This is a genomic window from Oerskovia flava, assembly GCF_026163685.1.
GTDB lineage: Bacteria > Actinomycetota > Actinomycetes > Actinomycetales > Cellulomonadaceae > Oerskovia_A > Oerskovia_A flava.
Genome location: NZ_JAOXSR010000004.1, coordinates 1 through 57,671, shown reverse-complemented (window position 1 = coordinate 57,671; position 57,671 = coordinate 1). Strand labels below are relative to the sequence as shown.

44 protein-coding genes (1 of these 44 running past the window's edge) are annotated in these 57,671 nt (G+C 72.7%); 28 read left to right on the top strand and 16 right to left on the bottom strand.

Features of this window, described 5'->3' with window-relative positions:
* Positions 1 to 309, top strand: the end of a protein-coding gene (locus tag OHL10_RS08680) for a glycosyltransferase family 2 protein (protein WP_265521806.1). It extends 1,662 nt beyond the left edge of the window; only the last 309 of its 1,971 coding nucleotides appear in the window; the start codon falls outside the window, past its left edge; its stop codon occupies positions 307 to 309.
* 34 nt (positions 310 to 343) lie between these two features.
* Here the strand turns inward: OHL10_RS08680 and OHL10_RS08675 are convergent, their stop codons facing one another.
* Positions 344 to 700, bottom strand: coding sequence for a hypothetical protein (locus OHL10_RS08675; RefSeq protein ID WP_265521805.1), 357 nt, complete (start codon positions 698 to 700; stop codon positions 344 to 346).
* A gap of 353 nt (positions 701 to 1,053) precedes the next feature.
* On the opposite strand from OHL10_RS08675, the gene OHL10_RS08670 reads away from it, so the two are divergent.
* Positions 1,054 to 2,517, top strand: coding sequence for a hypothetical protein (locus OHL10_RS08670; protein WP_265521804.1), 1,464 nt, complete (start codon positions 1,054 to 1,056; stop codon positions 2,515 to 2,517).
* Here OHL10_RS08670 and OHL10_RS08665 read toward each other — a convergent pair.
* From OHL10_RS08665 to OHL10_RS08655, 3 genes are all read right to left on the bottom strand, one after another.
* A complete protein-coding gene (locus OHL10_RS08665) occupies positions 2,507 to 4,519 on the bottom strand; it encodes a glycosyltransferase (protein ID WP_265521803.1) in 2,013 nt (670 codons plus the stop codon). The two genes, OHL10_RS08670 and OHL10_RS08665, sit on opposite strands and share 11 nt — an antisense overlap.
* 193 nt (positions 4,520 to 4,712) lie before the next feature.
* On the bottom strand, positions 4,713 to 5,741 hold the full coding sequence (locus tag OHL10_RS08660) for an O-methyltransferase (RefSeq protein ID WP_265521802.1): 1,029 nt from the start codon (positions 5,739 to 5,741) through the stop codon (positions 4,713 to 4,715).
* A gap of 65 nt (positions 5,742 to 5,806) precedes the next feature.
* Positions 5,807 to 7,609, bottom strand: a complete 1,803-nt coding sequence (locus OHL10_RS08655; protein ID WP_265521801.1) for an N-acetylmuramoyl-L-alanine amidase — start codon at positions 7,607 to 7,609, stop codon at positions 5,807 to 5,809.
* Between the two features lie 194 nt (positions 7,610 to 7,803).
* Between OHL10_RS08655 and OHL10_RS08650 the strand changes: the two genes are divergently transcribed.
* Positions 7,804 to 9,675 carry a SpoIID/LytB domain-containing protein gene (locus OHL10_RS08650; protein ID WP_265521800.1) on the top strand — a complete coding sequence of 624 codons (1,872 nt, stop codon included), beginning with the start codon at positions 7,804 to 7,806 and terminating at the stop codon, positions 9,673 to 9,675.
* 29 nt (positions 9,676 to 9,704) lie between these two features.
* On the opposite strand, the gene OHL10_RS08645 is transcribed toward OHL10_RS08650, so the two are convergent.
* Positions 9,705 to 10,733, bottom strand: coding sequence for a glycosyltransferase family 2 protein (locus OHL10_RS08645; protein WP_265521799.1), 1,029 nt, complete (start codon positions 10,731 to 10,733; stop codon positions 9,705 to 9,707).
* Between the two features lie 118 nt (positions 10,734 to 10,851).
* On the opposite strand from OHL10_RS08645, the gene OHL10_RS08640 reads away from it, so the two are divergent.
* Both OHL10_RS08640 and OHL10_RS08635 read left to right on the top strand, forming a co-directional pair.
* Positions 10,852 to 12,180 carry an LCP family protein gene (locus OHL10_RS08640; protein ID WP_265521798.1) on the top strand — a complete coding sequence of 443 codons (1,329 nt, stop codon included), beginning with the start codon at positions 10,852 to 10,854 and terminating at the stop codon, positions 12,178 to 12,180.
* A gap of 605 nt (positions 12,181 to 12,785) precedes the next feature.
* Positions 12,786 to 13,706, top strand: a complete 921-nt coding sequence (locus tag OHL10_RS08635) for an LCP family protein (RefSeq protein ID WP_265521797.1) — start codon at positions 12,786 to 12,788, stop codon at positions 13,704 to 13,706.
* Positions 13,707 to 13,718: 12 nt separating this feature from the next.
* Here OHL10_RS08635 and purE read toward each other — a convergent pair whose 3' ends face one another.
* Together purE and OHL10_RS08625 are read right to left on the bottom strand one after the other, a co-directional pair.
* Positions 13,719 to 14,255 carry a 5-(carboxyamino)imidazole ribonucleotide mutase gene (gene purE, locus OHL10_RS08630; protein WP_265521796.1) on the bottom strand — a complete coding sequence of 179 codons (537 nt, stop codon included), beginning with the start codon at positions 14,253 to 14,255 and terminating at the stop codon, positions 13,719 to 13,721.
* On the bottom strand, positions 14,252 to 15,553 hold the full coding sequence (locus tag OHL10_RS08625) for a 5-(carboxyamino)imidazole ribonucleotide synthase (RefSeq protein ID WP_265521795.1): 1,302 nt from the start codon (positions 15,551 to 15,553) through the stop codon (positions 14,252 to 14,254). The genes purE and OHL10_RS08625 overlap by 4 nt, the downstream gene beginning before the upstream one ends.
* An 87-nt stretch (positions 15,554 to 15,640) precedes the next feature.
* Between OHL10_RS08625 and OHL10_RS08620 the strand changes: the two genes are divergently transcribed.
* A complete protein-coding gene (locus OHL10_RS08620) occupies positions 15,641 to 16,141 on the top strand; it encodes a GtrA family protein (protein ID WP_265521794.1) in 501 nt (166 codons plus the stop codon).
* Here the strand turns inward: OHL10_RS08620 and OHL10_RS08615 are convergent, their stop codons facing one another.
* Both OHL10_RS08615 and OHL10_RS08610 read right to left on the bottom strand, forming a co-directional pair.
* Positions 16,142 to 17,488 (bottom strand): ATP-binding protein, encoded by a 1,347-nt coding sequence (locus tag OHL10_RS08615; RefSeq protein ID WP_265521793.1) that lies wholly within the window; start codon positions 17,486 to 17,488, stop codon positions 16,142 to 16,144.
* 26 nt (positions 17,489 to 17,514) lie between these two features.
* On the bottom strand, positions 17,515 to 18,198 hold the full coding sequence (locus tag OHL10_RS08610) for a response regulator transcription factor (RefSeq protein WP_265521792.1): 684 nt from the start codon (positions 18,196 to 18,198) through the stop codon (positions 17,515 to 17,517).
* Between the two features lie 106 nt (positions 18,199 to 18,304).
* Here OHL10_RS08610 and OHL10_RS08605 point away from each other — a divergent pair, with 106 nt between their 5' ends.
* The 5 genes from OHL10_RS08605 to OHL10_RS08585 all read left to right on the top strand — a co-directional run bounded on the left by OHL10_RS08605 (position 18,305) and on the right by OHL10_RS08585 (position 28,290).
* The gene (locus OHL10_RS08605; protein WP_265521791.1) at positions 18,305 to 19,645 is read left to right on the top strand and encodes a sensor histidine kinase; all 1,341 of its coding nucleotides are present in this window, start codon (positions 18,305 to 18,307) and stop codon (positions 19,643 to 19,645) included.
* Complete coding sequence (locus OHL10_RS08600; protein ID WP_265521790.1) at positions 19,642 to 20,352, top strand: response regulator; 711 nt, start codon at positions 19,642 to 19,644, stop codon at positions 20,350 to 20,352. The genes OHL10_RS08605 and OHL10_RS08600 overlap by 4 nt, the downstream gene beginning before the upstream one ends.
* 232 nt (positions 20,353 to 20,584) lie before the next feature.
* Positions 20,585 to 21,382, top strand: a complete 798-nt coding sequence (locus OHL10_RS08595; protein ID WP_265521789.1) for an ABC transporter ATP-binding protein — start codon at positions 20,585 to 20,587, stop codon at positions 21,380 to 21,382.
* Positions 21,382 to 23,967: an ABC transporter permease gene (locus tag OHL10_RS08590; RefSeq protein ID WP_265521788.1), complete on the top strand. Its 2,586-nt coding sequence runs from the start codon at positions 21,382 to 21,384 to the stop codon at positions 23,965 to 23,967. Before OHL10_RS08595 ends, OHL10_RS08590 begins: the two co-directional genes overlap by 1 nt.
* A 96-nt stretch (positions 23,968 to 24,063) precedes the next feature.
* On the top strand, positions 24,064 to 28,290 hold the full coding sequence (locus OHL10_RS08585; protein ID WP_265521787.1) for an FtsK/SpoIIIE domain-containing protein: 4,227 nt from the start codon (positions 24,064 to 24,066) through the stop codon (positions 28,288 to 28,290).
* Here OHL10_RS08585 and OHL10_RS08580 read toward each other — a convergent pair whose 3' ends face one another.
* Positions 28,291 to 28,731: a hypothetical protein gene (locus OHL10_RS08580; protein ID WP_265521786.1), complete on the bottom strand. Its 441-nt coding sequence runs from the start codon at positions 28,729 to 28,731 to the stop codon at positions 28,291 to 28,293. It abuts the gene before it with no gap.
* A 269-nt stretch (positions 28,732 to 29,000) separates the two neighbouring features.
* On the opposite strand from OHL10_RS08580, the gene OHL10_RS08575 reads away from it, so the two are divergent.
* On the top strand, positions 29,001 to 29,249 hold the full coding sequence (locus OHL10_RS08575; RefSeq protein ID WP_056645926.1) for a WhiB family transcriptional regulator: 249 nt from the start codon (positions 29,001 to 29,003) through the stop codon (positions 29,247 to 29,249).
* Between the two features lie 86 nt (positions 29,250 to 29,335).
* Here the strand turns inward: OHL10_RS08575 and OHL10_RS08570 are convergent, their stop codons facing one another.
* Positions 29,336 to 30,817, bottom strand: a complete 1,482-nt coding sequence (locus OHL10_RS08570; RefSeq protein ID WP_265521980.1) for a sensor histidine kinase — start codon at positions 30,815 to 30,817, stop codon at positions 29,336 to 29,338.
* Between the two features lie 91 nt (positions 30,818 to 30,908).
* Here OHL10_RS08570 and OHL10_RS08565 point away from each other — a divergent pair, with 91 nt between their 5' ends.
* The 6 genes from OHL10_RS08565 (at position 30,909) to OHL10_RS08540 (ending at position 37,830) form a co-directional block, all read left to right on the top strand.
* Positions 30,909 to 31,418 carry a DUF2505 domain-containing protein gene (locus OHL10_RS08565; RefSeq protein ID WP_265521785.1) on the top strand — a complete coding sequence of 170 codons (510 nt, stop codon included), beginning with the start codon at positions 30,909 to 30,911 and terminating at the stop codon, positions 31,416 to 31,418.
* A gap of 235 nt (positions 31,419 to 31,653) precedes the next feature.
* Positions 31,654 to 32,997 (top strand): ABC transporter substrate-binding protein, encoded by a 1,344-nt coding sequence (locus tag OHL10_RS08560; RefSeq protein WP_265521784.1) that lies wholly within the window; start codon positions 31,654 to 31,656, stop codon positions 32,995 to 32,997.
* 115 nt (positions 32,998 to 33,112) lie between these two features.
* Positions 33,113 to 34,255, top strand: a complete 1,143-nt coding sequence (locus OHL10_RS08555) for a carbohydrate ABC transporter permease (protein ID WP_265521783.1) — start codon at positions 33,113 to 33,115, stop codon at positions 34,253 to 34,255.
* A complete protein-coding gene (locus OHL10_RS08550) occupies positions 34,252 to 35,169 on the top strand; it encodes a carbohydrate ABC transporter permease (protein ID WP_265521782.1) in 918 nt (305 codons plus the stop codon). The genes OHL10_RS08555 and OHL10_RS08550 overlap by 4 nt, the downstream gene beginning before the upstream one ends.
* 58 nt (positions 35,170 to 35,227) lie before the next feature.
* Complete coding sequence (locus tag OHL10_RS08545) at positions 35,228 to 36,757, top strand: glycoside hydrolase family 1 protein (RefSeq protein ID WP_265521781.1); 1,530 nt, start codon at positions 35,228 to 35,230, stop codon at positions 36,755 to 36,757.
* 56 nt (positions 36,758 to 36,813) lie between these two features.
* Positions 36,814 to 37,830, top strand: coding sequence for a LacI family DNA-binding transcriptional regulator (locus OHL10_RS08540; RefSeq protein WP_265521780.1), 1,017 nt, complete (start codon positions 36,814 to 36,816; stop codon positions 37,828 to 37,830).
* A 148-nt stretch (positions 37,831 to 37,978) separates the two neighbouring features.
* Here OHL10_RS08540 and OHL10_RS08535 read toward each other — a convergent pair whose 3' ends face one another.
* Positions 37,979 to 41,440: a bifunctional proline dehydrogenase/L-glutamate gamma-semialdehyde dehydrogenase gene (locus OHL10_RS08535; RefSeq protein WP_265521779.1), complete on the bottom strand. Its 3,462-nt coding sequence runs from the start codon at positions 41,438 to 41,440 to the stop codon at positions 37,979 to 37,981.
* A 52-nt stretch (positions 41,441 to 41,492) separates the two neighbouring features.
* Between OHL10_RS08535 and OHL10_RS08530 the strand changes: the two genes are divergently transcribed.
* From OHL10_RS08530 to OHL10_RS08520, 3 genes are all read left to right on the top strand, one after another.
* Positions 41,493 to 42,254, top strand: a complete 762-nt coding sequence (locus tag OHL10_RS08530; RefSeq protein ID WP_265521778.1) for a helix-turn-helix domain-containing protein — start codon at positions 41,493 to 41,495, stop codon at positions 42,252 to 42,254.
* Positions 42,255 to 42,309: 55 nt separating this feature from the next.
* Positions 42,310 to 43,089, top strand: coding sequence for an aldo/keto reductase (locus OHL10_RS08525; protein ID WP_265521777.1), 780 nt, complete (start codon positions 42,310 to 42,312; stop codon positions 43,087 to 43,089).
* Positions 43,090 to 43,234: 145 nt separating this feature from the next.
* Positions 43,235 to 44,557: a Glu/Leu/Phe/Val family dehydrogenase gene (locus tag OHL10_RS08520; protein ID WP_425498980.1), complete on the top strand. Its 1,323-nt coding sequence runs from the start codon at positions 43,235 to 43,237 to the stop codon at positions 44,555 to 44,557.
* Between the two features lie 36 nt (positions 44,558 to 44,593).
* Here the strand turns inward: OHL10_RS08520 and OHL10_RS08515 are convergent, their stop codons facing one another.
* From OHL10_RS08515 to OHL10_RS08505, 3 genes are all read right to left on the bottom strand, one after another.
* Positions 44,594 to 45,424, bottom strand: a complete 831-nt coding sequence (locus tag OHL10_RS08515) for a tryptophan-rich sensory protein (protein WP_265521776.1) — start codon at positions 45,422 to 45,424, stop codon at positions 44,594 to 44,596.
* Positions 45,425 to 45,470: 46 nt separating this feature from the next.
* Entirely contained in the window at positions 45,471 to 46,262 is a 792-nt protein-coding gene (gene hemQ / locus OHL10_RS08510; protein WP_425498979.1) for a hydrogen peroxide-dependent heme synthase, read from the bottom strand.
* A 184-nt stretch (positions 46,263 to 46,446) separates the two neighbouring features.
* A complete protein-coding gene (locus OHL10_RS08505; RefSeq protein ID WP_265521774.1) occupies positions 46,447 to 47,628 on the bottom strand; it encodes a ferrochelatase in 1,182 nt (393 codons plus the stop codon).
* A 165-nt stretch (positions 47,629 to 47,793) separates the two neighbouring features.
* Here OHL10_RS08505 and OHL10_RS08500 point away from each other — a divergent pair, with 165 nt between their 5' ends.
* The gene (locus tag OHL10_RS08500) at positions 47,794 to 49,539 is read left to right on the top strand and encodes a beta-N-acetylhexosaminidase (RefSeq protein ID WP_265521773.1); all 1,746 of its coding nucleotides are present in this window, start codon (positions 47,794 to 47,796) and stop codon (positions 49,537 to 49,539) included.
* A 27-nt stretch (positions 49,540 to 49,566) separates the two neighbouring features.
* On the opposite strand, the gene OHL10_RS08495 is transcribed toward OHL10_RS08500, so the two are convergent.
* Complete coding sequence (locus OHL10_RS08495) at positions 49,567 to 50,739, bottom strand: exo-beta-N-acetylmuramidase NamZ family protein (protein ID WP_265521772.1); 1,173 nt, start codon at positions 50,737 to 50,739, stop codon at positions 49,567 to 49,569.
* Positions 50,740 to 50,857: 118 nt separating this feature from the next.
* Here OHL10_RS08495 and OHL10_RS08490 point away from each other — a divergent pair, with 118 nt between their 5' ends.
* The 6 genes from OHL10_RS08490 to OHL10_RS08465 all read left to right on the top strand — a co-directional run.
* Positions 50,858 to 51,793, top strand: coding sequence for an N-acetylmuramic acid 6-phosphate etherase (locus tag OHL10_RS08490; RefSeq protein ID WP_265521771.1), 936 nt, complete (start codon positions 50,858 to 50,860; stop codon positions 51,791 to 51,793).
* Positions 51,790 to 53,076: an ABC transporter substrate-binding protein gene (locus OHL10_RS08485; RefSeq protein WP_265521770.1), complete on the top strand. Its 1,287-nt coding sequence runs from the start codon at positions 51,790 to 51,792 to the stop codon at positions 53,074 to 53,076. The genes OHL10_RS08490 and OHL10_RS08485 overlap by 4 nt, the downstream gene beginning before the upstream one ends.
* 70 nt (positions 53,077 to 53,146) lie before the next feature.
* Positions 53,147 to 54,103: a carbohydrate ABC transporter permease gene (locus tag OHL10_RS08480; RefSeq protein ID WP_265521769.1), complete on the top strand. Its 957-nt coding sequence runs from the start codon at positions 53,147 to 53,149 to the stop codon at positions 54,101 to 54,103.
* Positions 54,103 to 55,011, top strand: coding sequence for a carbohydrate ABC transporter permease (locus tag OHL10_RS08475; protein ID WP_265521768.1), 909 nt, complete (start codon positions 54,103 to 54,105; stop codon positions 55,009 to 55,011). The genes OHL10_RS08480 and OHL10_RS08475 overlap by 1 nt, the downstream gene beginning before the upstream one ends.
* Positions 55,008 to 56,009: a serine hydrolase domain-containing protein gene (locus OHL10_RS08470; protein WP_265521767.1), complete on the top strand. Its 1,002-nt coding sequence runs from the start codon at positions 55,008 to 55,010 to the stop codon at positions 56,007 to 56,009. The genes OHL10_RS08475 and OHL10_RS08470 overlap by 4 nt, the downstream gene beginning before the upstream one ends.
* An 82-nt stretch (positions 56,010 to 56,091) precedes the next feature.
* The coding region (locus tag OHL10_RS08465; protein WP_265521766.1) for an N-acyl-D-amino-acid deacylase family protein at positions 56,092 to 57,671 on the top strand (1,580 nt) is incomplete at its 3' end.

Sequence of the window (57,671 nt, the reverse complement as noted above, 5' to 3'; positions counted from 1 at the left end):
AGTCTCGAGACGACGCAGCGCGTCATGCTCTCGACGGCGACCGACGTCGTCCTCGTCGGCACCGATCACGGACCGCTCACCCGACGCGTGGTGCTCGAGGCGTCGGCACTGGGAGCTCGGCCGATCGTGCCGCAGGCTCATGCTTCGCAGAACCCGGAAGCCGCAGCGTACACGGCGGTACAGGACGTCATGCACATCCTCTCGGGCCGCTCCTCCACACCCGACCGACGATCCCCTGCCGGTACGCGGAACGCGCTGCGTGGTCAAGAGGCACTACGGGACTGGTACCTCGAGGCGATCAGGGACTGATCTGCCCGCTCGTGCGCTCTCGGGCTCCTACGCGTCAGCTGTAGGCGCGCGAGGCAGCATGCCGGTCTGCTGCTTCGAGACGTGCGGCATCGATAGCTGCGACGAGGCGGCGCTGCATGACGTCGACCTGCACGGATAGCTCGGCGAGCTCCGCGCTCGTCGACGAGACGATCTGCGCCGGCGGTCGCTTGGCGGCACGGCGGATGGTCGAGATGGTGCGGCGCTGGACCTCGACGAGCATCACGGCGACAATCGCGACCAGGACTCCGAGGACGGCCACCGCGACGCGGAGCTCACCGAAGATCGCGAGCACCGCGACCGCGGCTCCGAGCGCCACACATCCAACGGCCAACAGACGAAAGCGACTGATCTTGCGCACGACGACTCCCACACAGAGCACGACCGACCTTCAGGGGCCGGAGGACAGTGGCAAGGCTATCGGACGAGCCGAGCCGTACGATTCTCCGGGGGCCAGCATCTGGTCTCCGACTGACGACGACCGGAGTGATACGCGTGCCTGACGGTTCTTCCTTCCCTACCCACTCGCTGCGCGCCGTCCTCGGCAAGTCCGTCCGTCGTCTCCGCGGCTCGTCGACGCCTCGACCGGGGCTGGCGACTTCGACATCGGACGGGGTCCTGGTCGAAGCGCCGACGCCTCGGTCGGCATCGTTCCCGCCCCCGTCGACGGTCCGTGCCTGGGTCGTCGGCTCGAGGGCTGCGGACCTCGCCCTCGAGTGGGACCAGGTGGTCCCGTCCGCCGAGGGGTGGCGATCCCAGCTCGACGGCGACGTGCCGGAACTCCTCCTGCTCGAGGTCACGCGGGGCGTTCCTCAGGGCTGGTCAGGTGATCCCCAGTCACTGCGCGAGCTCGTCGTCGAGCTCGCCGCTCGGCAGGTTCCCCTCGTCGTGCACGCGCGCGACGACGTCCCGTTGCCCGAGTGGTTGCAGACCCCACTGAGCGTGCTCGTCCTTGACCCGGGGACCTCGCGTCCTCAAGGCGCCTCGGAAGACCTGGTCGTCATCACCGCCCCGCCGAGCGTCTCGCCTCGTGCGCTCGCTACGCTCCCCCCGCGAGCAGCCGACAGCAGGAGGCCTGGTATCGCGCGCGCCCCGGGCACCGAGCTCGCAGCCGGTGTGGTCTCCCGGCTCGCCGGCGCGCCGACGGTCGACGTCGCGGGCACGACCTCACGCCCCGCTGTGCCGGGCGAGCACCGTGCCGTCCTCGCGAGCGCGTCGACGCCCGCCACGGAGCTGCTCATGGCCGCGCTGCACGCGACCCCGATCATCTTCGCGTCCGCAGGGCCCGACGACCGGGCAACGACGCTCGACGACCTGGTGCACCACGCGACGGGAGCCGCCGAGATCCGCGCGCAGTCCGTCGCCTACGTGAACCAGACGGAGCTCGTCGACCGCGAGGGCCTTCGACTGCGTCGCGCGGTCCTGACCGGCCTGACCGTCCGAGACCGCGTCGACGACATCCTCGACGGCGTCGGGATCACGGTCGACCGCGCACCGCGCGACGTCTCCGCCGTCGTGCCGACGAACCGTACGCACGAGATCTCCAACGTCCTGCGCAACGCGGGCCGCCAGGAGCGCGTCGATCTCCAGCTGGTGCTCGTCCTGCACGGCCTGGACCTCGACGAGAGTGCTGTCCGTCGTGAGGCGACCGAACAGGGCGTGCAGAACCTCGAGATCGTGCACGCGAGCGCCGATCTGACGCTGGGCGCATGCATGAACCTCGGCGTCGACGCCTCCGACGGGTCGTTCATCGCGAAGATGGACGACGACAACTACTACGGGCCGCAGTTCGCCGCGGACCTCATCGACGCTTTCCGGTACACCGATGCCCAGATCACCGGCAAGTGGGCGCACTACGTCTGGCTCCGGTCGACCGGCGCGGTCGTCCTGCGGTACCCGGCCTCGGAGAACGCCTACGAACGCCGCGTGCAGGGCGGCTCGATGATGTTCCAGGGAGACCTCGTCCGCTCCCTGCGCTTCGGCGACCTCCCGCGCGCGGTCGACAGCGACATCCTGGATCGCGCGATGGCCGAAGGCGCCTCGATCTACTCGGCCGACCGCTTCAACTTCGTCAGCGTCCGCGGCACCGACCGCACGCAGCACACGTGGACGGTCAGCGACGCGACGTTCTTCACCGCCAAGGGGGACCTGCGGTTCTTCGGCGATCCTACCGAGCACGTCACGGTGTGAGGCCGAGCTCCTCGTAGACCGTCGCGACGGACCGAGCGACAGCTGACCAGTCTCGTTCCGCGCGGACCCACTCGAGCCCCTGCTCGGCGACCGTGGCGCGTGCCGCCCGGTCGTCGAGCGTCGATGCCAAGACCTCCGCCAGCGAAGCGGCCGATCCCTTGGTGAACAGGCGGCCGTTGCCGCCGTCCGTGACGATCTCCGCGAGCGCCGCGACGTCGGAGGCCACGACGAGCTTGCCCATCGCCATCGCCTCGAAGGGCTTCAGCGGAGAGACCAGCTCGCACACGGCGACGGGGAGACGCGGGAACGGCGCGACGTCGATGATCGAGTAGTACCGCTCCACCTCCGTGTGCGGGACACGGCCGGTGAAGACCACGAGGTCCTCGACGCCGAGCTCCGCTGCCCGCTCCTTGAGGGTCGGCAAGGAACGACCGTCACCGACCACGAGCACACCGAAGTCGGAGCGCTCCGTGCGCAGGCTGGCGGCCGCCTCGACCAGCAGCTCGAGCCCCTCGTACTCCAAGAGGCTCCCGACGTATCCGATGACCGTCTTGCCGTCGAGGCCGAGCGACGCCGCGAGCGCCTCGTCCCGCTCCTGAGGTGCGAACCGCGCGGTGTCGACGCCGTTGGGCACGACCGCGATCGTGTCCGCCTCGACGCCACGCTCGACGAGGACGTCTTTCAGCGCACCCGTGATGGCGATCACCTTGTCAGCCCCACGGGCCACGTCGGTCTCCATCTGTACGTTGAGTGCCCAGTGCTCCGTCTGGTCGTAGTCCGGCTGGCGTGCGAGCCGCGTGTACTCCCACAGTCCACGCACCTCGTACACCGACGGGACACCCAGCTCTCGGGCGACCGTGACAGCAGCGGCGCCGTTGCGGTAGTTGCTCGCCGCGTGCACGAGCCGTGGTCTGCGATCTGCGAGGAACGACGTCAGGAGCCGTGAGTAGTCCTCGACGGCACGTTCGACCGGGAAGACCGGGAACGTGCGACGTCCTTCCAAGAGGTGGTGGTACGGCACCTCGTCGACGATGTCGACCTTGCTCGCCGGCTCTGCGCCGGGGACGTCGACGGGGTAGCCCGGCCGCGTCACACCCTGCACGTCCCAGCCGAGCGAGCGCACAGCACCGAGCAGACCGTGCGTCCGGGTGGCGTACCCCATCGAGACCTGCGGGAGGGCGCTGTGGAGAAGGTAAGGGATGACACCGTCCGGCGGCGTGGTTGCCGCAGCGGTCCTCACGGGAGGGCTCCAGCCCTCGTCCAGCGTCGTGAGCATCGAGCGCCCGACGTTGACCAGCAGGCGTGCCCGCGGGTTTGCGGGGTGCTCCTCGAGGACAGTGCTCGCGAGCTCGGTGCTCACCGAGAAGTCACCGGCAGACCTCAGTGTCCGGGCGAGCCGGACCCTGGCGTCCGGATCGACCCCGTGCGCGGACAGCACGACACGCCCTAGGCCTTGGAGCTCGCTCACCGGCGCGTCGGGATCGGCCCACGCCGCGAGGACCTCGAGCGGGTAGGGCGCGTCACGGTGCTGCTCGGCGACGACAGCGAGCGAGCGACCGCTGCGGATCTCCCCGGCGACCTCACGGGCGACGACGAGGCGTTCGCGGGCGACGTCATCCTTCACGTGCGACACCGCGCCCACCACCAGCTCCTCCCCCACCGAGTCCGTGGGCAACGCCAGGACGCTCCGGACGAACGGGGTCACCGTCCGGGCATCGAGCCCGTGCTCGGCGATCCGGCGAAGGAGCCGGGCAGCGTCGTCGGGCGCGCGATCGACGAGATAGGCGGACGCAGCCACCTGAACGGCTAGCGGCGTCGACGGCGCCTCGGCCCGCGCCAGCACGTCGGGTACCTCCAGCACGGTGCCGGTGCGCTCACGGGCGACGCGGAGAGCGACGACCGCAGCCTGGTCGTTCCGCGAGCGCAGCATCCGGAGGGCGAGCGGGCGGCCCTGCGCACGGTCCTTGTCGATGCGACGGCCGAGCTCACGCTCACCCAGCATGGTCGGCACCGCCCCCCGGACCAGAACGGGGCGACGGACAAGGAACTCTGCAACGCGTCCGCTCGTCCGGCGCAGCAGGTCTCGGCTCACACTCATCAGATTCTTGGCGCTCTCGTCTCGGTGGGGGCGGCGACAGCCGCGCCTCCCGAGGCTACCCGAGGCGCGCGGGAGGTCTGGATCGCGGCGCGCGGTCTCAGTTCCGGGTGACGGCGAGCGCCTGAACCCCGTGGACGACACGGCCCAGGTCGTCGAGGTCTCGATGCTCTTCCAACCAGTAGCTCATGGCCTCCCGCTCGTCCTTGCGCATCACGTCGTCGAGCACGACGAGGGCTCCGGGAACGAGGGTGTCATGCAGGACGGGCATCGCGGGGTAGCGCGCGTGTCGACCGGTCGCCTGCGGCGGACCGTCGACGAGCAGAAGGTCGATCGGTCCCAGGCTCGACGGATCGACGTCGTACCAGGGGAAGTCACCTCGAGGGGTCGGGGTGCTGACCAGGGGGGCGTGCCGCACCTCCGCCCACTCGCTCAGACCGTGCTCCGCGAGGAGCTGCCGCGTCTTCTCCACGTACGTCGCGTCGTGCTCAAGGGCGATGAGGCGACCTCCCCCGCTCTCCTTGAGCGCGTAGCTCATCCAGAGCGTTGACGTCCCGCTGCCGCACTCGACGACCAGGCCCGGGCCGCGGGACTCGATGGTCTCGAGCAAGTACAGCAGGGCCGACGGGCTCAGCGCCCACCCTGCGACCCGGGGCAGCGCAGCCCGCGGGGAGTAGCGAGCCCGCAGCTGGTCGAGCGCCTGGACGTCCGTCAGCAGGTGCCCGTCGAGCAGGTCGACCTGCTTGCGCACACCCGTGACGATGCTCGCCGTGCGCCGGTTCCGCTCATCCATCCGTTCGCTTACCGCGTCGAGCTTCCGCAGGAGCTTCTGCTCCGAGTCAGCCAGACGAGCGAGCGTGGCGTCGTGGCCGGCAGAGCTCGAGCGGGCAAGCTCACCGACCTGCTCGGTCTGCCCCTGGAGCTCCGTGCGCAGCGCCCTGAGCTGCGCGGACACGACCTGCTGCCGCCGCCGCACGTCGAGAAGCCCGAAGGCGCAAGCCGCGAGAAGGAGCGCTCCCCCGACGGCGGCGAGCGCCCACGCTTCGAGGGCCGCTGCGGCGACCGCGCCGACGACCAGGACGGACGTTCCAGCAACTGCGACCCACGCTCGGGTCGTCCTGCGCGCCATGCGGGCTCCTTTGCGGTCGAGCGGTGCACCCACACCCTAGCCCGCCCGACGACCAGGAACGCTCGTCACCGCACGGTGACCCGGAGGGTGTTCGACGTACCCTGCGGGTCGCGGGTCGGGACCCCTGGCGGAGAAGAGACCGTCGAGGCGCGTAGCCGGTAGGAGTTCGTCGCGCCCGGGGTGATCACCGTGGTGGCGCCGCCGTCCTTCACGTCGATCTGTCGCACGTGCTCCCAGGAAGACCCGTTGCGGCGCTGGAGGTTGATCTTCCCGGACACGGGTCCGTTCCCCGAGAGCCAGGTGATCCGTAGCGTCGTGCGCGCACCGCGACTCACGCTCGCCGGACCGGCGAGCTCGACGAACGGGAGGGAGACGTTGCGCACCGTGATCGTCACTGTGTTGCTCGTCCCCCGAGGGTGCGAGAGGTCGATGTCGCTGCGCGTCGAGCAGGACGACGCGCGCAGCCTGTACTGGTTGGTGGCGCCGGGCGTGATGACGGTCTCGGCCCGCCCACCGCTGACCTGGACGGACCGCACGTGCTCCCAGGCACCGTTCTTCAGTCGCTGGAGGTTGACGAGGCCGGCAAGGTTGGACCCCTCGGCGGTCCAGCGGATGTCCAGCGTGGTGCGCGCGCCCCGTGCGGTGACCGCCGGGGCGCTCATGCTCAAGGAGGACGCCACCTTGAGACGGCTGGCGACGTCGTGGCGCAGATTGGTCAGCTGTGCGTAGAGAGAGCCGCCAGGGCACTCGGTGCTCTTGGCGTGGCGGTGACCGGCGATCCTCGGCTGACTGCGTGCGTTGGACCCCGGGTAGTTGGCCGTGGCCCAGGGCGTGGCGATTCCGTGGACCGAGAACTTCCATGCGATCGCCTGGGCGAGTGCGGTCCGGACCGCTGGCTCGACGGCCTTGGAGGTGTAGGTGCCGATCGCCGAGATCCCGAACGCCGCGGAGTTGTAGTACTGCGTGTGCGCCGCGACGACGTTCCGGTCCAGACCCCCGAACGCCCCCTCCCAGAGGCGCCCGAACCGGTCGACGAGGATGTTGTAGCCGATGTCCCAGAAGTTCCGCGACACGACGTGGTAGCGGTAGATGCTCCGCAGGATTGCTGGCACCTCGGACTGGGTGTAGGCGTTGGACCCTGCGGTGTGGTGCACGAACGTCCCCAGCACCTGGCCGTACTGGATCGGTTGCCCGTAGTTCGCCCGGAGAGTCTCGTCCGCGCCCCAGGCGTTGCGCGAGTTGAAGGCAGGGCGCGGCGCGGCCGCAGCGAGCGTCGAGCCCACCTTGTTCGAGGTGAGCTCGACCTCCTCGTCGAGGAGATCGGTGGAGGCCGTCTCCACGGCCTCGGTGCTCGTTGCTGCGTCGATTCCCGTGGGCATCGGTCCCCCGTCCACCAGGTCGAGCCGCAGGTCCTCGGGCAGGGACTCGCCCGGCATCGGGTCCACCCGTGCCTCGATCGCATCCGCCGCACCCGTGATGAACGGCGTGGTGCCCGGACGGGGCACCGGACCCGAGCCCGGGTCGGGCATGTCCGCATCCGTCTCCAGCCGCGTCCACGCGCCCCACAGGCCGTCCTGGCGGGCACGCACGAGCACGCTGCCCACGCCCGCGGCGCCCGGCGCCCATGTCAGGCCGGCGAGGTTGAAGGTGCCGCCCGTCAGCTCCTGGCTGAGCAGAAGCGGCGTGTCGGCGCTCTCGATGCCCATGCGCAGGACACCGTCGATCACGTCCGGCTCGACGTCCACCTCGACCGGCATGACGCGGCCCATCGCGGGAGCACCGAGCGCGACGGCGAGGGCGCCCACCACGACTCCGTGGAACTGACGCCGGTCCAACGGGCTCTCGAACGGCGATCGCTGGTCATCCACATCTGTCCCCTGCCTGCCGGAAATCACACTTCTGTGACGTCTGCACCATGTCTCGCATGCCTCACCCATCGTGCGCTGGACCGGGGCGCACGACAACCGCAGGGAAACTTCACCCGTCATCAGGCGAGCCTCGTCTTCCCGTGATACCGATAAGGAGAGGACCGCGGGGGGCCTCGCGGACCAGAGGTGGCACGATGAACGAGCAGGACGACCGACCCACGCCCCGACGTCGGTGGCGGCCACGCGCCGTCGGCGTCGTCCTGGCGCTCCTCGCGTCGACGATGGTGGCGACCCCGTCAGCCTCGGCGGCTGTCGGCGACTACCTTCGTCTGTCCGCGGTCAGCACGGCCTACCCCGGTCATCCCGTGCACCTGTCCGTCACCTGGACCTCCGGGGGACGAGAGGTCGCCGGCGTCGTCAACCTCCAGCGCAGGACATCGACCGGCTGGGAGCACGTGCGACAGGTCCCCGTGAGCAACGGCGCCGCCACGACGACGATCACCCCGGGGGCGACCAACTCCTACCGCCTGCGGGCCAGCTCCACCGTCACGAGCGGTGTGACGACGTCGGATCCCGACGGGACGAGCAACACCATCAGGATCAGCCGCGTCTCAAGCCCGAGTCAGAGCGCGGCTCCCCAACTCCAGGCTGTGCGCGGGTCCGTGCAGAGCGGCCACGCCCAGCTGCACGTTCGATGGACTCGAGGCTCGACCCCGGTCACCGGCAAGGTCAACCTGCAGGCCCGGTCGGGCAGTTCCTGGGTGCACGTCGGGCAGTACCAGATCACGAGCGGTGCCGGGTCGATCTCCGTCGCCGCGAGCTCGACCCGCGACTACCGGCTGCGCACCTCCCAGGTGCAGTCGCCGAGCGGCATCGTCACGAGCCACCCGTACGGCACGAGCGGGACGGTGCAGGTCGCCGGCAGGGTCACCGTGCCGACGTCGTTCGCCGTCACCGGTTCCGGGTGGGGCCACGGCGTCGGTATGTCGCAGTACGGCGCACGGGGCATGGCGGCCGACGGACGGACCTCCAGCCAGATCCTCGGCCACTACTACACCGGGACGAGCGTGACTGCGCGGGACACGAGCAGGGACCTGCGCGTGCAGGTCCTCTCCGGCGCGACCAGCACCTCGATCCGTGCGTCCGGCGGTCAGGCGCGGGTCAGGCTGGGCGGCGCCATCGTCACCACCCTGCCCGCCGGAACGACCTTCACGGTCGAGGCGGTCTCGCAGGGCCTGCGTGTCCGCGCGGGGGGCAGCACGTGGACGACGACGAGCCCCAGCAACGGCGTGCACATGGAGTGGGCGTCCACCCGGTACTTCCAGCCGGGGTCGAGTGTCGAGGTGAACACGTCGGTCAGCGGCGCACAGGGCCTGTACCGCCACGGCCGCCTGGAGCTGCGGAACATCGGGAACCGGGTCAACGCGGTCAACGTGGTCCGGCTCACCGACGAGTACGTCTACGGCATCGCGGAGATGCCGTCGTCCTGGCCCGCGCACGCACTGCGCGCCCAGGCCGTCGCCGCGCGGTCGTACGCGGCCGCCAGCGCGGGATCCGTCCGGGCCGCCTGCGACTGCCACCTCTACGACGACACGCGGTCGCAGAACTACACCGGCTGGCGCAAGGAGAACGAACCCACCTGGGGCGTGCGCTGGCGCCAGGCGGTCGACGCGACGATCAGCACCGCCGGGCTCGGGCACGTCGCCACCTATGGCGGCGCGACCATCCCTGCCTACTACTTCTCGTCCTCCGGCGGGCGCACCCAGAACAGCGAGGACGTCTGGACGGCTGCCCTGCCCTGGGCGCGGAGCGTCGCCGATCCGTGGAGCCTGGGTTCGGCCAACCCGAACTCCTCGTGGACCGCCACGGTCTCGCAGTCCGCCGTCCGCGCGGCGTTCGGCCTCCCCGACGTGGTCGCGGTGAGCGTGGCGTCCCGGACCGCAGGCAACGGTGTCCGCACGGCGGTAGCGACCTCCTCGACCGGGGCGACCGCGTCCATCACCGGTGAGCAGCTCCGCACGCGGCTCGGGCTCCGCTCGACGTGGATCTCCGGGTTCACCTCATAGGATCCGGACCGTAGCGCGACCGGGCGCGCTCAGTTCGTCGCGGGCTCACGCTCCGGGGTCACGGGCTCAGGGCCGCGCAGGAACCCACCGCCCCAGCACAGGTGCATGGTCGCGACGACACCCGGCAGGCGCAGCCGAGCACCGACGGGCAGGCCGGAACCGACCGCGACGGAGCCCGCGACGACCCCGACGGCGTACGTCGCAGGCACGAGGAACCCGGCGATCGCCCAGGGAAGCCCGGCGACCAGGCCGACGACACCCGCCGCGGCTCCGACGACCATGGCGCCGACCGCGACAGGTGGGGCGAGGTAGCGGGCGCTGGCGGTCTCCGGGTAGCGCTGCATGACGTGCCGCCGCCAGCGTCCGCTGCGGTAGAACTGCTCGGCGAGCGCCTTCCAGGACCCGCGCGGCCGGTAGCCGACGCTCAGGCGTGGGTCGAACCAGACGACATGGCCGGCTCGACGCAAGCGGTAGTTCAGCTCCCAGTCCTGCGCGCGCAGGAACTCCTCGTCGAATCCCCCGACCGACTCCAGCGCGTCCCGACGGAACGACCCGAGGTAGACCGAGTCGGAGGGCCCCTCGGCACCTCCGGTGTGGAAGGACACGGACCCGATCCCCAGGGGCGAGCTCATGGCCCGGGCGATGGCCATCTCCAGCGCGGTCCGCCCTTCGGGTCGCATCAGGCCCCCGACGTTCGCGGCGCCCGAGCTCGCCAGCGCCGCCACGGCAGTCGACACGTAGTCGTGCGGGACGACGCTGTGACCGTCGACGCGCACGAGAAGGTCGTGCTGCGCGGCGGCGACCGCCCGGTTGAGGCCGGCTGGCGTCTTGCCCGTGGGGTTGGCCACCACCACCACACGCGGCTCCGCCCGAGCGATGCTCGCAGCGATCTCCTCGGTGCGGTCTGACGACGGCCCGACGGCCACCACCACCTCGAGCGGTCCCGGGTAGTCCTGCTCGAGGATGTGCTCGATCGACTCCTCCAGGTCGCGTTCCTCGTTGCGCACGGTGAGGAACACGGACACACCTGGCTGCTCGACGTTCGCACCTGAAGACACCCCGAGATGCTAGCGGACGCTCGCCCGTCGCCCACGGTGCGTGCGTGCACAAGTCCTCCACCCCATGCGCTCGGTCTCGCTGCGGTGACGTTGCACACGCCGCCTATGCTCTATGCCTGTGACCTCACCTCACCGATCCCGCCGCGCTGCTGCGCAGAGCACGGCCGCTCCGGAGAGCACCAAGGGACCTTCCCACGCCCGTGCGCTCGGCGGCCGTACCGCGCTGCGGTCGATCGGGCTCGTCGCGACGGCCCTCTTCGCCTTCGTCTCGGTGGGCGCCGCGTCGGCGTACTCGACCCTGCAGGGCAACATCAAGACCGCGCAGATCGACGACCTGCTCGGCGAGCGTCCGGAAGAGCAGGAACCGACCGATCCCAACGCCGGGAAGGCGATGAACATCCTCGTGCTCGGTTCGGACTTCCGCGGCGGGGAGAACACCGACTTCGCGGTCGAGGGCGTCGAGGGCATGCGGTCTGACACCACCCTGCTCGTGCACGTCTCGGCGGACCGGTCCCGCGTCGAGATGCTCTCGATCCCCCGCGACTCACGCGTCGACATCCCCTCCTGCACCGCCACGAACGGGAAGACCACCGCACCGGTCAACGACCGCTTCAACGCCGCGTTCGCCCAGGGTTACGACCTCGGCGGAGACCTGGAGTCAGCCGCCGCGTGCGCCGTCAAGACGGTCGAGTCGTTGACCGACGTCCGCATCAACGACTTCGTCGTCGTGGACTTCACCGGCTTCCAGAACATGGTCGACGCCATCGACGGAGTACCGATCTGCATCCCGGTCGACATCGACTCTCCGAAAGCCGACCATCTCAAGCTCAGCGCGGGCAAGCAGACGCTCGACGGGAAGACTGCCCTGAGCTACGCCCGTGCCCGCACGGGACAAGGGCTGGGTGACGGGTCGGACCTCGGGCGCATCGCACGCCAGCAGGAGCTTCTGGCGGCCACGGTTCGCCAGGTGCTGAGCAAGAACCTCCTCACGGACGCTCAGGGTCTCTTCCAGTTCCTCGAGGCCGGAACTTCTTCGCTCACGATGAGCGAGGAGATCGCCTCCATTCCTCACCTCGCCGGGGTCGCCTACAGCCTGCGTGGGCTGTCAGGTGGCAACATCACCTTTATGACGGTCCCGATCGCCGACGATCCCCTCAACCCCCGGGCGACGGTGGTATGGACGCCCGAGGCGGACGAGATCTGGGATCGCCTTCGGGCGGACGAGCCCATCACGGGCGAACCGGCGGAGCCTGAGGAGGCGGCCGCGCCGCCGTCAGGCGGAGCCGGCTCGGTCGAGAGCGACGACTCGACCGGGGCATCCGAGGGTGCGAGCGACGACTCCACCGAGCCGACGACCGGGTCGACGGACGAGCCCAGCCCGCGGGAGACCAAGGAAGCCGGCAAGGAAGCGTTCACGCCCGACGACATCACCGCCGAGTGCGGCTGAGGGACCATGACTCACGACGACCGCCGGGACTCCTCCGCATCCCGACCACCCAGCTTCACACCGCAAGGCGGTCGCCCGACGAGGCCGCAGGCGTCGGAGAACGCCATCCCGGTCGGAGGTGAACGCCGCCGCCCGCCTGCTCCTCAGTCGGCGCTCGCGCCCGACGAGATCGTCCGACCCGAGCCGCGCATCAGACGACAGTCCTCCCGGGAGATCCCGGTCGCGCCGTCCGGTGCGCGCACACCACCGCCGGCCGAGCCGGCCCGGCGGCCCGGCCCGGCGCGGCGAGCCGGCAGGCTGCGGCCGACCGGCAGGTGCCAGGGGGCGGTGCCACGGGCTTGGCGGCAGGCCGGCCACCCGCGTCGGACCGGGTGAGCGCAGCAGACCCGGCCGCGCCGCCCGCGCGCTTCCCCCCAGCCTCTGCCCGTGGTGGAGCACCGAGGGAGGCGGGGCCCGCTCCCGTTCGTGCGGCGGCGCCCGCCGCTGTCCCCGGCCCGGCACGAGCAGTCCCAGCACGATCGGGCTCAGGGGGCGGCCGACGCGGAGGCATCGCGCCGGCACCCGCTGGATCCGCTCCCGGCGGGATCAGGATCCGCAAGGGTCGGGTGGCCGCGCTCGCCCTCGGCCTGCTCCTCGTTCTCGTCCTGGCCTGGCCGATCGGCTTGCTCGTCTGGGCCAACGGCAAGATCTCGCACATCGACGCCCTGTCCGACGCTTCCGGGACGCCAGGCACGACGTATCTCCTCGCGGGGTCAGACGCCCGTGACGACGTGGTCACCGACTCCACCGCGGGCGCCCGGACCGACACGATCATCCTGCTCCACTCGCCGCGGTCAGGTCCCACCGCGATGATCTCGCTCCCTCGCGACACGTACGCCGAGATCCCGGGCCACGGTGCCGGCAAGCTGAACGCCGCCTACTCGTTCGGCGGCGCGCCCCTCCTCGTCACGAGCGTGGAGGAGCTCACGGGCCTCACCGTGGATCACTACGTGGAGATCGGGTTCGCCGGGGTGGAAGGCATCGTCGACGCGGTGGGGGGCATCGAGCTCTGCTACGACGCCGATGTCGACGACGAGAAGAGCAAGCTCGTGTGGACCGCAGGCTGCCACACGGCAGACGGGCATACCGCCCTCGCGTTCTCCCGTATGCGGTACTCGGACCCGAAGGGTGACATCGGCCGCGCCGAGCGTCAGCGCCAGGTCATCGGCGCGGTGGCGACACAGGTCGCGAACCCGAGCATCGCGGTGCGCCCCGGAGACCAGCTCTCGCTCGTCGACGCCGGTCTCGGGGCCCTGACGGTCGACGAGAAGACCGGGATCCTGGACCTCGGTGGGCTCGCTCTCGCGTTCCGGTCGGCAAACGGACCAGGTGGCATCACCGGCACCCCGCCGATCGGCAACCCGGACTACCGCCCGGGCGGTGTGGGCTCGACGGTGCAGCTCGACCCCGAGACCGCGCCCCAGTTCTTCGTCGACGTGCGGGACGGGAACCTACCCCCGGGCGAGGTCGGCGGGATGCCAGAGTAGGAGCCGCGCCCGTCAGGCCCCGAACCCCGTCTGCCGGCCGGGGCGCGACGCGCGCAGGCGCTCGCCCTTCGCCCGCGCCTGGTCCGCCAGACCCTCCTGGAAGGCGACCATCCGCTGTCGCAGGTGCACGGCGTCGTCGTCGGTCCCGGAGGCGAGGATCCGCGCCGCGAGCAGACCCGCGTTGCGCGCGCCACCGATCGAGACCGTCGCCACCGGCACGCCCGCAGGCATCTGCACGATCGAGAGCAGCGAGTCCATCCCGTCGAGGTAGGCCAGCGGGACCGGGACACCGATGACCGGCAGCGGCGTCACGGCAGCCAGCATCCCCGGCAGGTGCGCCGCCCCCCCGGCGCCCGCGACGATCACCCGCAGACCACGCTCGGCGGCCGAGCGGCCGTAGTCGATCATCTCCGTCGGCATACGGTGTGCCGAGACCACGTCGACCTCGACGGGGACGTCGAGGTCCGCGAGGGCGTCGGCCGCGGCCTGCATCACGGGCCAGTCCGAGTCGGACCCCATGACGATGCCGACGATCGGGTGCGCGCTCATGAGGTCTCCGTGGGGTCGCTGGTCCCGGCCGGGGTCCCGGCCGGTGTGCTGTCGGACGAAGCGGGATCGACCGCGGCTGGATCGACAGTGCCAGGATCCTCGCCGCGCAGGATCGCCGCCGCACCGCGTGCCCGACGACGCACCTCGTCCAGGTCGTCGCCGCTGACGTTGACGTGGGCGAGCTTGCGACCCGGGCGCACACCCTTGCCGTACAGGTTGACGCGCGCGTCCGGGTAGGTGCCGAGCACCGTGGGCAGGGCGTCGGTGAGCTCGGCGAGCTCCGAACCGAGGACGTTCGCCATGACGGTCCACCGGGCGGTGGGCGAGGTGTCACCGAGCGGCAGGTCGAGCACGGCGCGCAGGTGCTGCTCGAACTGGCTCGTCGTCGAGCCGTCGATCGTCCAGTGGCCGGAGTTGTGCGGCCGCATCGCCAGCTCGTTGACGAGGATGCGCGGCTCGTCGCCGGGCGCGTCCCCGGCGACCTCGAACAGCTCGACCGCGAGGACGCCGGTGACGTGCAGTCCTTCCGCGATCCGCACCGCGGCGACGCGGGCACGCTCGGCCTCGACGCCGGTGAGCCCGGGCGCGGGCGCGACGACCTCGGCACAGACGCCGTCGCGCTGCACCGACTCCACGACGGGCCACGTGCGCACCTCACCGCCGGGACGGCGTGCGACGAGAACGGCCAGCTCCCGGGTGAACGGCACCTTCTCCTCGACGAGCAGTTGCGGGCCACCGGTGGCGGCGGCCTCGAGCCAGTCCGTCACCTGCTCGGCACCACCACCGGCGACCGAGACCACCCGAACGCCCTTGCCGTCGTATCCGCCGCGCGAGGTCTTGACGACGGCCTCGCCGCCGTTGGCCTCGAGGAACTCCGCCAGGGTCTGCCGGCCTGCGTCGGGGTCCGTCGGGATCGCGACCCAGCGCGGGCACGGCACACCGAGCTCGGTGAGCCGGCGGCGCATGGCGATCTTGTCCTGCGCCTGGACGAGCGCGTGCGGACCCGGGCGCACGGGGGTGCCGTGCTCGATGAGGTCGGTGAGCAGGGCGTTGGGGACGTGCTCGTGCTCGAACGTCAGGACGGCGGCGCGCGGCCGGCCGTCGGTGGGGGCGACGAGCTCACGGACCGCCGCCTCGTCCGACGCGGCACCCACGGGTGCGTCGGTCACGACCTGCGCAGCGGAGGAGTCGGGCGCCTCCACGAGGACCCGCAGGTGCACGCCGAGCTCGCCGGCCGCGGGGGCCATCATCCGGGCGAGCTGTCCGCCGCCGATCACTGCAATCACTGGTGCTGCCACGTGCACCCAGGGTAGTCGCTCGTGCGCGGCACGGCCGACACGTCCGCCGCCGCCCGTGCGCCCAGGCGGTACGAGTACCCTGCGGAGATGAGCAGCGACGTCCGTGAGGCCACCGGTGGGCCGCCGCTCGACGCCGCGGCGGCACCGCGCACGCTCCGCGGCCGGGTCGCGCGCCGGGTCGCCGAGCTCGCGCGATTCGGCTCCGTGGGCGCGGTCGCCTACGTCGTGGACCTCGGGCTGTTCAACCTGCTCAGCTTCGGTCCGGGAGAGATCCTCGGGCACAAGCCGCTGACCGCCAAGGTCGTCTCCGTCGCCGTCGCCACGCTCGTGGCCTGGCTGGGCAACCGGTACTGGACCTTCGCGGACCGTCGCCGGGCGGCTCGAGGCAGGGAGCTCGCAGGGTTCGTGGTGGTGAACCTCGGCGGCATGCTCATCGCCGTCGCTTGCCTCGCGGTGTCGACCTACGTGCTCGGGCTGACCTCGCCGCTCGCGATGAACATCTCCGCGAACGTCGTGGGCCTCGTCCTCGGGACGGCGTTCCGGTACTTCGCCTACCGCCGGTTCGTCTTCACCGGCGCGCCCGGCTGATCACTCGCCCTCGGGCTGCTGCCCCCGCCGCTTTCGACGACCGCGGGACGAGATCGACGTGCCGGCCGGCAGGATGACCTGCGGGTCGAGCAGCCGGGGCACGCCGGCGAGGAACAGGGCGAAGACCGGCGGCCGGCGCTGCGCCAGCTCGAGCCGTCCGCCGTCCGCCGCAGCGAGGTCGCGGGCGAGCGCGAGACCCAGGCCAGTACCCGCCCCCGAGGTGACCTCGCGCTCGAAGATGCGCGGCGCGATGTCGTCGGGCACGCCCGGGCCCTCGTCGCTCACCTCGACGGCGACGGCGCCGCTCGTGCCCGACGGGCGAGCGCGGACCGTGGTGGTCCCCCCGCCGTGCTTGAGGGAGTTCTCGATGAGGGTCGCCAGCACCTGCGCGAGCGCGCCGGGGGTCGCCAGGACCTGGAAGTCGTCCGACACGTCGACCACGAGGTCGCGGCCCGCCTTCGTGAAGGTCGGGACCCACTCCTCCTCCTGCTGGCGGACCACCTCGATGAGGTGCACCGCCTCCGTCGTACCGCCCTGCGCACGGCGTGAGCGCGTGAGCAGGTCGTCGACGACGGTCACGAGCCGCTCGACCTGCTCCAGCGAGATGCGCGCTTCCTCGCGGACGTCCTCGTCCGACGAGGCGAGCGCGATCTCCTCCAGACGCATCGACAGGGCGGTGAGCGGCGTCCGCAGCTGGTGGGAGGCGTCGGAGGCGAACTGGCGCTCGGCCGCCAGGCGACCGGCCATCCGGTCCGAGCTGCGCGCCAGCTCGGCGGCCACGAGGTCGATCTCCTCCACACCCGACGGATCGAGCCGCGGCCGGACCTGACCCGAGCCCAGCTGCTCGGCCGACGCCGCGAGGTACACCAAGGGGGCGGAGAGCCGGTTCGCCTGCCAGACCGCCATGGCGATGCCCGCAGCGAACGCGACCACGGACGCCGCCACCACGAGGAAGATCACCTGGACGGCCCGCAGGTAGGCGTCCCAGTACGACGCCCTCATCACCACGAGGGCGCCCGACTCGGTCGGCTGCGCGACGACGCGCGTCTCCCCGCTGATGGGCTCCCCTGCCGTCAGCTGCGTCGCGTCCGGGAGCTGGACGAACACCTCGACGCTGGACTCGTCCGGGCGGCCCTCTGCGGCGTTGTCGAGCGTCTGCTGGGGGATCTCCTCGCCCTGCTCCAGCCGGGTCTCGACCGTGCGGGTCAGGTTCGTCAGCCGACCCGTGAGCTGGTCGTTCGCGCTCGTCAGGACGAACTGGGCACCGAAGAAGGCGAGCGGGAAGCCGAGCAGGATGACGGCGACGGCGACGGCGGCCACCGTCGCCTGCAGCACCCGGCGCCGCACGACCTACTCCTCGCCCGCGTCGTCGGTCAGCTCTCGCCCGTCTCGAAGCGGAAGCCGAGCCCACGCACCGTCGAGACGTAGCGAGGACTGTTGGCGTCGTCACCGAGCTTTCGGCGCAGCCACGACACGTGCATGTCGAGGGTCTTGGTCGACCCGACGGGCTCCGACCCCCAGACGTCCCGCATGAGCATGTCGCGGACGACGACCGAGCCGGCGTTGGCGATGAGCACGCGCAGCAGCTCGAACTCCTTCGTCGTCAGGTGCAGCTCGCGGTCGCTCTGGAAAGCCCGGTGCGCGGAGACGTCGATCCGCACGTCCTGCGCGGAGAGCTCCTCCTCCTCGCCGGTCTCGCCGTGGGTGCGGCGCAGGAGGGCGCGCACGCGCGCGAGCAGCTCGGCGAGGCGAAAAGGCTTCGTCACGTAGTCGTCGGCGCCCGCGTCGAGGCCGACGACGAGGTCCACCTCGTCGGCGCGGGCCGTCAGCACGAGGACCGGCGTGGTCAGCCCCTTGTTGCGGATCTCACGTGCGACGTCGAGGCCGTCCATGTCAGGGAGACCGAGATCGAGGACGACGATGTCCGCGGACCCGGCGGCATCGATGGCACCTTGACCTGTTCCATGCACGACGACGTCGTAACCCTCACGCGTCAGCGCGCGCGCCAAAGGTTCGGCAATCGCCGGGTCGTCCTCCGCTAGCAGTACGTGGGTCATTCGATCATGCTAGGGCATCTCTACGACTTTGACCCTATCTCCGCAGCGCCCTCGTGCGACCGCAGGGGGACGTCGTGGGAGGCGGCCCGAGCCTACGCTGAGGCGCATGGGTTGGTACGAACGACTGGGCCGCTGGTCCGACGAGCACCGCTTCGGCGTGGACCTGGCCGCGACGCTCGTCGTGGCCGCCGTCGTCGTCCCCGCGGCGGCCGCCGCACCCGTCGAGATGGTCGTGGGCCCATCACCCGGATGGGCGGCGATCTGGGCTGCGCTCCTCCTCGCGCCCCTCCCCTGGCGGCGCGTGCGACCCGTCGCCTCGGCGGTCGCCGTGTTCGTCGTCGCACTGGCGCACATGCTGACAGGGCTGCTCGTGGTGCTGCCCGCCGACTTTGCCGTCCTCGTCGCCCTGTTCTCCGTCACCGTGTACGGCCCACGATGGGCCCACCGCACCGCGATCGTGGCCTCGTTGCTCGGGGCGTTCGCCCTCGGAGTGGGCCTCGGGCTGCAGGCCGGCAACTCCGCCGACATGGCGATCATGGTGTTCTTCTCGACGGCGTTCGGCGGGACCCTCTTCCTGGCGGTCTGGGCCTTCGGTCTCCTGCGGCGCTCGCGCCGCGAGACCCTCGACGCCCTGCGCGACCGTGCCCGGCGCCTCGAGATCGAGCGCGATCAGCAGGCGCAGATCGCCACCGCGGCCGAACGGTCCAGGATCGCGCGCGAGATGCACGACATCGTCGCGCACTCCCTCTCGGTGATCATCGCGCAGGCCGACGGCGGCCGGTACGCCGCGACCGCGGACCCCGAGGCCGCGACCCGCGCCCTGAGCACCGTGTCCGACACCGGCCGGGCCGCCCTGGCCGACATGCGGCGCCTGCTCGGCGTGCTGCGCTCGGGCGGCGACGGCCCCGGAGCGGCGGAGGACGGCGCCGGCGCCCCCCGCGCACCCGCCCCCGCGGGCGAGGCAGACCGGTCGCCCCAGCCCGCGTCCGGGGACCTCGAGTCCCTCGTCGCCCAGGTGCGGGCCAGCGGACTGCGCGTCTCGCTCGTCCGGATCGGCACCGCTCGCCAGCTCCCCCCCGGCGCGGGCCTCACGGTCTACCGCGTATGCCAGGAAGCCCTGACGAACGTCCTCAAGCACGCCGGGCCCGACCCTGCCGTGACCGTCGTCGTGCGGTGGAAGGTCGACACCCTGCACCTCGAGGTGGACGACGACGGGCGGGGCGCGTCCGCCCGCGCCGAGTCCTCGCCCGGCTTCGGGCTGCTGGGCATGCGCGAGCGTGCCGCGATCTTCGGCGGGACCATCACCGCCGGTCCCCGCCCCGGCGGCGGTTTCCGCGTCCGGTTCACCATGCCGATCCCCCCGGCCCCGCCCCGCGGCCCCGCCGCGGTGGCCGACGACGGCGGGTCGGGCATGATGAGCACACCACCCGCGAGACAGGAACCATGAGCGAGCACACACCCCCCGCAGCCGACCCGATCCGCGTCGCGCTCGTCGACGACCAGCAGCTCGTCCGGGCCGGCTTCCGCATGGTGATCGACTCCCAGCCCGACCTCACGGTCGCCGTCGAGGCCGGGGACGGCCTGCAGGCGGTGCGCGTCCTCGCGGACCACGCCGTCGACGTCGTGCTCATGGACGTCCGGATGCCCCACCTCGACGGGCTCCAGGCCACCGCGCGGTTGACCGCCGCGGCAGCCGACGGCGGGTACGCACCCCGGGTGATCGTCCTCACCACGTTCGACCTGGACGAGTACGTCCTGGAGGCGATCCGGGCGGGCGCGAGCGGGTTCCTGCTCAAGGACGCCCCTCCCGAGGAGATGCTGGCCGCGATCCGTACCGTGCATCGCGGCGACGCGGTCATCGCGCCGTCCTCGACACGGCGGCTCCTCGAGCACCTCGTCGTGGCCCTGCCCGCGGAGCAGGCCGCGGACTCCCCCGCGCACGACTCCGTCGCCGGGCTCACCGACCGCGAGCGCGAGGTGCTCGTGCTCATGGCGCGCGGCCGGTCGAACACGGAGATCGGGACGGAGCTCTTCGTCGCCGAGGCGACCGTGAAGACCCACGTGGGGCGGATCCTCGCCAAGCTGGGCGCGCGCGACCGCGTGCAGGCCGTGGTCACCGCCTACGAGACCGGCCTGGTGCGCCCGGGGTCCTGACGCGCGTACCGGCACGCGCGCCACCGACCGCACCCACCGCCGTCGCCCCGTCCCGGGTCGGGTGCGGGCGCACCCGACGTACGACCAGGGGATGACCCGGACCGGCGACGGACCCCACCCTCGCCGGATGTGACACGCACCAGCGGGTTCGTAGTGTCGGTGTCGAGCGGGACGGCCGTCGCTACGGCCGGTTCCCCGCACCTCATCGAACCGCCTCGCACCAGGAGACACCGTGGACACGACCGTGTACCAACCCCTCGACAACCAGGGCACCGGCGCAGCACCAGCAGTACGGGCCCGCGCGCTGACGAAGACCTACGGCACCGGCGAGGCGGCGGTGCACGCGCTCGAGAGCGTGGACGTCGACTTCGAGCAGGGCCACTTCACCGCGATCATGGGGCCGTCGGGGTCCGGCAAGTCCACCCTGATGCACCTGCTCGCCGGCCTCGACTCCGCGACGTCGGGTCAGGCGTTCATCGGCGGCACCGAGGTCACCCGGCTGAGCGACAACGACCTGACCCGGCTGCGCCGCGACCGCGTCGGCTTCGTGTTCCAGTCCTTCAATCTCCTGCCCATGTTCAGCGCCGCGCAGAACATCACGCTGCCGGTGGAGCTCGCCGGGAACAAGGTCGACGACGCGTGGTTCGACACGCTCGTCCAGACCCTCGGCCTCGGTGCCCGGCTGAGCCACCGGCCGAGCGAGCTCTCCGGCGGCCAGCAGCAGCGGGTGGCGATCGCCCGCGCGCTCATCGCCAAGCCGGAGGTCGTCTTCGCGGACGAGCCCACGGGCAACCTCGACTCGCGCTCCGGAGCCGAGGTCCTCAGCTTCCTGCGCCGTTCGGTGCGCGAGCTCGGACGCACCATCATCATGGTCACCCACGACCCCGCGGCAGCCGCCTACGCGGACCGTGTCGTGCTCATCGCCGACGGCGCGATCGCCGGCGACATCCTCGACCCCACGCCCGAGTCGGTGCTCGCCGGGCTCGACGCGCTGCGCACGATCGACGACGTCGCGGCGGTGGGCTCCTGATGGTCCGCCTCACCCTGGCGCAGATGCGCCGCAGCATCGGTCGGCTCACGGCCGCCGGCATCGCCATCGTCCTCGGCACGGCGTTCGTCACCGCCACGCTCCTGGTCGGCAACATCATCAGCACCACCACGACCGACTCGATCGCGGCGCAGTTCGCCCGTTCCGACCTCGTCGTCAGCGCCGACGAGTCGTTCACCGTGGACGACGTCGAGGCGGCCCGGTCGGTCCCGGGCGTCGACGCCGCCGACGCCACGTCGCTGAGCAGCTTCGAGCTGTCGGCGGGGTCGAGGCGCACCTACCAGATCGTCGTCCCGACCCCGACCGACGACCGGTTCCAGCCTCAGGAGGTCGTCGCCGGGGCGATGCCCGCCGACTCCGGCGAGATCGCGCTCCCCGAGGCGCTGGCCGAGCGGTTCGACGTCACGCCCGGCGACACCGTCCGCCTCGCGCGCTTCGTCTGGGAGCCCGGTCCCGCCGGCCAGGAGGACGCCCTCGCCGAGTGGACCGACGTGACCGAGGACCTCACGCTCGTCGGGACGCTGCGCGACCCCTTCGGTGCCTACGCCAAGATGGGTGGCGCCGCCGTCGTCTCAGCGTCCGACCTCCAGGCTTGGGCCGAGCAGAGCGACCCCGAGTCGCCCGGTCCCACCTACGGCGCGATCATGGTCGCGGTCGACACCTCCGCGGGCCTCGAGCAGACGCGGGCCGAGCTCGAGGCTGCGCTGCCCGGTGCGCAGGCGCTGACCGCTGACGAGTACGCGGTCCAGCAGGCCGCCTCCCTGACCGGTGACGAGGACGTGTTCACCAAGGTCATCCTCGGCTTCGCCGGGATCGCGCTGCTCGTTGCCGCGCTCGTCATCGCCAACACCTTCCAGGTCCTCGTGGCCCAGCGCACGCGGATGCTCGCCCTGCTGCGCTGCGTCGGCGCCAACCGCGCACAGCTCGCCCGCTCCGTGCTCTTCGAGGCCACCGTCCTCGGCGTCCTGTCCTCGATCGGCGGGATCGTCCTCGGTGCGGGCCTCACGCAGATCGCCCTCGTGGTCCTCGGCGGGATGGACCTCGGCATCCCCCTGCCGTCGACGGTGCAGATCACCGCCGGCATCGTCCTGGTCCCCCTGCTCGTCGGTACGGCCGTCACCGTGCTCGCCTCGCTCGCACCTGCCCGGGCCGCGACCAGGGTCGCGCCGCTGGCCGCGCTGCGACCGGGCGACGCGCCCACTCTGTCGTCCGGGGCCGGCCGCGTCCGCCTCGTCCTGGCCTCGCTGCTGGTCGTCAGCGGTGCGCTCCTGCTGACCGGCGGCATCGTGCTCGGAGGCAACGGCAACGCGGAGGTCGGCATCCTCGTCGGTGTCCTCGGCGGCGCGCTCTCCTTCGTGGGCGTCCTGCTGGGCGCGATCTTCTGGCTGCCGAAGGTCGTCTCGCTCGTCGGGCGGCTCGTGGCCGGGTCGGGGAGCACCGCCCGGCTCGCGACGGCCAACACGCTGCGCAACCCGCGTCGGACCGCCGCCACCAGCACCGCCCTGCTCATCGGCGTGACCCTCGTGGCCATGATGTCGACGGGGGCCGCGAGCGCCCGCACGAGCCTGGACTCCGAGCTGGACGACCGGTACCCGGTCGACGTGTCCGTGACGACCGACCAGTACGACGAGTACGGCAACGGCGTCAGCGACGAGATCCCGGCGGCCATGCTCGCCGGGATGCGCAGCGCCGCGGGGGTGCGCGACGTCACCGAGCTCACCGCGACGAGGACGACCGTCCCGGCGACCGACGGCGACTACGAGGTCCTGGTGCGCGGCGTCGATCCGCAGTCCGCGACCGGCCTGGTGCGCTCGCCGGACCTCCTCGCCGGCCTCGACGACGGCACGGTGGTCATACCCCGGACGGAGAGCGAGTGGCTGGGCATCGCCGACGGCGACACCCTGACCATCGACGGGCCCACCGGGTCGGTCGAGCGCACGGTCTCGGTCACGGACATGCCCGGTCAGGCCTTCATCGTGTCGACGTCCACCATGGCGGAGCTCGACGACGCCGCGGTCGTCACGCGGGTGTGGTTGGGTCTGGAGGACGTCACCGACGCGGCCTCGATCGTCCCGGGCCTCCAGGACACGCTCTCCGAGAGCACCGTCCCGGTCGAGGTCGTCGGGGCGGCGGTCGAGCGCGCCATGTTCCAGCAGGTCGTCGACACGGTGCTCGCGGTCATCGTCGGACTCCTCGGGGTCGCGGTCGTCATCGCGCTCATCGGGGTGGCGAACACCCTGTCGCTCTCCGTCATCGAGCGGCGTCGCGAGTCCGCGACGCTGCGGGCGATCGGCCTGAGCCGGGGTCAGCTGAGGTCGATGCTGGCCATCGAGGGCATGCTCATCGCCGGCGTCGGCGCGCTGCTCGGCGTGGCGCTCGGCCTGCTCTACGGCTGGGCCGGTTCCGCGACGGCGCTCAGCGCCATGGGCGACGTCTCGCTGGCCGTGCCCTGGCGCGACATCGCGATCGTGCTCGTCGTGGCGCTCGTCGCCGGCCTGCTCGCGTCGATCGTCCCGGGCCGGGCGGCCGCCCGGACGTCGCCGGTCGCGGCGCTCGCCGTCGACTGACGATCGGCTCCACCGGGTGGTGGGCCTGCGGACACGTTGTCCACAGGCCCACCACCTTCGTGCGTCCAGGGCGTGCGCGCGGGCCATGATCGTCGCGTGCCCCTCGCTCCCGACGACCTCGACCCGTCCCACCCGATCCGTCTCACGGTGCACCCGGGCACCGACGTCCTCGTCGCCGCCGGCACCCGGGTCGCCGCGCTGCGCGGCGAGCTCGCCGGGCTCCTGTGCCGCCCCGAGCTCCTCACCACCCCGCTCGCCGTCGGCAGGACGGTGCTCGGGGACGACCACGTCCTCGGGACCCGACCCGTCCTGCCCGGTGCGGTCCTGCGTCCGGCCGGAGCACGGACCGGCCCCGTCGACCCGGCCACGGCCGCGGACGCGCTGCGCTCGGCGTTCCACGTCGCCCGCACCGCGGGCGCACGGGCGGGCACGCTGCACCCGGTCACCGACGGACGCCCGGGCGGGCAGGACGCTCGGCAGTGCGGCGGGCAGGACGACGGCACGCAGGTCGGCCGACTGCGGGTGCGGCAGGTGCGGGCCCGGCGCTCCGGGCGAGCACCACGGGTCCGGGTCGCGGCGCCGCACGCGACACGCTGGTCGCGCGCCGGGCGCGAACCCCGGAGACGGCTCGTCCCGCGACGCTGGCGCACGTGGCGGGTCGGCACGAGCCTCCTCCTCGACGGCGAGGTTTACTCGCTGCGCGCACGGCCCGACCTCGCGGCGGTCTCGTTCGCCGGGCGTACCGTGCCACGGGTGCCGGACGAGGGCGCCGCGTCCCACCGCACCCCGCTCGGAGCCACGCTCGCGATGGCCCTGACTCCCGCCGTCGCGTCGGTCGCGATGGCCGCCGTGTACCGGCAGCCGCTCTTCCTGCTCTTCGCGCTCGTCGGTCCCCTCACGCTGCTGGTACCTCTCCTGCTCGACGCCCGGCGTAGGCGCGCGGCCCGGCGGGCGGCCGCAGGTCCGCACGGGGGCGGCGCAGGGCCCGGCACGGGGCGCGACGTCGGCGGAGGGACGGACCGGGTGCGCGCCGCTGCGTCGTCCGGTGCGGCGGGCGGAGCGGGCGCCGGTTCGGCAGGCGAGCACGTCGGTCGGCCGGACCCGCTGCACCCGCGACCCTGCGACGCGCTGACGAGCGCGATCGCCGCGCACGTCGCACCGGGCGACGCCGCGCAGGACGGTGACCGTCGACGCAGCCGGGGTGTCCCGCCGAGGACGCCCGATCACGGACCGGCGGACGTTCCTGACCTCCCGGACGGCTGCCTCGCCGTCGTCGGGCCACGGGACCGCGCCCCGGCCGCGGCGCGCGCGATCCTCGCCGAGCTCGTCGCCGGAGGCCGCACGATCGGCGTCGCGCACACCGACGCGCACACCGCGGACTGGGCGTGGTGCCGCTGGATCCCCGGCTCAGCGAGGCTGCGGCGCGCCGACCTCGCCGCGCCTGCTCCCAGCCCCCGGGTGCTCGTCGTGGACGGCCTCTGCCCCGACTGGTCGGCGGACCTGGCAGCCTGGTGGTCCCGTGGGCCGACCGAACCCGTCGTCCTCGTCGCCCGCGACCCCGAGGCGGTCCCCGCCTGGTGCCGCACCGTGCTCGACGTGCGGCGAGATCGCGCTCGCTGGTCGATGCCCGACGGCGTCGGTCGCACGGAGGCGCACACCGGGGTCAGCACCGACTGGGCGGAGGCGTTCGCACGACATGTCGCCGCCGCGGCGCACCTGGGTCGCTGGCCGGCCACCGACGACGTGGACGGGGCCGACCCCGCGGGCCGCCTGCTCGGCGCACCGGGAACCACGGACACCGGTCGTGCGGACCCGACGTCGGCGGCCCTGCCCGGCACGGTCGCGCTCGGGGAGCTGCTCGGTGCGCCCGCGGACGGGCTGACGTGCGAGCCGACGACGGAGCGTTGGGTGGCGGACCGCTGGGCCGCAGACGTGGCGCGGCTGGCCGTCCCGCTCGGCATCGGTCCGGACGGGCGACCGGTCGTCGTCGACCTCCGGCGGCACGGCCCGCACGCGCTGGTCGCCGGCACCACCGGTGCCGGCAAGTCGGAGCTGCTGCAGTCGCTCGTGCTCGGCCTGGCACTGACCACGTCACCGCGCGACCTCGCGTTCGCGCTCGTCGACTACAAGGGCGGCGCGAGCTTCGGCGACTGCGTCCGCCTCCCCCACGTGGTCGGGCAGGTCACTGACCTCGAGCCCGGTCTCGCCGGCCGGGCGCTCGCCGGCCTGCGCGCCGAGCTCCGGCGCCGCGAGCACGTCCTCGCCGACGCCGGGGTCGCCCGTCTCGACGACCTCCCGCCGGGCGTGCTGCCCCGGCTCGTCGTGGTGATCGACGAGTTCCGCGCCATGGCCGACGAGCTGCCGGACTTCCTGCCGGGTCTGCTCCGGGTCGCCGCGCAGGGCCGCTCCCTCGGGGTCCACCTGGTGCTGGCCACCCAGCGTCCGGCAGGTGCGGTGAGCGCCGACATGCGGGCGAACATCACGCTGCGCCTCGCCCTGCGAGTCGTCGACCCCGGAGACTCCCAGGACGTCGTCGAGGTTCCGCACGCGGCCCGCATCCCCGCGACCGCACCCGGTCGGGTCATCCTGCGGCACGCGTCGGCACCCGCGACGGTCGTGCAGTGCGCGCACGCGGCCGGGATCCCGCGGCCGGTCGCCGCTCCTGTGCGTCGCGCCCGCCCCTGGGGCCGGCTCCCCAGGACCACGCGGGCCCCGACCGCCGACCCTGGCGTCGTCCGCTCGCTGGTCGACGCCGCGCGCGCCGCGGCCGCCTCCGCTGGCCTTCACCCCGCGGCACCGCCGTGGCTACCGGGACTGCCGTCGTCCGTCGAGCTCGACGAGCTCCACGGACTCGACGGGACCGACGACCTCAACGGGACCGACCGGACTCTGCCGCTCGCCCTCGGCGACCTCCCCGACGAGCAGCGGCGCACCGTCGTCTCGTGGGACCCCGACGACGGTCATCTCGCCGTCGTCGGACGGTCGCGCTCCGGCCGCTCGACCGCCCTGCGCACGCTGGCTGCGGCCGCCGTGGACCGCGGCTGGCACGTTCACCTGGTCGCGGCTCCCGCGGACATGGGCGAGTTGATCGACCACCCCGGCGTCGGCACCGTCGTGGACCGGGACGACCCACGGCGCGTCGCGCGGCTGCTGCGGCTGCTGACCGTGAAGGCGGCCTCCGCCCAGCCGCTCGCGCCCCTCGCGACACCGGCGCCTGTGCCTGCGCCTGCGCCCGTGCCCGTGCCCGTGCCCGTGCGGACCCTCGTCCTCGTCGACGGCGTGGAGGGCCTGCGCGGCGCCCTCGCCCCGCTCGGCGGCGGTGCGGGCGCCGACCTGCTCGCCGACGTCCTCGGCGACGCGCACGGCGTGGCGTTCGCGGTGACCGCGGACGGGCCGACCCTCGGCGGGCTCGCCCACCGGACCGGACCGCGGCTCGTCCTGTCGTCGACCGACAAGCACGACGACGTCGCGCTGGGGGTCCCCGGCCCGCTGGCCGGCCGTGGCGGGCGGCCAGGTCGCGCCGTCTGGCTCGGGCGGGACGGAGCCGTCGAGTGCCAGATCGCCCGGGGCGGCCCCGCCGCGGCCCGGCGCGGCGTCGGGACGGCCGAGGTGCACGAGCCGATACGGCTCGAGCCGCTCCCCCGCCACGTACGGCTCGCCGACCTCGGCGCCCGGACCGCCGGGCTCGACCGGGTCGTCGTCGGCCTCGGTGGCGACCACGGAGGGCCCGTCACCCTCGACGCCCACGAGGGCGCGCTCGTCGTGGGCCCGCCCGGGAGCGGTCGCACGACCGCGCTCACCCTGCTCGCCCGCGCCGCCGCCACGACGGGCACGCTGCGGGCGGTGCTCGCCCGCGACCGGACGCTCACCTCCGCCGGCCTCGGTGTCGGCGGTGACGGCGGTGACGTGCTGACACTCGCCCGGTTCGCCGCGGCTCCGCTCGGAGGGCTGCTCGACGAGCTGCGCGCGCACCCGCCCGGTGTGCTCGTCGTGGACGACCTGGACGTCCTCGCTCAGCACTGCCCTCTCGAGAACGAGACGCTCGCCGACATGTGCCGGGACGGCTGGGCGCTGCTGGCAGGTGCCGGGACGATGGGAGCGGGCCTGGCGCTGCGGGGCGCCCTCGCCGAGCTGCGGACCTGGCGGTGCGGCGTCGTCCTCGCACCGGGCGAGCGTGGCAGCGCCGAGGTCTTCGGGGTGCCGCTGGACCACCACACCGACCCGGGACCGCCCCACCCCGGACGAGGTGTCGTCGTCCAGGGTCGCTCCGTGGTCCCCGTGCAGGTGGCGGACAGCACCTGGACGGGCACTGCGGACCGGTGATCAGGTGGTGGGTCGAGCCGAGTCGCGCGTCGTCGAGACGACGACCGCCGGGATCATGAGGAGCACCAGGACGACCACGGCCAGCGCGAGCGTCAGCCCGCCCCAGACGGTCACCTCGTACTGCAGCCAGCTCACCGCGACCACACCCTGCAGCAGCTGCCACGTCGCCACCGGGGCCCGGCCCCAGCGCTGGCCGCGCAGCAGGCCTCGACACGCGGCGACCAGCAGCCAGGCGAGGCCGAGCACGAAGATCGTGAGGAAGACCGAGACGCCCACGGACTGCGAGCGTCCGAGCACGAGCTCGACGAGCACGAGCCCGCCGGCACCGACGAGCACGGCCACCTCTATCGCGATCCCCGCCAGGAGCGCCCACAGGGCTGGTGGGCGTGATCCGGCGCCGTGCGACGACGGTTGCTCAGCCGGGCTGTCGGAACGAGTCATCGAGCCTTCCTCCGGTCGGTGGTCCCCCGGTCGTGGAGGAGACACGAGGACCCAGAATACGCGTGACCTGGGCCTTCATCGAAGTGTGACCGAAGCCTCACGGTTCACCTGCAAGAAACTTCCCGGTAACCCCTTGTGCTGGGCTTCACGAGGTGTGAACCTAGTTCAAGCATCAATCACCCCCCGCTGAGCCTGTCGGCCGTGACAGACCCTGTCCACCGGCGCGTGTCCTTCTGAGGACCGGCTCGATCATGCCTAGGAGATCTCTCATGGATTGGCGCCACCGCGCAGCCTGCCTGGACGAAGACCCTGAGCTGTTCTTCCCCATCGGGAACACCGGCCCGGCACTGCTCCAGATCGAAGAGGCGAAGGCCGTGTGCCGTCGCTGCGACGTCGTCGACACGTGCCTCAAGTGGGCGCTCGAGTCCGGTCAGGACGCGGGCGTCTGGGGCGGCCTGTCCGAGGACGAGCGCCGCGCTCTCAAGCGCCGCACCGCACGCGCACGCCGCGCCGGCTGACCGCCCGCCGAACTGCCGAGAAGGGTCGTCGCCCCCGGGGTGACGACCCTTCTTGCTGCGCCGACGCGCACGGCCCGGCGCGGGCCTCACGTCGAGCGCGCGCCGTCGCGCAGGACGACCTGCAGCACCACCTCGGTGCCCCCACCCTCGCGGGGCGACCACGTGATGCTCCCGCTGAGCTCGTTGGTGACGAGCGTCGTGACGATCTGCGTGCCCAGCCCGCTCGTCGAGGCCTTCCCTGCGGGCTGGGAGTCGCCGGTGGGCATCCCGACCCCGTCGTCCGCCACGACGATCCGCAGCGCTGACCCGTCCCGCTCGACGCCGATCTCGACCGTGCCACCGCCGGAGGTGGCCAGCCCGTGCTCGACGGCGTTGGTCACCAGCTCCGTGAGGATCAGCGCGAGCGGGGTCGCGTCCTCGGCAGGGATCATCCCGAAGCTGCCCGTCCGTACCGTGCGCACGCTCGTGTCGGCGGACGCGACGTCGGCCGCGAGCCGCAGCGCGCGCCCCACCATGTCGTCGAACTCGACCTCCTCGTCGAGCGTCTGGGAGAGCCCTTCGTGGACGAGGGCGATCGTCGCCACGCGGCGCATGGCCTCCTCGAGCGCCGCCCGCGCCTCCGGGACGTTCATCCGGCGTGCCTGCAGCCGCAGGAGCGCCGCGACGGTCTGCAGGTTGTTCTTCACCCGGTGGTGGATCTCGCGGATCGTGGCGTCCTTCGTGATGAGCTCACGTTCACGGCGGCGCAGCTCGGACACGTCGCGGCACAGCAGGACCGCCCCGATCCGCTGCCCGGACTCCGTCAGCGGCAGCGCCCGCAACGACAACGCCACCCCCCGCGCCTCGATGTCGGTGCGCCAGGGAGCCCGACCCATCACCACCAGGGGAAGGGACTCGTCGACGGGGGTCTGGTGCTCGATGAGGTCGGTCGTCACCTCGATGAGCGAGCGCCCGACCAGCGGGCCGATCACCCCGAGCCGGTGGAAGCAGCTCAGCGCGTTCGGGCTGGCGTAGAGCACCTCACCCTCCGAGTTGAGGCGGATCAGACCGTCCCCCACGCGCGGCGCACCCCGGCGCGGACCTGTGGCAGCGTTCGGCGCGGGGAACTCACCGCGCGAGATCATCGCGATGAGGTCGTCGGCGGCCTCCACGTAGTTGAGCTCGAGACGGCTCGGCGTCCGGCCGGAGCCGAGGTTCGTCTGGCGGGCGACGACAGCGATCGCCCGGCCGGCGTGCACGACCGGGATCGCCTCCTCGCGCACCGCGTAGGCACCGAACCAGCGTGGTTCGCGCGAACGCTGGGCGCGCGACTCGGCGAGCGCCCGGGAGAGCTGGGGGCGCTGGCCGTCGGGGGCGAACGAGCCGACGATGTCGTCGTAGTGGACGGTCGCGCCGGTGCTGGGGCGGCATTGCGAGACCGCGACGAAGTTCCCGTCCGTCGTGGGCATCCACAGCACGAGGTCGGCGAAGGCGAGGTCGGAGATCACCTGCCAGTCACCCACCAGCAGATGCAGCCACTCGTTGTCCGCCGGGGTGAGGTCGGCGTGGTGGGAGATGAGATCGCTCATGGCAGACACGCCCACCAGGGTACGCAGTGATCGCTCGCGGTCGGGGACGGGTTCGATAGAGTCGAGCCACCACGCGCCCTGAGGAGGACCTGTGCACCTGACCGTCGAGCAGCGCTTCGACGCCAGCCCCACGCGGGTGGCGGCGATGCTCGCCGACACCGAGTTCGTCCGGTGGCGCGCCCGTCGTTCCGGTGGGCCGACGAGCGTGGTCGAGCAGGTGGACGTCACGGGGTCACCCGACGCGGGCTTCACGGTCGTGGTCCGCCGCACCCTGCCGACCGACCAGATCCCGGCGCACGTGCGCGGCTTCGTGGGCAGCCAGCTCGAGATCCGCCAGGCCGAGGCCTGGGAGGCGGCCGAGGGCGAGAGCCGCGTGGGCACCGTCGCGCTCGAGATCGCCGGGGCCCCCGTGCGCCTCACGGGCACGGTGGTCCTGGTCGCCGACGGCGACGGGACTCTCCAGCGCTACACGGGCGAGATCAAGGCGTCCGTGCCGCTCTTCGGTGCGGCCGTCGAGGACGCGGCCGCCACCGCGATCCGCGCGACCCTCGCCGCCGAGGAGTCCGCCGGCGCCGAGTGGCTCGCCACGCACCCGCAGTAGCACCGTCGTCGGGCAACGACCCCAGCCGACGACGATAACGATTTGGACACACCCGCCGACCATGTAGCGCTCTGACCTGCATGGACGCCACCGTGGGAGCGCAACCACACCCCGTCCACGCCCCACGTGCTTGACAGCGCAGACCTTCGACCGCCACGATCATGGCACCTCGTGGAAGCGCTACCACCTCATGGTTGGGAGCGCTACCACGCCGTCCATCGACAAGGGAGTCACCGTGCTGAGCAGCACCCGTACGTCCCGCCGGTCCCGCAAGGCGCTCGCCGCCACCGCGGGGCTCGCGGCCATCACCCTCACCCTCGCCGCCTGCGGCGACAGCTCCGACCCGTCCGACGAGGGCACCACCGACGGCACCGCCGGTGGCGAGCAGATCACGCTGACGGTCGCGACGTTCAACGACTTCGGCTACAGCGACGAGCTCCTCGCCGCATACACCGAGGCCAACCCGAACGTCACGGTCGAGCAGGTCAAGGCCGCCCGATCCGAGGACGCCCGCACCAACCTCACGACGAAGCTCGCCGCCGGTGGCGACGGCCTCGCCGACATCGAGGCGATCGAGGTCGACTGGCTTCCCGAGCTCATGCAGTACCCCGGCCTCTTCACGGACCTCTCCGACCCGGCGCTCGAGGGACGGTGGGTGGACTGGAAGGTCCAGCAGGCCACGACCGTCGACGGCGCGCTGATCGGGTACGGCACCGACATCGGCCCCGAGGCGATCTGCTACCGCGCCGACCTCTTCGAGGAAGCGGGTCTGCCGACGGACCGTGAGGAGGTCGCCGAGCTCCTCGGCGGCGCCGACGCGACGTGGGACGACTACTTCGCGGCCGGCCAGGAGTTCGTCGCCGCGTCCGACGCCGGGTGGTACGACAGCGCCATGGCCACCTACCAGGGCATGGTCAACCAGCTCGAGGCCGCCTACGAGGAGACCGACGGCACGCCCAAGGACCTCGCGACCAACGAGGACATCAGCGCTCTCTACGACACGGTCCTCACCGAGTCGGTCGACAACGGGCTCTCCGCCGGCCTCGAGCAGTGGTCCGGGGACTGGGACGCCGCGTTCCAGAACGACGGCTTCGCCACCATGCTCTGCCCGGCCTGGATGACCGGTCCGATCGAGGAGCGCGCCGGTGGCGTCGAGGGCTGGGACGTCGCGGACGTCTTCCCCGGCGGCGGTGGCAACTGGGGCGGCTCGTTCCTCACCGTGCCCTCCTCGGGCCCGAACGCCGAGGCGGCGCAGGCGCTGGCCGCCTGGCTGACCGACCCGGCCCAGCAGACCACGGCCTTCGAGAACGCCGGTACGTTCCCCTCGCAGATCGAGGCCCAGGGCTCGGACGCCGTGCAGGCCTTCACCAACGGGTTCTTCAACGAGGCACCCGTCGGGCAGATCTTCTCCGCCCGCGCGCAGGCCATCGAGGGCGCCCCGTTCAAGGGAGCGAACTACTTCTCGATCCACCAGCAGGTGCAGGACGCCATCAAGCGCGTCGACGTCGAGAAGACCGATGACGCCACCACGTCGTGGGACAAGGCCGTCCAGGGCTTCAAGGACCTCGGCCTGAGCTGATCACCCCCGGACGCGCGACGCGCGTCCGGCCCGGTCCTGGGGTGCCACGGCACCCCAGGACCGCACTCCCTGCACCACCACGATCAGGCTCCCACGCACCAGCACAGGAAGATCCATGGCCGTCCTCACCCCCACCCAGCCCCCTCAGGGCGTCGGAGAGCGCCCCACCCGCACACCGCGACGTGTCGGGTTCTCCCAGCGGCTCGGCCGCTGGGACGTCAAGCTCTCGCCGTACCTGTACATCTCCCCGTTCTTCATCCTCTTCGCGGTCACCGGGCTCTTCCCCCTCGTCTACACGGCCATCGTGTCGGTGCACGAGTGGAACCTGCTCGGCGGTCAGGGCGAGTTCGTCGGCCTCCAGAACTACCAGGACGTGCTCGCGCAGCCGACGTTCTGGAAGTCGCTGCGCAACACCTTCTCGATCTTCCTGCTCTCCTCGGTCCCCCAGGTCATCGGCGCGATCATCATCGCCGCCCTGCTCGACCAGAACCTGCGTGCGGCCACCTTCTGGCGCATGGGCGTCCTGCTCCCCTACGTCGTGGCGCCTGTCGCCGTCGGCCTCATCTTCGGCCGTCTCTTCGCCGACCAGTACGGACTCATCAACGAGATGCTCGGCATCTTCGGCGTCGACCCGATCCGCTGGCACGCCGACACCCTCGCGAGCCACGCCGCGATCGCGTCGATGGTGAACTTCCGCTGGACCGGCTACAACGCCCTGATCTTCCTCGCCGCGATGCAGGCGGTCCCCCGCGAGCTCTACGAGGCCGCGATCATCGACGGCGCAGGCCGGGTGCGGCAGTTCTTCTCCGTGACCGTTCCGCAGATCCGCGCCACCATCATCTTCGTCGTCATCACCTCGACGATCGGCGGCCTGCAGATCTTCGACGAGCCGCGCGTGTTCGACGCCCAGGGCCTCGGCGGCGCCGACCGGCAGTGGATGACCACCGTGCTCTACCTGTACGACGTCGGCTGGGGCAACCAGAAGAACTTCGGCCGTGCGGCCGCGATCGCCTGGATCCTGTTCCTCATCATCCTGCTCATCGGGTTCGTGAACTTCGCCATCACGCGGCGGATCTCCACCGCGGGGCCACGCGTGTCGCGCAAGGAACGCGTCGAGATCCGCGCCCGGCAGCGCGCCGCCACGGCGGCGCTGCGCGCCCGGGAGAAGGCGGCCCGCGGCGGACCACCACGAGACCCCGGATCCACGACCGACACCCCCGCGCGCCACAGCGCCCCGACCGATCGGAGGACGCGATGAGCTCCCTCCCCGTCGTCGCCCAGACCGCCGGCCCGAGCGCCGCCCGCGCCGCGGCACGCAACCCGCGCCGCAAGGCCACGGGAGGCGCGACCCGCCGGCCGCGGTGGGTCACCTACACGATCCTCGGGATCGTGCTGGCGATCTCGATCTTCCCCCTGTACTTCACGCTGGTCCTCGGGTCCTCCACCCCCGAGGAGATCTCCCGCAGTGCACTGCCGCAGCTGCTGCCCGACGCGAGCCTGTTTACGCAGTTCGCCGAGGTCGTCGGGTCCAACGCCATCAACTTCTGGAAGGCGTTCGCGAACTCCGTGATCATCGCGGTGGTCACCTCGGCGTCCGTGGTGCTCTTCTCGACCCTCGCCGGCTACTCGTTCGCGAAGCTGCGGTTCCGCGGTCGTGGCCCCCTGCTCGTCTTCATCATCGCGACCATGGCCGTCCCGACCCAGCTCGGCGTCGTGCCGCTGTTCATCCTCATGTCCGAGTTCGGGTGGATCGGCACGCTCCAGGCCGTGATCGTCCCGGCGCTCGTCACCGCGTTCGGCGTGTTCTGGATGACCCAGTACCTCTCGGAGGCGCTGCCCTACGAGCTCATCGAGGCGGCCCGCGTCGACGGCGCGTCGATGTTCCGCACGTTCTGGTCGATCGCGCTCCCCGCGGCCCGGCCGGCTGCCGCGATGCTCGCGCTCTTCACGTTCGTGCAGCAGTGGACCAACTTCTTCTGGCCGTCGATCGTCCTCAGCCAGAGCAACCCGACGCTCCCGCTGGTCGTCCGGTCCCTCCAGGCCAACTACTTCATCGACTACTCGCTCGTGATGGCGGGAGTCTTCCTCGTGACGCTCCCCCTCCTCGTGATCTTCCTCTTCACCGGTCGTCAGCTCGTGGCTGGCATCATGCAAGGAGCGGTCAAGGGATGACGCCGGCGCCCAGGCACCGGTCGACCACCACGAGCACTACCGAAGGACCGAACGAGTCATGAGCATCTTCGTCCCCTCCAGCCCGCTGGAGCCCAAGCCCCAGAACGCCACCGGCCGGGTCGCCTTCCCGGACGGGTTCCGCTGGGGCGCCGCCACGGCCGCCTACCAGGTCGAGGGCGCCGCGCACACCGACGGCCGCACCGACTCCGTCTGGGACGCGTTCGCCCGCGTCCCGGGCGCCGTCCTGAACGGCGACGACGGCGAGGTCGCGTGCGACCACTACCACCGGTACGCGGACGACGTCGCCCTCATGCGTCGGCTGAACCTGGACACCTACCGCTTCTCCACCTCGTGGGCGCGTGTGCGGCCCGACGGCGGTCCGGTCAACGCCAAGGGTCTCGACTTCTACTCGCGGCTCGTCGACGAGCTGCTGGCGAACGACGTCATGCCCTGGCTCACGCTGTACCACTGGGACCTGCCGCAGGCCCTCGAGGACAAGGGCGGGTGGACCGACCGGGACACCGCGTACTTGTTCGCCGAGTACGCCGTGACGATGCACGACGCCCTGGGCGACCGCGTCGGGGTCTGGACGACGCTCAACGAACCGTGGTGCTCGGCCTTCCTCGGCTACACGAGCGGGGCGCACGCCCCGGGCCACCAGTCCAAGGAGAAGGGTCTCGCCGCGGCGCACCACCTGCTCCTCGGCCACGGCCTGGCGGTGCGCGAGCTGCGCTCGCGCGCCCCGGAGGCCAACCTGGGGCTGACGCTGAACTTCACGGTGTCCGACCCCGTCGACCCGGCCGACCCGGCCGACGTCGACGCCGCCCGCCGGATCGACGGACAGTTCAACCGGATCTTCCTCGACCCCGTGCTGCGCGGCGAGTACCCGGCGGACGTCCTCGCGGACGTCGAGCCGTACGGGCTGCTCGACCACGTCAAGGACGGCGACCTGGAGATCATCTCCACCCCGATCGACACCCTGGGGGTCAACTACTACAACGGCGGTGCCGTCTCCGCGCACCCGCAGGTCGCCGCCACCAGCGACGCCGGGGAGCCCGCGGGAGACGACGCCGGCGGCACCCGACCCGAGGGTGTGCGCGAGGAGACGGACGGCGCGCCGGTCCGGACGACGTCGTCGCCCTACCCCGCCGCGGACGGCGTGCACGCCCACTCCCGCGGGCTGCCGCGCACCGACATGGGCTGGGAGGTCCAGCCGGAGGGCATGACGCGGCTGCTCAACCGTCTGCAGGCCGACTACACGGGCCCGCGGGGCGTCGCGCTCTACATCACGGAGAACGGCGCCGCCTACCCCGACGTCGTCGCACCGGACGGCTCGATCGACGACCAGGACCGGCTCGCGTTCCTCGACGCGCACCTGCGCGCCGTCAAGGACGCGATCGACGACGGCGCCGACGTGCGCGGCTACCTCGCGTGGTCCCTGCTCGACAACTTCGAGTGGGCGCTCGGCTACAGCAAGCGCTTCGGTATCGTCCGGGTCGACTACGAGACGCAGGAGCGCACCGTGAAGGCCAGCGGGGAGTGGTTCGCGCAGGTGGCGCGGGAGAACGCGGTCCCGCAGCGCCCGTAAGGGCTCACCGCCACATCGACGGGCACGACGTGGTGTCCAGGCAGGATACTGAGGATATGAGCACCCCGAGCACCGCACCCACGCTGGACGAGGTCGCCCAGACCGCGGGCGTCTCGCGGTCCACCGCGTCGCGGGCGATCAACGGCGGCCTGCGGGTCTCTCCCGAGGCCCAGGCCGCTGTCGACGCGGCCGTCGCCCAGCTGGGGTACACCCCCAACCGGGCGGCGCGCTCGCTCGTCACGCGACGGACGGACTCGATCGCCCTCGTCGTCCCCGAGCCCGACGAGCGGATCCTCACCGACCCGTTCCTCGCGGGGGCGATGCGGGGTGTGAGCGCCGCGCTCGCCGGGACGGACCTACAGCTCGTGCTGCTGTTCGCCCGTCCCGACGAGCCCGTCAACCGGATCGTGCGGTACCTGCGCAGCGGGCACGTCGACGGCGCGATCGTCGCCTCCCACCACCGGGAGGACGACCTCGAGGAGGCGCTGCTGGCGAGCAGGCTGCCGGCGGTGTTCGTCGGTCGACCGTTCGCGTCGACCGCGGACCTCGTCTACGTCGACGTCGACAACGTCGAGGGCGGGCGCATCGCCACGCAGCGCCTCGTCGACGCCGGTCGTCGCCGCATCGCGACGATCACGGGACCGCAGGACATGACGGCCGGTGTGGACCGGCTCACCGGGTGGCGTCAGGCGCTGCGGGCCGCGGGGCTGGCGACGGACGCGGTCGCCGCGGGCGACTTCGCGGTGGCGGGCGGTGCCGCAGCCATGGAGCGGCTGCTCGCCGAGCACCCCGACCTGGACGCGGTGTTCGCGGCGTCGGACCTCATGGCGGAGGGCGCGCTGCGCGTGCTGACCGCGCACGGCCGCTCCGTGCCGGGCGACGTCGCCGTCGTGGGCTTCGACAACCTCGGTGTCGCCGCCTCCACGAGCCCGGCGCTGACGACGGTCCAGAACCCTGTCGTGGAGATGGTCAAGACGGCGACGGACCTCCTCCTCGACCTGGTCGCGGGCCACGTCGTGCCCGTCCGCCCACGCATCTTCGCGCCCCGGCTCATCGACGGCGCCTCGGTCTGACCCCCACCCCCCACCCAGCCCAGCCCAGGTAGAACCCCTGTCGCCGAGGTAGAACGCCAGTCGTCGACTGGCGTTCTACCTCGCGCACAGGGGTTCTATCGCGCGCACGAGAGTTCTCTCTCGCGCACGGAGGTTCTACCTCGTGAGGTCAGCGGGAGACGTGGCCGAAGCGGTGCAGGGTGCGGCTCACGGCCTGCTCGTGGAGCACCGTGAGCAGCTCACGGCGCCCGCTGGCCACGACGGGGTGGTCCAGCAGCGTCACCTCGCCGACCCGCCCGGCGGCGGCCTCGTGCAGGCCGGGTGCCCCGCCGAGGACACGGACGCGGCCCGTCACGTCCCCCGACGCGACGCGCTGCGCGAACTCCTCGTGCCCGAGGCCACCAGGACCCTCGACGGGCACGACGACGACCGGCACCCCCGCCGTCCGGGCGGCGGCGCGCACCCGCTCGACCTCGACGGGCTCCGCCCCGTCGCCGACGCGCACGGTGAGCGAATGGACGGGACGGTAGCGGAACACGTTCGCCTCGGCGTGCAGTCCGGACGGGTCGTGCTCGACGCCGAGCTCCCGCGCCCACACGCGGGCGTCGTCGGCCTGGGCCCACGCGAGCCACGCCGCGGGGTCGTCCGCACGGGAGGGGACGTCGTCGCCGTCGGACCAGCGGCCGAGCTGGGCCACGTAGCTCGGCCCGCCCGCCTTGGCGCCCGGGCCGACCGCCGACGCCTTCCACCCGCCGAACGACTGCCGCTGCACGATCGCGCCCGTGATGTGCCGGTTGACGTACGCGTTGCCGACCTGGACGCGTTCGAGCCACGTCGCGACCTCGTCGTCGTCGAGGCTGTGGATCCCGCCAGTGAGACCGAACGCCACGGCGTTCTGCAGGTCGAGGGCCTCGTCGAGCGTCGCGGCGGTCATCACGCCCAGGACGGGCCCGAAGCACTCGGTGAGGTGGAAGAACGACCCCGGCGCGACGCCCTCCTTGAGGCCGGGCGTCCACAGCCGTCCGGCGAGACCGGCCGACCCGTCACCACCGTCCAGCAGCCGCGGCTCGACGAGCCAGCGCTCGCCGGGGTCGAGCGTCGTGAGCGCCCGCTCGAGCTTGTCGCTCGGGACCTCGGTGAGCGGGCCCATCGTCGTCGAGATGTCGGTCGACGCCCCGACGGCGAGCGAGCGCACCGCGTCGACGAGCTGGCGGCGGAACCGGCGCCCCGTCTCGGTGCGGGGGTCGCCGACCGACCCGACGAGGATCAGCAGGGAGGCCGCCGAGCACTTCTGCCCGGCGTGACCGAACGCCGAGCGCACGACGTCCGCGACGGCGAGGTCGAGGTCGGCCGACGGCGTGACGACGAGCGCGTTCTTGCCCGACGTCTCGGCGAGCACCGGGCGTCGCGGCTTCCACCCGGCGAACAGCCGTGCGGTCTCGATGGCGCCGGTCAGCACGACGCGCGCGACGCCGTCGTGCGTGACGAGGTGGGTGCCGAGCTCGTCGTCGGGCACCCGGACGTACTGCACGACGTCGCGGGCCAGCTCCGCGTCGAACGCCCCGTCCGCGACGGCGTCCGCGAGGCCGGCGTGGATCGCCTCGACCGCGACCTCGAGGCAGCGCGGGGTGGGCGGGGCGGGCTTCGCGATCACCGCGGAGCCCGCGGCGAGCGCCGCGAGCACTCCCCCGACGGGGATCGCGACGGGGAAGTTCCACGGCGGCGTGACGAGCGTGACGCCGTCGGGCGTGAACCGCGCGCCGGGGACCTCGTCGAGCTGCTCCGCGGAGCGTGCGTAGTAGCTCGCGAAGTCGATCGCCTCGCTCACCTCGGGGTCCGCCTCGGCGACGGTCTTGCCGGGCTCGTGCACCATGGCGGCCACGAGGTCGGTGCGCGCCTCCTCGAGCCGCACGGCCACGGCGCGCAGCGCCCGGGCGCGCGCCGCCGGCGGCACCTGCGACCAGGCCGCGGCGGCGCGCCCGGCGCGGGCCACGACGTCGTCCACCTCGGCCGTCCGGGTGAGCTCGGGCGTGCGGACCGGGACGAACCCGGAGTCCGGGCCGGTGACCGCGAGCGCCCAGGCGCGGTGCGCGGCGACGGCCGGGTCGGTGTCGGCGACGTTCTCGAAGGTCCCGGGACCGCACGGGGGCGCAGTACCCGGGCCGACGGCGGCGCGCGGGCGGCGCCGCGGCGTCACGTCCTCGGCCTGGTAGTGGACCCCGTGGGCGACCGATGCGCGGAACGCGGCCTCCTGACGTCCCATCGCGCCGCTTCCGGAGGCCTCCTGCTCGGCCGGGGCGAACATGGCGTGCAGGAAGTTCTGCTCCGCCGCATTCTCCTCCAGGCGCCGCACGAGGTAGGAGATCGCGACGTCGAAGTCCTCGCGGGCGACCACGGGCGTGTAGAGCACGACCCGGCCGCCGTCCTTGGCGACCTCGTCGCGCACGGCCCGCGCCTCGGCGGGCGCCATGCCCTGAAGCATCTCGACGTCGAGCGCGTCGCTCACACCGCGGGCCCGGGCCAGCAGGATCGCGAGCGCCACGTGGTAGAGGTTGTGGCTCGCGACGCCGATGCGGACGGCGTCCGCGACGGGGCGGCGCAGCGCATGGTCGACGACGCGCACGTAGTTCGCGTCGACGTCCGGCTTGGTCGCGTACGGCGCCTGCTCCCAGCCGTGCAGCTCGGCCTCGACCTTCTCCATCGCGAGGTTCGCGCCCTTGACGAGGCGCACCTTGATCGGTGCGCCGCCGCGGGCGACCCGGGCGCCGGCGAACTCCGCGAGCTCGTCGAAGGCCCCCAGCGCGTCGGGCAGGTAGGCCTGCAGGACGATGCCCGCCTCGAGCCCGTGGAACTCCTCGCGCCCGAGGACCGCACGGAAGACCTCGGTCGTCAGCGCGAGGTCGCGGTACTCCTCCATGTCGAGGTTGAGGAACACCCCGTGGTCGCGCGCGGCGCGGTACAGCGGCAGGAGGCGCTCGACGACGCGATCGCGCGACCCCTCGAGGTCCCACGTGACGAGCTGGGACGCGACCGACGAGACCTTCACCGACACGTAGTCCACGTCGGGGCGTCGCACGAGCGCGATCGTGCGCTCGAGCCGGGCCCGCGCCTCGTCCTCCCCGAGCACGGCCTCGCCGAGCAGGTTGACGTTGAGCGCGTAGCCCTCGCCGCGGGTGCGGGCGAGGTGGCGGCCGAGGCCGGGACCGGCGTCGGCCACGAGGTGGCCCACGAGCTGACGCAGCCGGATCCGGGCGGCGGGCACGACGACCCTCGGCAGGAGCGCCGCCGCGCGGGCGCCGACCTGCAGGAGCGTGCGGTCGACGGGGCCGAGGAACCCCTGGGCGCGGCCGGCGGTCGCACCGAGCCGCGTGAGCTCGCGCGCGGCGACCTGGACGTCGTGGGGGCGGGCGACGTCGTCGACGAACCGCACGGCGAGCTCGAGCCCGGCCGGGTCCGCGACGAGCGCGCCGAGGCGTTCGGCCGTGCGGCGCTCCCGCGCGTCGGTAGCCGAGTCGCCACCGCCCGCGGCGCCGGAGATCCAGGCCTCGGCGAGGGCGACGGCGTCCTCGACGAGGGACTCGGGCTGCACGGTGGCGGCGGCTCGTGACCGCTGCGCTGCGTCGTTGCTCATCAGTCCAGCGTGCCTCCTCGGCGCAGGCCTGTCTTGTACGATCCGGGCTGAGATGACACCTGTTCACGACAATCCGCCGCGCGCCTGGCCCGAGGCCGAGGCGCTGCTCGCCGCCCTGAGCCCCGCGATGGTCGACCTCATGGACGAGCTGTCGTCGACGATGTTCTGCGCGAAGGACACGACCGGGCGGTACGTCCTCGTCAACCGGGTCTTCGTCGCCCGGACGAACGAGCGCTCGCGCCGCGCCGTGGTCGGTCGGCGCGCGGCGGACCTCTTCGTGCCGCAGCTCGCCGAGCGCTACGAGCAGCAGGACGGCGAGGTGCTGGCGAGCGGCACCGCGCTGCGCGGCGAGCTCGAGCACATCCGTCGCCTCGGCGGGACGTCGGGGTGGTTCCTCACCTCCAAGCTCCCCGTGCACGACGCCGCGGGCGTCGTCGTCGGGCTGGTGAGCGTCTCGCAGGACCTGCGGGCGGGCGAGGCCGACGACGCGACCATGGACTCGATGTCCCGCCTCGTCGCCGAGGTGGCCGCGCGGCTGGACGAACCGCTGCCGCTCGCCCGGCTCGCCGAGCTCGCCGGCTGCACCCCGTCCGTGCTCGACCGCCGCGTCCGGCGCGTGTACTCGCTGAGCCCCCGCCAGCTCGTCCTGCGCACCCGGGTCGACCGGGCCGCGCAGCTCCTCGCCGCGGACGAGCGCAGCATCGCCGACGTCGCGTCGGCGTGCGGGTTCTACGACCAGCCGTCGTTCACGCGCACCTTCGCCCGGCTCACCGGCCAGACGCCGTCGTCGTTCCGCCGCCGCGCCCGTCGCTGACGGTCGCCCAGCACACCGCCGTGCGACCCGGGCCGGTCGCAGGGAGACTGGACGGATGACACCGACACCCATCCCCACCGTCCCCCTGCCCGGCGGCGACATGCCGCTGCTGGGCCTCGGCACGTGGCAGTCGGAGGGCGACGACGCGTACCGCTCGGTACGGCACGCGCTCGACGTCGGCTACCGCCACGTCGACACCGCGACCGGCTACGGCAACGAGGACCAGGTCGGTCGTGCGCTCGCCGAGTCGGGCGTGGCGCGCAGCGACGTGTTCGTCACGACGAAGCTCCCGCCCGACGCCGCGGGCCGCGAGCGGGCGACGCTCGAGGCGTCGCTGCGCGACCTCGGCACCGACTACGTCGACCTGTGGCTCATCCACTGGCCGCCGAACAAGGAGGCCTCCCCGTGGGTCTGGGAGCAGTTCCTCACGCTGCGCGACGAGGGCCTCGTCCGCTCGGTCGGGGTGAGCAACTACTCGGTCGAGCAGGTCGACATCCTCTCCGAGCAGACCGGCCAGACGCCGGCGGTGGACCAGATCCCGTGGAGCCCGGCGGACTACGACCAGCGGCTCGCGGGCGAGCTGGCCCGGCGCGGCGTCGTGCTCGAGGGGTACTCGCCGTTCAAGCGGACCGACCTCGACTCCCCCGTGCTGCGCGACGTCGCCGAGGCGCACGGCGTCACGCCGGCCCAGGTGGTGCTGCGCTGGCACATCGACCACGGGTTCGTCGTGATCCCGAAGTCGGTCACCCCCGAACGGATCGAGGCGAACTTCGACGTCGCCGGGTTCACGCTGGACGCCGAGCAGCTCGCCCAGGTCGACGCGCTCGCCGACTGACGACGCCGGTCGGGTCCCGGAACGGCGAACCGGACGGGGACCCGACGCGGCGTCGGGCGGACGCGGGGTGGCAGGCGGCGGTAGGTTGGGCTCGAACGCTGCCGCACCACCCCGAGCGGCCACCCACCTCACATCCGGAGGACCAGTGACGACGACGTCCGAGCCCCACACGGGAGCCACCCCGCCAGAGGCGCCCGACCACCCGCCGACCCGGCAGCAGCCTGGCGCCGGGTCGGCGATCACGACCGCCCGCAGCCAGCTCGCGACCGCGGTCGAGATCCTCGGGTACGACGACGGCCTGCACGAGATGCTGGGGACGCCGCGGCGCGAGATCAACGTCTCCGTGCCGCTGCGGCGCGACGACGGCAAGATCGAGCTCTTCCACGGTTTCCGTGTCCAGCACAACGTCTCGCGCGGACCGGGCAAGGGCGGGTTGCGCTACCACCCGAGCGTCGACGTCGACGAGGTGCGTGCGCTGGCGATGTGGATGACGTGGAAGTGCGCCATCGTCGACCTGCCCTACGGCGGCGCGAAGGGTGGTGTCTCGATCGACCCGACGGGCTACTCGCAGGCCGAGCTCGAGCGCGTCACGCGTCGCTACACCTCGGAGATCATGCCCGTGATCGGGCCCGAGCGGGACATCATGGCCCCGGACATGGGCACGAACGAGCAGACGATGGCGTGGGTCATGGACACCTACTCCGTCAACCAGGGGTACACCATCCCTGCCGTCGTGACCGGCAAGCCCATCCCCGTGGGCGGCTCGCTGGGGCGGGCGACCGCGACGTCGTCGGGCGTCGTGCACACGACGAAGGCGGCGCTGGCCGACGCCGGGGTCGAGCTGCGGGACGTCAGCGTCGCCGTGCAGGGCTTCGGCAAGGTCGGCTCGCACGCGGCCGCGATCTTCGCCGGCGAAGGGGCGCGCGTCGTCGCCGTGAGCGACCAGCACGGCGGGGTGCACGACCCCGACGGGCTCGACATCCGGTCGCTGTTCGAGCACGTCGACGCGACCGGCTCCGTCGTCGGCTTCGAGCGCGGCGAACCGATCGACAACACCTCCCTCCTCGCGCTGGACGTCGACGTCCTGGTCCCCGCCGCGGTCGAGGGCGTCCTCGACGAGATCACGGCGGACGCGGTCCAGGCACGCTGGGTCGTGGAGGGCGCCAACGGCCCGACGACGGCCGGTGGGGACCGGATCCTCGCCAAGAAGGGCGTGACGGTCGTGCCGGACGTCCTCGCGAACGCCGGCGGCGTCGTCGTGTCGTACTTCGAGTGGGTCCAGGCCAACCAGGCGTACTGGTGGACCGCGCAGGAGATCGGCGAGAAGCTCGAGCTGCGCATGCTCTCGGCGTACGCGGACGTGGCCGCGCTCGCGCGGCGCGAGGAGCTGAGCCTGCGGGACGCGGCCCTCGTGATCGGTGTCAAGCGCGTCGCGGAGGCCCACCAGATCCGCGGTCTCTACCCCTGACCGGCCCGGGCGGCCCCTGACCCGTCCGCACCGGCTCTAGCCCCGGTGGGCACGCAGCGTCGTGACCACCGGGGCGACGAGCGCGACCGCCGAGGCTGCCACGGCGAACCAGGCCACCGTCTCGTCGACGAGCGGGCCCTGGAACCGGCCGACTGCGATCCACGCGAGACCCCAGGCCATGGCGAGCCCGATGCCGAGGGCGAGCGCGCGGCGTCGGGCGGTGAACGTGGCCCACGCGACCGACAGCGCCGCTGCGAGCACGACGAGCACCGCGCCCCAGCCGGTCGCGCCGAGGCCGAGCCCGCCCGCACCGGCGTCGGTCAGGGTCGCGGCGACGTTCGCGAGCGTCGCCACGCTCACCCAGCCCGTGTAGAGCCCGACGGTGCCGTCGAGGACGACCCCCTGGACGGTGCTGTCCGGCGTGGACCGCACGAGCCGCACCACGATCACCGCGAGGACCACCAGCAGCGCGGCGATCACGACGACGCTCGCCGCGAGCCACCCCGCCTGCACGACGCCGATCCACGCCGCGTTGAGGACCATCGACGCGAGCACCCACCAGGAGGTGGCGCGCAGGCGAGGCCTGGTGGCGTGGCGCGGCAGCGCCTGGTAGACGGCGAGGACGAAGAGCCCGAGGTAGATCACCGACCAGATGCGGAAGGCCGGGTTGTCGGGGGCCACGGGCGTCGCGTCGGCCGACAGCGCGCCGCCGGACGTGCGCTCGACGGCCGTCCCGCCGAACGCGCCGGCGCCGTAGGCCGCGGCACCGGCGGCGACGAGCGAGCCGACGAGGACGACGACCTGGCGCACACGGTCGGACGACGTCGGCGAGGTGGACACGGACGGGGAGGCGGCTGCGGTCGTCATGACTCCACGATGGCATCACTCAGCATGCTGAGCATCTTGGAGCAGGTCAGGCGAGGGGCTGTCGACCTGCCCAGTCGAGGAGCGTGGTGCGCGGGCCGGTGAAGAACGGCACCTCCTCGCGCACGTGGCGGCGGGCCTCGGTGTCCCGGAGGTCGCGCATGAGGTCGACGATGCGGTGCAGCTCGTCGGCCTCGAACGCGAGGATCCACTCGTAGTCGCCCAGCGCGAACGCCGAGACGGTGTTTGCCCGCACGTCCTTGTACCCGGCGGCTGCGACGCCGTGGTCGCGCAGCATCGTGCGGCGCTCGGCCTCGGGCAGGAGGTACCAGTCGTAGGAGCGCACGAACGGGTACACGCAGATGTAGTCGCGCGGCTTCTCGCCCGCGAGGAACGCCGGCACGTGCCCGCGGTTGAACTCGGCGGGGCGGTGCATCGCAGCGACGGACCACACCGGCTCCAGCGCACGCCCGAGGTCGCTCGCCCGCAGCCGCTGGTAGGCGCCCTGGACGGCCTCGATGCTCGGCCCGTGGAACCAGACCATGAGGTCGGCGTCCGAGCGCAGCCCGCCGACGTCGTACCAGCCGCGCAGGACGAGGTCGCCGTCGGCCTGGGCCGGGTCGACGCCCTGGTCCGGCCCGCCACCCACGAGGCCCTCGGCCTCGCGCACGAGTGACGCCCGCTCGTCGGCGTCCTCGGGGAGCGTCTCCGTCAGCGAGAACACCGACCACATCGTGTACCGGATCGTCGCGTTGATGCTCTCGGTGTCGACGGCCGCGCCGGTGTCGCCGTGCACATGGCTCTGGCTGGTGGTCTCACTCACGGTTCTCTCCTCGCTCATCCGCTGTGGGCGGGATCGTGGCGGGAATCCGGCCACGGATTCCCGCCACGATCCCGCCCCCAGCGCTCTGGTGGCTCCGGGGGTCCGGGACACGCGGGACCGGGCCCGGGGGGGGGGGGGGGGTGGGGGGGGGACCGCGGCCCCGTCCCCCCCCCCACGATCCCGCCCACAGCGCTCTGGTGTCTCAGCTGGTCAGGGACTCGCTGCACAGGGCCGGGACGCCGCTCGGCTCGCCGTCGCGGCGCAGGCAGCAACCCGGTGCGCAGACGGAGCGGAACGGCGGCAGCGTGCCGACCGTCGCCTGCTCGACGTCGTCGCCGCGCGCCATCGCCGCGCGCTCCAGCAGGAGGTCGACGAGACCGCGCACGAACGGCTCGCGCGTGCTCACGGTACCCGCGCGGACCGCGGTCATGCCGAGCCCGTCCGCGGTCGCCAGCGCCTCCGTGTCGAGGTCGTAGGCGACCTCCATGTGGTCCGAGATGAAACCGATCGGCGACAGCACGACGTCGCGCACGCCCTCGGCCGCCAGCGCCTCGAGGTGGTCGTTCACGTCCGGCTCGAGCCAGGGCTGGCTCGGCGGGCCGGAGCGCGAGCAGTACGCGAGGTCCCACGCGACGTCGTGCCCCAGCCGCTGCGAGACCTCCGCGGCGACGACGCGGGCCAGATCGAGGTGCTGCTCGGAGTACGTCGCCTGCGCGATGCGCGACGCCGCCTCCATGGTGTCCGGGATGGAGTGCGTGACGAACACGAGCCGTGCCGCGGCGCCGTCCCCACCCTTGTCGGCCAGCGCCGCGTAGCCGTCGAGCACGGCGTCGATGTTCGCCCGGGCGAACCCGGGGTGGTTGAAGTACGAGCGGATCTTGTCGAACTGCACCCCGGTCGAGCCGGTGCCGTCGAGCTGGCCGCGCTTCTCGAGCGTCACGGCGAGGTCCTCGCGGTACTGCCGGCAGCCGGAGTAGGACGAGAAGGCGGAGGTCACGAGCGCGACCGCGCGCTGCGCGCCGAGCGCCTCGAGCTCGTCGATCGCGTCGGTGGTGTACGGCTCCCAGTTGCGGTTGCCCCACACGACGGGCAGCGCGATGCCGCGACGCGCGAGCTCCGCCTCGAGGGCGGCCTTGAGCGCGAGGTTCTGCCCGTTGATGGGGCTCTTCCCGCCGAACCCGTAGTAGTGCTCGCCGACCTCCTCGAGGCGCGAGTCGGGGATGCCCTTGCCCGCGGTCACGTTGCGGAGGAAGGGCACGACGTCCTCGGGCTTGTTCGGCCCGCCGAACGAGTACAGCAGGAGAGCGTCGTACGGGAGCGAGTCGGCGGCGGACGAGGCCTGGGGGGCGGTGGTGGCGGCGTCCTGGGGGGAGAACGAGGGCATGTCCAGCATCATGACACCCGCCGCTGGGAGGTCGCGCCCCGGAGCGGTCGGCCACCACGTGACATTGACCAGACACCACGTCAGATCCGCTCGGCGTCCGCGGACGACGGCCCCCGGTGCGCTCTCCGCGTGATTCGTGAGCACTCCTGCCTATAGGCTCGACCGATGCACACCGCCGCCGGACTCCTGCCCGCACCCGTCAGCGTGGTCGCCATCGGCACACCCGGCGCATCCGGCGCATCCGCCGCGCCGGGCACCGTGCCGGGCATGCTCACCCTGCGCACGGGCGTGCGCGTGAGCGCGCACCCCGAGCTCGCCGCGGCCGCCCGGTGGTGGCGCCGCACCACCGAGTCCGCCTTCGGGATCGACCTGCACGGGGTACCCGAGGCGCCCGCGGACGTGACGTTCGCCGTCGGGCCGGACCTCCCCGCCGGCGGCTACCGCCTCACGGTGGACGGGGACGGCGTGCGCGTCGAGGCGGCCGACGCGGCGGGCGCGCACGCCGCCGCCCAGACGCTGCGCCAGCTCGCCGGCCCGCAGGCCTACCGCGCCGCCCCGACCGCCCCGGACATCACCGGTGTGAACCTGGCGCACGTGACGATCACCGACCACCCGCGGTTCGTGTGGCGCGGGGTGCTCCTCGACGTGGCCCGGCACTTCATGCCACCGCGCGAGGTGATGCGGTTCGTCGACCTCGCGGCGGCGCACAAGCTCAACGTCGTCCAGCTCCACCTGACCGACGACCAGGGGTGGCGCATGCCGGTCGAGCGCTACCCGCGGCTCACGACCACGGGCGGGTGGCGGCGCGAGTCGAACGTGGGCACGTGGCGATCGGGAGTTCTCGACGGCCGGCCCCACGGCGGGTCGTACACCCGCGACGACCTCCGGGAGATCGTGGCGCACGCCCGGGAGCGTGGCGTGACGATCGTCCCGGAGATCGACGTCCCCGGCCACGTCGAGGCCGCGGTCGCCGCCTACCCCGAGCTCGGCACGCGCAAGACCCCTCACGAGGTCCGCACCACCTGGGGCGTGAGCACCGAGGTCCTCGACCCGTCGGAGGACTCCCTCGCGTTCTTCCGCCACGTGCTCGACGAGGTGCTCGACGTCTTCGACTCACCGTGGATCGCGCTCGGGGGCGACGAGGTCCCGGCGACCCTGTGGCGCGAGCAGCCGGAGATCGTCGCGCGCGCCCAGGACCTCGGTCTCGCGGACGTCACCGGGCTGCACGGCTGGTTCCTCGCCCGCCTGGCCGAGCACGTGCGCGCCGCCGGCCGCCGAGCGATCGTCTGGGACGAGGCGTTCGGCCCGCAGCTGCCGACCGACGTCGCCGTGACCTCCTGGCGCGGCTACGCCGTCGGCGCCCGTGCGCTCGCCGCCGGGCACGACGTCGTCATGTCGCCCGAGCAGGTCGTCTACCTCGACCACCGTGCGGGGGACGGCGCGGACGAGCCGGTGCCGGTCGGGTTCCTGCGCACGGTCGAGGACGTCTACGCGTTCGAGCCGATGCCCGCGGGCGCGCTCGCCGAGACGCTGGGCACGGGCACGACGACGGGGCGGCTCCTCGGCGCCCAGGCGGCGGTGTGGACCGAGCACCTCGACTCCCCGCGCCGCGTCGACTACGCGACCTACCCCCGCCTCGCGGCGTTCGCCGAGGCGGTGTGGTCGCCGGCCACCGACCGCTCCCCCGGCTCGCCGACGTCGCGGGAGTTCCTCGGCCGTCTCGAGCGCGACCACCTGCCGCGACTGTCGGCGGCAGGTGTCGAGCACCGGCCGCTCGACGGCCCGCACCCGTGGCAGACCCGCCCGGGCGCCCAGGGCTTCCCGCGCGACCTCGCGGCCGAGACCGCCGCGGGCGGGTGGGCCGGCGTGGGCGGCTGGGTGGACGGTCGTGACGACGGTGCGCAACCGTGACACAACCGTGACACCGACCTTCGGGGATCAGCGGTAGAGCAGGTCCTCGGCGGTCGTCTCCTGCCAGCCGGGGACGTCGAGCGCTCCGGGCGCGTCCCACGCGCCGCCGGTGATCGCGTCGAACGCGCCGCGGCGGCCGAACAGCCGCTCGAGCGGCGTCGCGTCGGACTCGCCGGGCTGGAGCCCGCGCTGCTCGGTCTCCGCGAGCAGGCCCGGGTGCAGCAGCGCGACGGTCCGTAGCAGCGCGACACCGGTCCGCACCGGGCGGAAGGCCTCGACGTCGGTGACGTGGAGCAGGACTCCCTCGCAGGGCTGGTGGGCCCAGTCCCGCACGAGCGGGGTGAAGCCGTACGGCACGGCCCGCACGCCCGGCAGGTCGAGCGCGGCGAACGCGTCGGCGAGGTCCTCGCCGTCGATCCACGGCGCGCCGAGGGCACGGAACGGCACCGCGGTGGAGCGTCCCTCCGAGAGGTTCACCCCCTCCACGAGGCACGTGCCGGGGTAGAGCAGGGCCGTCGTCGGGCTCGGCATGTTGGGTGACGGCGGCACCCACGGCCAGGTCGGGGTCGACAACGCCGTCGTCGTACGCTCCCACCCCTCGACGCGCACCACCCGCAGGTCGACGTCGATGCCGCGGGTGCGTGCCCAGTGCCTGGTGAGCTCTCCGATCGTCAGGCTGTGCCGAAGGGGCATCGACCAGCGGCCGACGAGCGAGTGGCAGTCCTCGTCCAGCACGGGCCCCTCGACGTGCTCCATCGAGCCGCCGAGCGGGTTGGGTCGGTCGAGGACGATGACGGCGACGTCGTGCTCGGCGCACGCCTCGAGGACGTGGCTCAGGGTCCAGACGTAGGTGTAGAACCGCGCGCCGACGTCCGGCAGGTCGACGACGACGGCGTCGAGCCCCGCCAGGTCGGTGCCGTCCGGGCGGACGTGGTCGCCGTAGAGGCTGACGACGGGCAGGCCGGTCGTGCGGTCGGTGCCCCCGGCGACGTGCTCGCCCTCGCGGGCACGGCCGCTGAGTCCGTGCTCCGGACTGAGGTAGCGCACGACCTGCAGGCCGGCCCGGTGCAGCGCTACGCGGGAGACCTCAAGGTCTCGGGTCGTCGCCAGGTCGTTGGTCAGGAAGCCGAGCCTGCCGCGCAGGAGGTCCCCGACGCCGTCCGGGTCGCGTGTCAGAAGTCGGTCGACACCAGCTCGCATGCTTCTCCGCTCGTCGCGCTGTTTCGGGTGTGTAAAAGTTTGCCACAGGTCTAGCCCTTCGTGTAGAAATTTGTCAGCATCGACGTCGACGACGACCCGACCGGACGGAGCACCACCCGTGGAGCCACCCCCGACGCTGTCCCGCACCGAGACCCGGAGCCCTGCCTCGAGCGGGCTCGACGCCCGGCAGACCCTCGACGTCCTCACCCTCCTCAACGACGCCGACGCCGAGGTGGCGGGTGCCGTGCGCGCCACGCTCCCCGCGATCGCACGGCTCGTCGACCTCGCGGTGGCGTCGCTCGACGCCGACGGCAAGGTCGTCTACCTCGGCGCCGGGACCTCCGGGCGGCTCGCCGTCCTCGACGCCGCAGAGCTCCTGCCCACCTTCGCGCTCGAACCCGGACGGGTGGTCGCGCGCATCGCCGGCGGGCAGCGTGCCGTCGTCGACGCCGTCGAGGGCGCCGAGGACAGCGCGGAGGCAGGCGCCGCCGACGCCGCCGACCTCACCGAGCACGACCTCGCCATCGGCGTCACCGCCTCGGGCACGACGCCGTACGTCCGCGGAGCGCTCGACGCCGCGCGACGGGCCGGGGCCACGACCGCCCTGGTCACGAGCAACCCCGATACACCGCTCGCCGCGCTGGCCGACGTCCTCGTCGCCCCGGACACGGGGCCGGAGATCCTCACGGGCTCCACCCGGCTCAAGGCAGGCACAGCCGCCAAGCTCGTCCTCAACGGCTTCTCGACCGCGTTGATGACACGTCGCGGGCGCGTCTACGACAACCTCATGGTCGCGCTCCTCGACACCAACGAGAAACTGCACCAGCGCACGGTGCGCATCCTCACCACGCTCACCGGCCTCGACGAGGAGCGCGCCGAGGACACGCTGCGCGCGTGCGACGGGGACCTGCGCACCGCGCTCGTCTCCGTCCTCGCGGTCGTCGACCCGCACGAGGCCCGCGAGCGCCTGCGCCGCACCGATCTCGACGTCCGCGCCGCCCTCGGCCCAGTACGCACCACCCCGCACACCTCCCCCCGAAAGGACCACCGATGAGAAAGCCCTACCAGGCCGGCGCCGCGGCGCTCGCCACGACCCTCGCCCTGGCAGCCTGCGCACCCGGCGGAAGCTCCGACACACCGCAGGGGGCCGACGGCGAGGACGTCACCCTGACCATCTGGTCCTGGCAGGCGCAGAACGCCGGTGACTGGGAGCGGGTGTTCGACGTCTACGAGGAGGCGAACCCCGGGGTGACGATCGAGTTCGAGGGCTTCCAGGCGACGGAGTACAACCAGCTGCTCTCGACGGGGCTCGCAGGCCGCGACGGTCCCGACGTCGCCATGATCCGCGCGTACGGCGGTGCGCAGGCGCCGATCGACGCCGGCCAGCTCGTGCCGATCGACGACGTCGTGGACGGGCTCGACGCGTACGACCCGACCATCCTGCAGGCCGCCCAGGGCCGCGCGGACGGCGCGACCTACGGTGTGCCGTTCGCCTACCAGACCATGACGATGTACTACGACGCGGACCTGTTCGACGAGCTCGGGCTCTCCGAGCCGACGACCTGGGACGAGTTCGTCGACGTCCAGGAGATCCTGCTCGACGCCGACATCACCCCCATGGCGCTCGGCGCCCGGGAGGACTGGGTCCTGCCGATGTTCCACGACCTCGTGGGGTCCGCCCGCTACGGCGGCGCGGACTTCGCCGCCGCCGTGCAGGACGGCAGCACCGACTTCACGGACCCCGACTACGTCGCGTCGCTCGAGATCGTCGAGGACATGAAGCAGTACCTGGACAAGGACGTCACGGCCGTCGCGGTCGCCGACGCGACCCTGCAGTTCACGTCCGGCCAGGCCGCGCAGTGGCCCGGCGGCTCGTTCGACCTCAAGACCATCCGCGACTCCGCACCCGACATGAACCTCGGCGTCTACCAGGTGCCGCCGGCGCCGGGCTCGCCGCTCGACGAGGCCGTGACACCGTCCTACGCCGACGGCAGCTTCGGGATCAATGCGGCGAGCGCGCACCAGGACGAGGCGGCCGCGCTGCTGAACTGGATGACGACGACCGAGTTCGGCCAGCTCGTGGCCGACGAGGTGCTGCAGTTCTCGCCGCTGGCGGGCGTCACCTACGGCGACGCGCTCATGCAGGAGATGAACGACACCTACCTCACCAACGCCGTGCCGTACCTCCTGCTCGTCGACTTCCGCTACGGCGACCCCGCGGGAACCGCCGTGCTCGGCCCGGACATCCAGGCCATGTGGCTCGGCCAGAAGTCCGCCGACCAGCTCGCGGAGGACCTGCAGAGCGGGATCTCGACATGGTTCACCCCCGGCGCCTGAGCCGCACCACACCCTGACCGTCGGGTGGCCCCTGCGCGGGGCCACCCGACCCGGACCGGACGGAGAGACGATGGCCATCACGGTCCCGCGCACCGCGCGGCGTCGCCCCCCACGCAACACGGGCATCCAGCTCGGGCTCGTCCCGAGCCTCGCCTTCATCATGCCCGCGCTCGTGCTGTTCGCGGTGCTCATCATGTACCCGATGGGTGCCGCCCTCAGCTACTCGTTCTACGGCTGGCAGGGCACGGCACGGGACGGCTTCGTCGGCTTCGCGAACTACGTCACGCTGCTCACGCAGCAGCCGTACGCGGACCAGCTGTGGCGGGGGTTCTCCCACAACCTGCTCCTCTTCGCGGGCGCGTTCGTCTTCCAGAACTCCCTCGGTCTCGGGATCGCCCTCCTGCTCCACCGCCGTCAGCGCACCAAGCGACTGTTCCAGACGATGTTCACCCTGCCGTACCTGGTGAGCCCGATGGTCATCGGCTACCTGTGGTCGCTCATGCTCTCGCCCCTGTTCGGGCCGGTGAACGCGATCCTGCGCGGGGTCGGGCTCGAGAGCCTCGCGCTGCCCTGGTTGGGCGACCCGGCGCTCGCGATCTGGATGGTCGTCCTGGTCTCGGGCTGGCAGTGGATCGGCTTCCCGATCCTGCTCTACGGTGCGGCGATCGGCGGCATCCCGGTCGAGCTCGACGAAGCCGCGTCGCTCGACGGCGCGACGGCGCTCACCCGGCTGCGCTACATCACGCTGCCCATGCTCGTGCCCACGATGGGCATCGTCACCGTGCTCACCTTCATCGGTGCCATGGAGGCGATGGCGATCCCGTTCGCGCTCGGCGGGTCGAGCGGCAGCCCGGCCGGATCGACCGACGTCATGATGCTGCTCTTCTACCGGACCGCGTTCGAGTCGGGCAACCCCAACTCGATCGGTGTCTCGTCCGCGCTCGCCACCGTCCTCTTCCTGTTCATCCTCGGCATCTCCGTCGGGATCACCCGCGTGATGCGTCGAGCCGAGCGGAGGCTGTCCTGATGACCGTCGTCGACACCTCACCGTCCACCGCACCGGTGCGTCCGCCCGAGCCGGGCGGGGACCGCCGTCGGACCCGCACCAAGCAGAGCGGTCACTGGATGCCGCGCCTCCTCGTCAACGTCCTGCTGTGGGGGTACGCGGTCGTCGCGGTCGGGCCGCTCGTCCTCATGGTGAACAACGCGCTGCGCACCCAGCAGCAGATCGCGGCCGAGCCTCTCGGCCTGCCCTTCCCGATCTCGTTCACCTCCTTCCAAGAGGCCTGGGTCACGGCGTCGTTCGACACGTACTTCACGAACTCGATCGTCGTGACGGTCACGTCGGTCGCGCTCTCGACGTTCGTCTCGCTCATGGCCGCCTACGCGTTCGCCCGCACCCGCGTACGCGGGCTGCGCTCGATCGAAGGCCTGTTCCTCGCCGGACTCATGCTGCCGGTGCACCTCGCGGTCCTGCCGCTGTTCTTCATGCTCGACCAGCTCGGGATGACGAGCAACATCGTCAGCCTGATCCTCGTCTACACGGCCCTGGGGATCCCGTTCTCGACGTTCGTGCTCGCCGTGTTCTTCCGCCAGCTCCCGCAGGAGCTGGAGGAGGCGGCGCGCCTCGACGGCGCCGGACCGTTCCGCGCCTTCTGGTCGATCATGGTCCCGCTCGTGCGCCCCGCGCTCGCGACCGTCGTCGTGTTCCGCTTCGTCCCCGTGTGGAACGACTTCTTCTACCCGTTGATCCTCATGCGGGACCGCGACAGCTACACCCTGCCCGTGGGCCTGACCCGGTTCTTCGGGGAGTACTCGACCGACTGGCCACAGCTCTTCGCCGGCCTGACGATCGCGACGCTGCCCCTGGTCGTCGTCTTCCTGCTCGCCACACGCCAGATCATCTCCGGTCTGACGTCGGGCATGAGCAAGTGACGTCAGGTGGCGGCTGGTCCGCCGCGTCCAGCCTCGTGCGGACCGACGCCGCCTCGCGTCGCCGCCTGGTGGGCACCACCGCGCGGGTGCGGGCGGGCGCGCAGGTAGAGCCGGTGACGAGCCGCTCCCGGTTCGACCTCGCGTCGCTCACGAAGGTCTTCACGGCCCTCACGGTGCTCACGCTGGTCGATGACGGCCTTCTCGACCTCGACGCGCCCGTCCGCGAGCGCCTCGACGTCCCCGCGACCCGGACCGGCGCGAGCGCGCGGCACCTGCTCACCCACACCGCCGGGCTGCGAGCCTCGTCCGTCGCGTGGCGGACCGCCGCCACGCCTGCGGGGGTGCTCGACGACGTGCTGGGCACGGCGCCCGAGACCGAGCCAGGACAGATGCACCTCTACTCCTGCCTGGGCTTCGTGCTGCTCGGCCTGCTCGTCGAGGAGGTCACGTCGACCTCGCTCGACCGGGTCGTGCTGGACCGGGTCGCCGTACCCCTCGGCGCGGCCGGACTGTCCTGGGGCCCGGTGCGCGTGCCGAACGCGGCCCCCGGAGAGGTCGTCGCGACGGAGCCTGGCACCCCGACGGGGCACGTCCACGACGAGCTCGCGGCCGCGCTCGCCCGACCGGTCGGGAACGCCGGCCTGTTCGGCACGCTCGACGACGTGGCCCGCCTCGCGGAGGTCGTGCGCCGCCGGGGGGCGTTCGGCGGTCGGCACGTCGTCTCGGAGGCCCGGTGGCACGAGCTCGTGACGCCGGACCCGGTCGCGGTGCGCGCGGGCGCGCCGTACGGCCAGGCCCTGGGTCTGCGCCGCGGGTGCCCGACGATGTCGGTGACCGGCGACCAGGTCGGGCACACCGGCTTCACGGGGACGTCGTTCGTCGTCGACCTGTCGACGGGTGGGTACGCGGTGCTCCTGACGAACCGTGTGCACGGCGGGCGCGACGGCACGGGCGTCGACGACGAGCGCCGCGCGCTCGCCGGGTGCATCTCCCCGTAGGATCGATCGAAGGCAGGAGTCCGTACTAATCCCGCCGCTCGTCTGACACGACCCGACACGACCGACACGACGGAGCCGGACAGTGCGCATCCCCGACCAGCGACCGCTCACGATCCGCGGCGCACGGCGCCCGCTGCCGGACGGCAGGACCAGCGGCCCTCTCGACCTCGTCGTGGCGGACGGCCGTATCGCCGAGATCGCACCGTCGGGCGGGTCGACGGCGATCCCCGACGGCGCCGACGTCCTCGACGCCGACGGCCGGCTCGCGCTCCCGGGCTTCGTCGACGCGCACGTCCACGGCGAGGCCGCGGTCCTCGAGCCCGAGGTGCAGCTCGCGATGCTGCGCCAGGGGGTGACGAGCATCGTCGTCGGCCAGGACGGTGTCTCCTGGGCGCCGTCGTCGCCCGCGACCGCCCGCTGGGCGAGCGACTACTTCACCGCGATCAACGGCGAGCACCCGACCTTCCGCGGCGGGTCGGTGGCCGACCTCCTCGCCGGGTACGTCGGCACGACGCCGGTCAACGTCGCCTACCTCGTGCCGCACGGCACGCTGCGGCACGCGGTGGTGGGCACCGAGGCCCGTCCCGCGACGCCGGCCGAGCTCGACGCGATGACGGCGCTCCTGCGTGCCGCGCTCGACGACGGCGCCGTCGGGCTGTCGACGGGCCTGGAGTACGTCCCGGCCGCGTACGCCGACGAGACCGAGCTCGTCACGCTCGCCCGCGTGGTCGCCGAGCGCTCCCTGCCGCACGTGAGCCACATGCGTGGGTACGAGGAGAAGGCCGGACCGGCGTTCGCGGAGCTCGTGCGCGTGGCCCGGGCGTCGGGCGTCGCGACCCACGTCTCGCACTACCACGGTCCCGCCGCGGAGCTCGCGGGCTACGTCGACGAGGCGCGCGCGTGCGGGCTCGACGTCACGTTCGACTCCTACCCCTACCTGCGCGGCTGCTCGATCCTGTCGATGGTCGCGCTGCCGACGTGGCTCCCGATCGCCGAGCCGGACGCGACGCTCGCCGCGCTCAGCGACCCGGCCGTCCTCGCCCGGCTGCACCGCGAGCACTTCCCGGGTCTCGCCGACCTCTGGGCGCGCGTGACGCTCGCCGCGGTGCCGACCGAGACGCCCGGCGAGCTCGCGTGGGCGGAGGGGATGACCCTGCCCGACGTCGCAGCCCGCCTGGGCACCACCCCCACCGACGCCGCGGTCCGGATCCTCGTCGCGACCCGGCTGCGGGCGAGCTGCGTGTTCGCCCAGCCGCCGACCAACTCCGCCGAGTCGGTGCGCACGCTGCTGCGCCACCCGGCGCAGATGGGCGGCTCCGACGCCATCTACCAGCCCGTCGCCGGCGGGCGCCCGCACCCGCGCGGCTGGGGGGCCTTCGCCCGCTTCCTCGCCGAGCACGTGCGCACGCTCGGCGACTGGACCTGGCACGAGGCCGAGCAGCACCTCTCCGCGTCGGCCGCCCGACGGTTCGGCCTGGCCGACCGCGGGGTCCTGCGCCCGGGCGCCGCGGCCGACGTCGTGCTCGTCGACCCCGACCGCGTCCAGGACGAGGCGACGTACGAGGCCCCGCGCCGCCCGGCGTCAGGCATCGACGACGTCCTCGTGGCAGGCCTCCGGGTCCTGGCTGACGGCGCCCTCACGGGCGCCGCCCCCGGCCGCCC

Coding starts and splice junctions, on each gene's coding strand:
- OHL10_RS08665 (WP_265521803.1), bottom strand. CDS start 4,519: ATGCTGGGTGAGCGTGAGCTCGGCCGTCGCATCGACAAGGACCGTGCG.
- OHL10_RS08660 (WP_265521802.1), bottom strand. CDS start 5,741: ATGGCGCGCAGGACGACCCGAGCGTGGGTCGCAGTTGCTGGAACGTCC.
- OHL10_RS08650 (WP_265521800.1), top strand. CDS start 7,804: ATGAACGAGCAGGACGACCGACCCACGCCCCGACGTCGGTGGCGGCCA.
- purE (WP_265521796.1), bottom strand. CDS start 14,255: ATGAGCGCGCACCCGATCGTCGGCATCGTCATGGGGTCCGACTCGGAC.
- OHL10_RS08620 (WP_265521794.1), top strand. CDS start 15,641: ATGAGCAGCGACGTCCGTGAGGCCACCGGTGGGCCGCCGCTCGACGCC.
- OHL10_RS08610 (WP_265521792.1), bottom strand. CDS start 18,198: ATGACCCACGTACTGCTAGCGGAGGACGACCCGGCGATTGCCGAACCT.
- OHL10_RS08605 (WP_265521791.1), top strand. CDS start 18,305: ATGGGTTGGTACGAACGACTGGGCCGCTGGTCCGACGAGCACCGCTTC.
- OHL10_RS08600 (WP_265521790.1), top strand. CDS start 19,642: ATGAGCGAGCACACACCCCCCGCAGCCGACCCGATCCGCGTCGCGCTC.
- OHL10_RS08590 (WP_265521788.1), top strand. CDS start 21,382: ATGGTCCGCCTCACCCTGGCGCAGATGCGCCGCAGCATCGGTCGGCTC.
- OHL10_RS08580 (WP_265521786.1), bottom strand. CDS start 28,731: ATGACTCGTTCCGACAGCCCGGCTGAGCAACCGTCGTCGCACGGCGCC.
- OHL10_RS08575 (WP_056645926.1), top strand. CDS start 29,001: ATGGATTGGCGCCACCGCGCAGCCTGCCTGGACGAAGACCCTGAGCTG.
- OHL10_RS08570 (WP_265521980.1), bottom strand. CDS start 30,817: ATGAGCGATCTCATCTCCCACCACGCCGACCTCACCCCGGCGGACAAC.
- OHL10_RS08555 (WP_265521783.1), top strand. CDS start 33,113: ATGGCCGTCCTCACCCCCACCCAGCCCCCTCAGGGCGTCGGAGAGCGC.
- OHL10_RS08550 (WP_265521782.1), top strand. CDS start 34,252: ATGAGCTCCCTCCCCGTCGTCGCCCAGACCGCCGGCCCGAGCGCCGCC.
- OHL10_RS08545 (WP_265521781.1), top strand. CDS start 35,228: ATGAGCATCTTCGTCCCCTCCAGCCCGCTGGAGCCCAAGCCCCAGAAC.
- OHL10_RS08540 (WP_265521780.1), top strand. CDS start 36,814: ATGAGCACCCCGAGCACCGCACCCACGCTGGACGAGGTCGCCCAGACC.
- OHL10_RS08535 (WP_265521779.1), bottom strand. CDS start 41,440: ATGAGCAACGACGCAGCGCAGCGGTCACGAGCCGCCGCCACCGTGCAG.
- OHL10_RS08530 (WP_265521778.1), top strand. CDS start 41,493: ATGACACCTGTTCACGACAATCCGCCGCGCGCCTGGCCCGAGGCCGAG.
- OHL10_RS08525 (WP_265521777.1), top strand. CDS start 42,310: ATGACACCGACACCCATCCCCACCGTCCCCCTGCCCGGCGGCGACATG.
- OHL10_RS08515 (WP_265521776.1), bottom strand. CDS start 45,424: ATGACGACCGCAGCCGCCTCCCCGTCCGTGTCCACCTCGCCGACGTCG.
- hemQ (WP_425498979.1), bottom strand. CDS start 46,262: ATGAGCGAGGAGAGAACCGTGAGTGAGACCACCAGCCAGAGCCATGTG.
- OHL10_RS08505 (WP_265521774.1), bottom strand. CDS start 47,628: ATGCCCTCGTTCTCCCCCCAGGACGCCGCCACCACCGCCCCCCAGGCC.
- OHL10_RS08500 (WP_265521773.1), top strand. CDS start 47,794: ATGCACACCGCCGCCGGACTCCTGCCCGCACCCGTCAGCGTGGTCGCC.
- OHL10_RS08495 (WP_265521772.1), bottom strand. CDS start 50,739: ATGCGAGCTGGTGTCGACCGACTTCTGACACGCGACCCGGACGGCGTC.
- OHL10_RS08485 (WP_265521770.1), top strand. CDS start 51,790: ATGAGAAAGCCCTACCAGGCCGGCGCCGCGGCGCTCGCCACGACCCTC.
- OHL10_RS08480 (WP_265521769.1), top strand. CDS start 53,147: ATGGCCATCACGGTCCCGCGCACCGCGCGGCGTCGCCCCCCACGCAAC.
- OHL10_RS08475 (WP_265521768.1), top strand. CDS start 54,103: ATGACCGTCGTCGACACCTCACCGTCCACCGCACCGGTGCGTCCGCCC.